This is a genomic window from Methanonatronarchaeum sp. AMET-Sl, assembly GCF_029854155.1.
Lineage (GTDB): Archaea > Halobacteriota > Methanonatronarchaeia > Methanonatronarchaeales > Methanonatronarchaeaceae > Methanonatronarchaeum.
On sequence record NZ_CP122958.1, the window covers coordinates 790,001 to 847,671 of the forward strand.

Genomic DNA, 57,671 nt, shown 5'->3' on the forward strand with positions numbered 1-57,671 from the left:
AAACCATCATGTTTAACTTTTGTGAGAGTTTGAGAGAGCAGTAAGTCCTCTCCTCTTTAGGGAGAAAAGGATGTCACTAAATAAAACTAAAACCTTTTTTAGATTTTTTAGATTTAATCCGGAGGTTGAAGGGGTTGATGGGTGTTTTTAATGTTCAGATAGTAATCTACAAAAATCTTGTTTAATAGCTTACTTAATAGCTTACTTTTTTTGGTTAAAGCTATATTGGTATGGATATCTATCTGCTCTAAAACCGATTTCACGTATGGTTTCACCGTCTTGTTCAAGTTGTAGGGCTATTCTATCGGTGTTGGAATCGAAGTTAATATCCATATAGACAACTTTATTCTTTTCAACTACTAGGTTTTTTTCTTCAACCAATTCTCCGTTTATAATCAATTTTAGTTGTCCTTCAACAGGCTCGTCAATTCTGTTATATATATTTACAAATATTGTTCCTTGGCCTGATTCAAGGTCTATTTCTACAGTTCCAGTGTTATCTATTTCAAGGCAGCTGGTCTCGGTTAAACTGGAAACAGAAGCTAATCCGAAAATTAATAGGAATAATGTTATCAATACAGTTATTAGGAGTAAGTTGTTGCTTATTTTTTTCAAAACTAAAACTCCTTTATTTATGTTTTTTTATCCAGTTTATTGAGGTCTGTATCCATCTGTTTAGGAAATCAAGTTCGTAGTTTACTCTGTATCCGATTAAACCAGCAGTGATTCCTAATAATGTTCCGGCGACGATGTCAAGTATCCAGTGCACTCCTAGGTACATGGTTGATATTAAAATCGATATGGCGAAGATCCATGAAACCACCATCCAGGAGCCATAGACTTTGTTTCTATAGTAGGCTTGTGTTGCTATTACTGCTACTGTTATTGATATTGAGGTGTGTAAACTGGGCATACAATTATTCACACCATTTACCCAGATAATAAAATCATTAGCAGGCAAATTAACAGAAAAAAGTAATGGAGCAACTCCTTCTAAAACCATCCAAGACTCATATACTGGTAGGAACAAAAAGAATGGTAAAGCAACCATATAATTAATTAAATATGCTAAAACTGTGGCTTTCACCTCTCTAAGGCTGTCACAATATATATAGAATGCTATAGAGAACACTATAAGGAATATATAGATAAATACGTATGTGAAAAACATATATCCTGTTAGAAATGGAGTCATAATAAATTGAAATACGGAAACCAATCCTCCCTCCAAGCCATATATGACTGGAGTTAAGTCAAAACCGATATATTGCCCTAAATCAGATAACAAACGGTTTTGGATAGTGTTTAACAAAAAAACCAATATAAGTGCTGTGATGTAAGCTTTATATTTAATGGCCATATCCCAAGCTCTATTTAAATCAAGAGAGATATGACTCGGTGTAAAAAACTTTGCACCAACGTAAAATAAAAGTATATTTATAACCACTATAACTGAGATAACCAAATACATAATCATTAATTCGAGAGAGAGAAGTATCTCTTTACATTCCCCACTTAAAACACTTAGGAATCTAATTATTGTCCAACCAAATTACTTTTTCCGTAAAGAAACTCCAGTTTATCTAAATAAAAAACATGATTCCTTGTATTCTCTTAAGGTATGAAGTTTTTTGATAAGGTATTTGATTTCAGGTATAGATTTTTGTATCTGTATTGGTATATATTGGATTTTTTTGCGTTGTATTACCTTTATGCAGGTTTGAGGGGTCATTATAGTCCCTTTCTCTTTCAGGAGAGGAAATACAGCCCGACAATTAAATATTTAAATATTAATTATAGTATATGTATGACTGATGGGTTCATAGTAAACCTGAGATAAGGTTTTTCTCCTGAGTTTCTGAAAACCATGATTTAGGAGTGGTGTTATGGCTGTGTGGATTTTATCCGATTACAAGGCTGTAGGACCAGGGGTGTCGGCGAAAGTGCTCAAAAACTCCAGCGAAGCCCGGTACCTTGTAGGTTAGTGAGGAGGTTGGAGAACCATTAAAATGTCTGTAGGATGGTTGGTGTTTTCATAACTCTCTATTGGTAGTGTCTATCGGAGGTGAAAGGAGATTAATGAGATGGATGTCTTGTCTATTTAGTTTGGTGAGGAAGTTATAATAGCATAGTTGGTTAATCTTGAAAGACTGTGTTTTGTAAGTCTTGATTTACTGTTGTTTAGTTGTTTATGTTTTGTTAGGAGGTTTATATAAGTGAGTGTAATTAGGAAAATTTTGGTTGTCCTTTTTGCGGTTTTGCTTGTAGTTGGTTTTGTGTTCACTAGCTCGGCTATAACTGCTGAAAGAACTGTTTTAAGCGATGATTTCGTTAAAGATGTCGTTGATAACGAAGAGCTTCATATTTCTATTCATGATGAATTGTTTTCGGTGTTAGAAGAGAGGATGGATGAAGCGGAAGGTGAAGAAGAGTTATCTCAAGAGATGATAGATATTTTGAAGGAGGTTGTCTCACCGGATTTCATTCGTGATACAATCCATAATAACATTGATTTGGTTTATGCATATTTTGATGGAGACAGCGATGAATTAATTCTTGAAATTGATTTCGGTCAACTTGAAGGCGATTTTGAGGTTGAGCTTGAAGAACATCTAATCGACAGCAACATGACCGAGATAACCGAGTTGTTGCATGGACCGGATAAAGTAGATGAGTTTGAAGAGATTCATGAATACAATGGCGTTGTATATAGTTTATCAACCATTGACCGAATGCTGGAGAGTGAAGAGTCATATAATGAAGTAGTTGATGAATATAGGTCTGATTTAGCTGCAATTGTAGGTGAAGAAAACGTAGATGACGTTATACAAGATAATATCGATGAAGTAAGGGAAGAAATAGAGGAAGAAGATTTAAGTGAAGAGGAAGAGGCCTTTTCAAATGCTTATGTTGAGTTGTTGGTAACTCCTTTAGAAGCTATTGCTAACGAAGATAGTTATCTGGATTATATGGAGGGCATGGAGGAAAGTAAATCTGAATTAGCAAGTGAGTTCAGTGGTTTGTTCATGGGTCAATTTACTGAGGAAATGCCCAGTGAAATCGATATAACTGAAGATATGGATGAAGATGAAATCGAGGTTATTGAAGAAGCAAGAGACTGGCTACAGTTGTCATGGATATCGATATTGTTAGGTCTTGTTTCAATCTTAGTTTTAACTGGATTGATTTGGGTTGTTTCCGGTTCGTTGGTTACAACTGCTTATTCCACTGGCGCAGCAGCCTTAATTTCAGGTCTATTAGGGATTTCAAGTTACTTCACAACACCTATGGTACTGGATACATTTATAAGCGATTTGGGTGAAGATGTTCCTGAACTTCTTATTGAAGCGTTAGAAGCATTTACATTAAACATCGTTGATGTACATACAGTACACTCTATATTGCTGTTGTTGTTGGCAGTTGTTCTATTAGGAATTGGAGTATATATGGCTAGAAAAAAGAACGGTGAAAAGTGAATAAGACTTATAGTCATTAGCATTGTGGTGGGATATACCGCTATGCTGTAGTTTATGGGTGGTGGGATTGGTTCTCACCCATAATTTTTTATTTTTTTATTTTTTTGTAGTAAGGTGATGTTTTTTTTAGGTTAGATAGGGATGTTACTCTTCTCCCATGACTTTTGATGCTAGGTTTCGTCCTCTTGTTGTTAGTTCTACTTCTCTTCTTTTTCTTATTTCGTTTAATGCGTTTATTTCTACTAGTCTTTCGTATATTTCTTCTACTTTGTCTACATCTACTCCGATGAAGTCTGGTATGTCGAATGGTGATATTCCGGAGTATAGGGCCATTATTATTTCTTTTTCTTTTTGGTCGAGTTCTATTTCGCTTTTGACGTTTTTTTCGAAGCTTTCTTTTATGAAGTTGTTTATTACGCTTAAGGTGACTTTTGGGGCGTATATGTAGGATACGACTGATACTCCTTTGTCGTTTATTCTTTCTATTACGAGGACGTCTTTTTCTTCTCCTTTGAAGTCTTTGAATTCCATTGATATGTTTTGGACGTTCTCTAGGTTTAGGTTTAGTATGTTTCCTTCTTCGTCTACGAAGTGCATTGATTGGTTTTTGTGGGTTGTTTTGGCTTTTTTCCATTCTGCGTCGTCTTGTAGTACTCCGCCTTTTTTGACTGGGTCTTTTACTATTACGATTTTGTTGTCTGCGAAGTGTTTTAGTAGTGTTCTCTTGAATTTTTTGAGGTCACTGTCTTTTCTGCTTGTTACTAGTGATACTGTTCGTTCTCCATTGTTTTTGTAGACGATTCCTACGTAGTCTCCTTGTTTAAGGACTTCTTGGTTAAGGTTGAATTCTCCACCGATCTCTTTCATTGATTTGAGTCTTATTTTTTTACGGCCTTTTTTGTTTATGAACCAGAGGTTTTTGTTGGTTAGTATTATTTTTCCTTTAACCCATTTAGCGTCTACTCTACGTGTGTTTCCTTTTATTAGGGGATGTATGTATCCACCGATCATTTCGAATAGTTTTTTTTCAGAAGAACCCATTATTCTCCTCCGAGTTTGCTATAGGCTTTAGAAGCGAATATACGGACCTCTTCAGATTCGTCTTCCATTAATTTTTTAACTCTATCAATTGCTCTACGGTCTCCTATTTCTCCTAAAGCATATACGGCCATTTTTTTAACTTTTTTATCGTTACTGTCTAATTTGTCTAATAAAGGGTTTACGGATTCATTACCTATATTAATTAGGCTTAATGTTGACATTCTTCTTATCTGTGGGTCTTCTTCTTTAAGGAATGTTATAAGTTTGTTTACAACTTCTTTATCGCCGATTTGGCCTAATAACCATATTGCGTTGCGTCTTATTGATAGACGTTTTCCGTCTTCTGCTGCCATTAATATTTTTTTGTAGTCAAGTTCCGAGTCGAATCTTTCGAGGCGTTGAGATATTTCTTTCCGTATTTCGTGGCTTCTTTTTTCAGGTATTTTGGATAGGAAATCCATTAGTGAGAAGGCGGCTGCTTCTCTCACTACGTCTTTTTCATCGCTTAGGCCACCTACAATTGTATCCATTACGTCTTTTCCTATATAATCACTTAGGGAGAGGATTGTTTGTTCTCTAACTGATTCATCCTTGTCTTTTGCCGCTTTTATTAATAAGGGTTTAACCTTTTCCCCACCGATTAACCCTAATGAATTAACGGTTTCTCTTCTTACTTCAGGGTGTTTATCGTCTAATAGTTTTGATAATGGATTTATGGCTTTTTTAGATCCAATGGAGCCTAAAGAAATAGCTGCGTTTTTTCTTACATCCTTATCGGTATCTTTTAGTACTTTTATTAATGGTTTTACTGCTCTTTCATCTTCTATTCGGCCTAATGCCAGTGCGGCATCCATTCTTACATACTCGTTATCGCTTTTCAGTGATTTCATGAATATTTTTAGTAGATCTCCCCATTGACCGGTTTTTTCGTCTCCATCAAAACCTTTCATTCGCTCAATAAGCATCCAGACTGCATCTGTGTCATCCATCCAAGCTAATGCATTTGCAGCAGCTCTCTTAACTTTTTTAGGTTGAGAATCGCTGAAGATAGTGTCGATTAAGACCTTAATACTCTCTTCCCCACCAATCGAACCAAGCAACTCAGCGGCTCTTCTTTTTACATTAACATCATTGCTTTTTTCAATGTGTTCTTTCAATCCCTCGACATCTTCATCACGCTCAAGACTGTAAAGGCTTTTCCTGACCATCGAATCACTATACTGTTTTTAACCAAATATATTTTCATCTAAAAACCTTATTAATGGTGGTTAAGACATCTTTCTCAATTGATTAGCCAGATTTTATTGGAATATAAATCACTTAATGTTAAGATATTTAACTAAACCATCTTCATAACCTACATCTAAATCTTAACCCCAAATTTTTTTTATATCAAAGAAAAGTCTTTTGTCTATTTAATTCTGTATTGAAAACGTTGAATGAAGTAATAAAAAGACCATCGAATTTAGATATGGAGGAAACCCTGGAATATGTCTTTAAACGATAAAATAAATTTCTTCAAGCAATTGGAACCTAAATACATAGTTTTGTTTGCCTGTTGGTCAGTTTGGTTTGTAAACTTTCTTGTAAGGATGTCTGTTCCAGTTTTATTACCCTCCATCCAGATAGAGTTCGATATCTCCTATTTAGAGCTAGGTTTGATGATGTCCGGACTTACATTCGGATATGCAGTATCTCAAATACCAAGCGGGATCATAGCAGATAGGACCAAAAAGAAATACGTAATAGTTCCGGGAATGATTCTTTTCTCTATAGCAATGGTTGGAAGTGCGTTATCGAATACATCAACCATATTAATATTAATGTTATTAACCGCAGGCGTGGGCCTAGGGACATATTATCCAGCAGCAACATCCTTAATTGCTGCATGGTTCGATAGGGGGGAACGTGGAAGAGCTTTCGGAATCCATGAAACAGCTTCAAGCGTTGGCTCGGTTGTTGGTCCATTACTCGGAGGATACCTTGTATATGCCTTCGGTTGGAGAGAGGGATTTACAGTTTTATTGATACCAGGGTTGTTAGCTATACCAATAATATGGTATCTAGGGAAAGAACCAGATATTGAACTTGCAGGCCTAAAAAAAGAAAAAATAATATTAAACCCAATATTACTTCCAACAGCGGTCTATACATTGATGATTATGGGTTGGATGGCTTTTACAACATTCCTACCGTCATACTTAACTAACATAGGGTACAGCGATTTCGCGGCTGGAGTTATGTTTGCAATAATGCCTTTGGTCTCTGTTATATCTATGCCTGTAGCGGGTCATTACAGCGATAAATTTGGGAGGGGAAAGGTTGTGTTCACTCTATTGGTTATCTCTTCTCCACTGGCTTTTTTTGTAACCTACCTTGAACACTGGATACCTATAATAATAATATTAATATTGATTGGAGTAACTTTATTCGCTGCCTACCCAGTTATAATAGCATTAATTTCTGATAAAATACCTGCAAGCAATAGAGCGGGTACTTTTGGTTTTGTAAACGCTATAGGAATGGTTTTTGCATCAACAACTCCCACAGCAGTAGGTTATTTAATAGATATATTGAACTATCAGATAGCGTTTCTAACAATATCACTTATGGTTTTAGCTGCAGCATTAACTATGCTAAAAATCAACAAAAAACAAAGAAACACTTGAATAAAAACCAATATAGAGGTTATAATTCGATTTAATTGGTTTTGATCACTATTAATCCGCTTTAAATATAGTTTTGTTTTTAGAAAGAAGTTATTTTAATTTAAGTTAAAAATATTAGTTAAGTATTGTATTTTAGATATAGGTATTGGTTTATTTTGGTTATGCAGTTTTGGTTTATCAAACTTGTTTGGATATATGAGGGGTAATCATGAAGAAAGAAGCAATGTTTTATGAAGAGAGGTCAGATGGTAAGGTGAAATGTAATTTATGTAACCATCGTTGTGTTGTTAAAATAGGTGAAGCTGGGTTGTGCGGGGTTAGAGAGAACAATGATGGTAAGCTTTATACACTGGTTTATAATGCAGTTTCTTCTAGAAATGTAGATCCTGTTGAGAAAAAACCTCTCTACCACTATCATCCTGGCAGCCGTGTATTCTCATTAGGGTCTGTTGGATGTAATTTCCAGTGCCTTAACTGCCAAAACTACACAATAGCTAGGGCAAAACCTTCAGAAGTATATCTAGAAGATATGACTGCAGAGAAATCAGTTTCTATTGCTAAAAAGAATATGTGTGAAGGAATAGCCTACACATATAACGAACCAACTGTTTGGTACGAATTCAATTATGAATCGGCTAAGAAAGCTAAAGAACTGGGTTTATTCACCGTTTACGTGACAAATGGATATATGACATCTAAGGCATTAAAGAAAATATCACCATATCTAGACGCAGCAAACGTGGATATAAAATCCTTTAACGGTGAGGATTTCTACAAAGAAGTATCTTCAGCAAAATTCAAGCCTGTCCTTGAAACCTGTAAGGAGATGAAAAAACAGGATATACACCTCGAGATAACATACCTGGTTATACCGGGATACAATGATACTGAATCCCAGTTCAAGAAACTTGGCGATTGGGTAGTTGATGAGGTTGGAGACGAAACACCCATACATTTGAGTAGGTTCTATCCAGCCCATAAAATGATGGATGTTGAGCCTACATCGATAAAAAAACTAGAGAGAGCTCATGAAATCTTGACTGATAAAGGAGTTAAATATGTATATCTTGGTAATGTAAGAGGACATGAATATGAAGATACATTATGTCCTACCTGCGGTGAGGTCTTAATAAAAAGAGATGGTTATTCGGTTGAGATAAAAGGATTGGATTTATACAACAAATGTGAGAACTGTGGAGAAGATATAAATATAATTCGATAATTAGAAGTAGACTTCTTCCTTGGGATGTACTTCGATCCCACTGCTTGATATTTCAAATGGATTTAGTTTTTTACTGTGGTCTGAACCTCTCATTTTATATATCTCGATGCTTCTTGTTCGTATTCCTTCTTTTCTTTCGTAATAAAGTCGTATGGTTCCTTCAGTAACAAATTCTTCCATATCGAATCTACTCATCTTTTCTTTATCTGTTACCTCGGCAGTTAACATTGATGTTAATCCAATAGCGCTTAATGTACCAGAAAGTTTAAGGAAGTTTATTCGAAGTTGTTTCTGGCTTTCAGAGATAAAACCAAGTGATGTTGTTGAATCGAAAACACACCTCTTGGCTCCTATTTTTTCTTTAATCTCAACGATTTTTTTTAATGTGGAGTCCATATCAAAGGGATTTACCTCTACGTACTCTTCATCTGTAGGGAGACCTATTTTAGTTGACTGGGAATCAAGTATCGCTAATTTGTTCTGGTCTTCAAGTTCCTTTAGATCCATATTAAATGACTTCATATTCTTACGAATGTTTTTTGGATCTTCCTCAGTCACAACTAATATCCCTGGTTCATCATATTTCGTAACACCATTGTATAGATATTGAATTGCGAAAGTTGATTTACCTGAACCAGCATTTCCTGCAACTAAATAACTTCTTTCCTTAAGTAAACCTCCACCACAAAGTTCATCAAAACCTTTAATACCAGTTGGAACTCTCTCAGACTGAGAATCTGTTTTAATCTCTTCTTCCCCTAAATCAAATCCACCAAATTCAGAATCTTCTTCAGCCATTGTTACTAACTAAAAATTTTTTTAATTAAATCGTTTTTTAATTAAACTACCTATTTAAACCAGTTAGGATATAATCAGTCGTCAAAATAAATAAGTTTTGATGTTATATCTCTAAAATAGATATATTAGCAATCCAACATTTCTAGCGAACTATATCTCTTTTATATAAAAAACTCTATTTATCTGTCAATTTATTGTTTTTTTAAATATAATTAGGTAATGTTCTTGGTGAGATATGGATGTTATTTTTATCTGGAGGAACCGGAACTCCAAAGTTGTTGAGAGGGTTTAAATCGTTGTTAAATGAAAGAGATATTGTTGTTGTAGCTAATACTGCTGATGACGCGGTTATTTCTGGGAATCTTGTTTGTCCTGACCTTGATACGGTCATATATACTTTAGCTGGATTGGTTGATGATGATCGGTGGTGGGGTATAGAAGATGACACCTTTCATACGAATAGGTTTTTGAATGAAATTGGTCAAAACGAGTATATGAGTATTGGTGATAGAGATAGAGCGATTCATATAAGGAGAACCAGTTTACTAAAGGAGATGTCTTTGTCTGAGGCTACTCAGAGGATATGTAGTTCTTTAGGAATTGAAGCAAGTGTTTTTCCAATGACAGATGACAAGGTTAGAACAACTATTATATCTGGGGAGAATGAATTTAAGTTTCAAGAATGGCTTGTTAAATATGGGGGTGAACCTAAGCCAGATAAAGTCGTTTTTAATGGTTTAGATGTTGCAAAACCCTCACCTGGGTTTGAAGAAGCACTTGAATCAATAGATTATGTGGTCATTGGGCCAAGCAATCCTGTAACCAGTGTTAATCCTATAATTTCTTTGAAAGGTGTTAGAGATAAGTTGTTTGGTAAAAAAGTTGTGGCTGTTAGTCCATTGGTTAACAAAAAGCCTTTTAGCGGGCCAGCTGATAGATTGATGGAGGCGTTTGGTATAGATACGGATAATTATGGATTAAAGGAGTTTTATGGAGGATTAGTTGACTGTTTTATTTATGATGAACGTAATGAAAACCCTCCAGGAGATGGTGTTGTTTATGATACTTTTATGCAGTCTAGAAAAGATGAGGTTCGTGTTGCTGAGAAAATAATGGAATTATTTAGGGAGATGTAGTCCAATGTCTTTCGTTTTGTTTGGAGGTTGTTTTTATGAATGTTGAAAAAATTTCTGATTGTTTAAGGCTTGCCTTGATGTATGAAGTTGCAGCAACTCCTAAGCCAGGGTGTATTGATAGAAACCATGAACATCCAGATACTTCTTTCAATGATTTTATTTCATCGGCTATAGCTATTTCAAGGTGTTTTGAAAGAAATCCTGATTCAAGTTTGGGTGAGTTGTTGTTAAGTTCTACAAAAAGGATGGTGGATTCTCATAGTGGTCAGAACACGCATTTTGGTGCTATATTGCTTAATGCTCCTCTTTATCTAGCTGCTGTCCAGGTTGAAGAGTTTGATTTAGATAGTTTAGTTAAGAAGGCTGATAAGATTGTTAAGGCCTCTAACGTTGATGATGCTATTAAGTTTTATGAGTCTTTTAGGCATGTTGAAGTCGGGGGTCTTAGTGAAGATATTGAGGAACTTGATGCAGAGTCTACTGAGGCAATAATAGAGATCTCTAGGGATGGAACAACTTTTTATGACTTGATGGAGGCCTCGGTTGAGTATGATGATGTTGCTTGTGAGGTATGTAGGGGGTATGAGAGATCTAGGGAGGGATTTGAATACTTGGATGGAAAACCGCTAGAAAACGATGTTTTAGTAAAATGCTTTATAAATTTACTTAGTGAACCGGATACACATATAGCTAAGGTTCATTCAGAGGATACTGCTGAGATGGTTGCTCGTGAAGCAAGTGAATTAATGGATGTTGGTCCGATGGATAGAGAGTTGTGGGAGTTTGATAGTAGGTTGAATGAAGAGGGATTTAGTCCGGGTACAACTGCAGATATATTGTCAAGCAGTATATTTCTTTCACTCTTAAGTCGTGTTGGAGATTAGTTATGAAGGATAAGTTAGGTGATATTGGCTTTAGAGAGGGAAGGGTTATTGAAACTCTTTTAGTTACAGGGGGCCGTAGGGAACCGAATATCGCTCCGATAGGTGTTTGGCGTGAGGACGGTAGTTATTGGTCGAAGATACATAAGGAATCAGATACCTATCAGAATCTTTTGGATTTGGATGTGTGTACTGCTAACATTGTTGGTGTTGAACAGATAGTTAGGGGGTTGGTTGGCTCCTTACCCGTTGAGGATGGTGTTGTTGAGGGTGCAGATGCTGTGATGAGGCTGGAGGTTGTTGAGTTTGTTGATAGGGATGTCTGGTGTTTGACGAGGTATTCGGTTGATGAGGTTGATGTTTATGATCGATGTGCTAGGGGTTTGTGTAGGGCTGAGCTTTCATTGCTTGAGTCTGCTATTCATGCATCTAGAGTTGATTTAGAGCGAAGTCATTCTGAATTTATTGAGCATTATCGGGAGATAGTTCGTAAGACTGGGGATAGTTTTGAAAAAGAGTTGTTCATGGAGTTGGTTGATTGTTTGAGGCGGGGTGATTTGTAGTGAGGTTGGAGGCTTTGGGTTGGTGTATAACTGGGGCTGGTGCTTTTTTGGAAGAAAGTTTAGAGGTGGCCAGTGTTTTATCTCAAGATATGAAGGTGTCTTTTTTTGTGAGTAAGGCTGGAGAGGAGGTTTTAGAGATGTATGGGTATATGGATAGGTTGTATGACATTGTTTCTGGTGGTTATTTGGATGAGGTTTTATTAGCTTCTGACTCTGGGTATAGTTTTCCTAAAACGGGTAGGTTTATGACGGGTAGGTATGATGCGTTGGTTGTTTCTCCCGCTACTTCTAATACGGTGGGTAAGATGGCGAATGGTATTTCAGATACAATTGTTACTAACTGTTTTTCTCATGCCACTAAGACTGGGGTTTATACTGTGGTTGTTCCTGTTGAACATGACAGTTCTTCTTCTTTAACTCCGTATTATATCTCGAGGGATAGGTGTGTTAGATGTAGTGAGTGTGATGCATTGGAGGTATGTCCTAGTTCTGCAATCCGGGGTTATGAGATTGATTATAATCGTTGTATTGGGTGTGGTAGGTGTGTTGAGGTATGTCCTGAGGATGCTGTTTTGAGGTATGAGGTTGATGTTTTAGAGAGGCGTGTTGACCGTGAGAATATTGATAGGGTTAGTGATATGGATGGTGTCTGTGTTTTAGGTTCTCCGAATGAGATAATTGGTTTGTTTGGGTAGTTTGGGTTTTTTGGTGTCTGTGTTTTAGGTTTGGTTTGTGGATTAACTACCTTAATCGTAATACTTAAATATTTTTACACATATGTGTATTATTGAGGTGTTTTAAATGCCAAACCTAGATAAAACAGGACCACAAGGAAACGGCCCAACAACAGGAAGAGGACAAGGAAGATGCAGAGAAACCACAACAAACCAACCAAGACTCCACCTAAAAAATAGATATAGAGGAAAAACAAACAGAACACAAAGGCCCAGAAAACCTAGAAAACGCCATACAAGCAGAGGAATTCAAACCACAACAGATATAGAAACTGAAAATAACCAAAAAAACCTGGAAAACAAAATAACATGGCTTGAAAACAGAAAAAACTGGATAGAACAAGAAATAAACCGACTAAAAGAAAAACTAAAATAAACCCAAATAAAAACCCTCTACACCCCTTTTTCTTTTTTAACCTCTTTTTTTCGATAAAATCAATAAGACAGCCCAATCTATTTATAGAAAGGTGTGTCTGAATGGAAGAAAACGAAGAAAACCAGGGATCTAGACGTAGAAGAGGACGTCCCCGAAGACCCCGAAAAGTCGATTGGACCCCAAAAGTAAATGTATTCAAACCAAGAGGAGTTCCTGCAAGAGAACTACAAGAAGTAATCGTCTCAGTTGAAGAGATGGAAGCAATCCGTTTAATAGATATCGAGAACCTAACCCAAGAAGAAGCTGCAGAAAAAATGGGCGTATCTAGAAGATCTTTTTGGAACGACCTCAATTCAGGTAGACAGAAAATAACAAAAGCCCTAATAGAAGGAAATGCAGTTGTCATCAAAGGTGGAAACTACTCAACAAACGAATAAAAAACCAATATATATTTAAATATTTTTAGCTTTTGAATATCTAAGATGGTTTTAATATGAATTTAAAAGAAAAAATCGATGTTGCCAAGGGAGAAACCAACCCAGAACTAGTTATAACTGGAAAAGCATTATCTGTGTTCAGTGGAGAGGTTTTTAAAACCGATATAGCAATCAACAACGGATTAATAACCGGATTAGGAGATTATGAATCAGAAAACCAAATTAAAACAGATGGAGTTATAATCCCGGGATTAATCGATGCCCACATGCATATTGAAAGCACCTTCCTAAAACCAATAGAGTTCACAAAAGCTGTACTACCATATGGAACAACCACAGTAATAGCCGACCCCCATGAAATTGCAAATGTAGCGGGAGTTAAAGGAATAAAATACCTAATCAAGTCCTCCAAAAAACTACCACTAGACTTCTATTTTATGGCCCCATCATGCGTACCCGCAAACGAATCACTCGAAACATATGGAGCAACAATATCGGCCAGTGAAATCAAAGAGATGTTAAAATGGAAAGAAGTCCTGGGATTGGGTGAATTAATGAATTTCACGGGAGTTCTAAACAAAGACCCAGAACTCATAGAAAAACTGGAAGTAAGTAAAAACCATAAAATAGATGGCCATTGCCCAGGACTAACCGGTAACAAACTCAATGGCTATTTGATCTCCGGAGCCAACACAGACCATGAATGTGTAACTATAGAAGAAGTAAGGGAGAAAATAAGAAAAGGAATGAAGGTTGTGCTCCGAGAAGGCTCAGCCTCAAGAGACCTAAAAAGACTAGTAGGAACAGTAAATAAAAATAACTACACCAATTTTATGTTAGGAACAGATGACCTCGATCCTACAGATATAGAAAAAAGAGGCCACATGAACCATAGAGTCAAATTATGTATAGATAAAAACATACCTCCAGAGATAGCTATCCAGATGGCAACCCATAACACAGCAAAACATTATGGCCTAAACTCTGGGGCAATAGCACCTGGATATAAAGCGGACATAACCATTGTAAATAACTTGAAAGAACTGAAGGTAGAATCAGTTTTCAAAGATGGAGAACTTGTCTGGGAAAACGAATTTAAAAAACCATTAAATGAAAACCCAACAGCTAAAACCAAAAACTACGTAAAAATTCCCGAGATAACCCAAAAAGACCTAGAGATCGATAAAAAACATAAGATTAGAGTAATAGATGTTTTTCCAGACAAAATAATAACAAAAGAATCTGCTATAAAAATTAACAAAGATAGGGTTCCAGATCCTGAAAAAGACATAGCTAAAGTAACAGTAATCGATCGACATGGAAAAGGAAAACACATAGGCCTCGGCGTAGTACGTGGATTTGGATTAAAGAAAGGAGCCCTTGCCAGCACAGTAGGACACGACTCACACAACTGTATTTCAATTGGAACCAATGACAAAGACATGATCACGGCAATAAACAAATTAAAAGAAATAGGTGGCGGTCTAGTAGTGGCAACAAACGGTGAAACAGAAACACTACCATTACCGATAGCAGGTTTAATGTCAGACCTACCTTACACAAAAGTTAATGAAAAACTGAATAAAGTAAGAAAGAAGGCTCAAAGCCTTGGAACCAAGATTGAACACCCATTCATGAAAATGAGTTTCCTATCACTACCTGTAATACCAGAAATAAGGATAACAACACATGGATTGGTAGATGTAAATGAAAACAGAATCGTCGACCTATGGATTGATTGACATGGAAAAAACCCTCTTATATTCAGAAAAAGAAATCCAAAAAAAAGTAAAAAAGATAGCTAAAGAGATAACAAAAGACTACAAGGACAGTAAACCACTATTAATCGGAGTTTTAAAAGGCTCAATAATATTCCTTTCAGACCTAATAAGAGAGATCAAGACCCCAATAGAAATAGATTTCGTGGATATAAAAAGCTACAAAGGAACAGAAAGTACAAAACCAGAACTCAGACTAAACACAACCCACAAAATAGAAAATAGAGAGATAATACTGATCGATGACATATTAGACACCGGCAAGACAATGCAACTCCTAAAAAAAGAATTCAAAAAAAGAGGAGCAAAAAAAACCAAAATATGCACACTACTCGACAAACCATCAAGAAGACAAGTCAATATAAAGCCCGACTACAAAGGATTCGAAATACCAAACGTATTCGTAATAGGATACGGCCTTGATTACAACGGGAAATATCGAGAACTACCCAACATATACAAAATCAAAGAAAAATAACCAACCACCATAGATAGATTTTAAATAACTAAAATGGAGATTTATTCAAGAGGTATTTATAGATGGAGCTTTTAATGACCGCAGGCCCAACAGAGATCCCACCTAGGGTGAGGGCAGCGATGAACCGTAGGATACAGAGCCCTGATTTTGATGATAGATTCAAGGTTTTTTATAAAAACTTAGAGAAAAAACTACAGAAGGTCTTAAAAACAGATAAAGACACATTAATTCTGGGTGGTGAAGGCATACTTGGACTAGAAGCATCAATATCCTCAATAGTAGATGAAGAAGACGATGTTCTATGCATATCCAATGGTTTTTTTGGAGATGGTTTTGCAGACTTTGTAAAAATGCGTGGAGCAAAACCAGAATTAATCACCCAACCATACAACCAAGCAATAGACATCGAGAAGGTTAAAAACAGTTTAGAAAAAAACGATTACAAAGCAGCAACCATCGTGCATTGTGAAACACCCACAGGAATACTGAATAATCTAGATAGATTGCTACCTCTCATAAAAGACAGTGGAGCCCTAACAATAGTTGACGCAGTTTCTTCATTAGCCGGTACACCAGTTCCAACAGATATAATCGATATATGCATAGGAGGCTCACAAAAATGCTTAAGCACACCCCCCGGCCTTACAACCGTTACATTGAGTGACCGGGCGTGGGAAGCCATCGACGAACATAAACAAGACACATATTACACAAGTTTAAAGCCATGGAAAGACATCTGGCAGAAATCAAATAAATTTCCATACTCACATCTCGTAACCAACCTATACGCCCTAGATGAATCACTTAACCTAATAATGGAAGAAGGAATAGAAAACGTATACAAAAGACATAAAAAATCCCAGAAAACCTGCATAGAGATGTGTAGAGAAAATGGACTGGAATTCTATCCAAAAAACCCAGAAACAATGTCACCAACTGTTACAGCAATACAAATGAATGGAAAAGCAAAAAAAATTCAGAAAACAGTTCAAAAAGAAAGTAATATCTTATTGTCAACCGGGTTGGGAGAACTAGAAAACGATATAATTCGAGTAGGCCATATGGGATATAACGCAGACCCACATAAAGTACGTAGAACTGTCAATGCAATAAAAAAAGCAAAATAAAAACCCTAAAAACCAAAGATGACTGGAAAACAACCATGGATTGAAAACCCTATTTGGTGTAGTTAAATGGATTTATTTCTTGAAAGAACAATCGTAATTGTTTTAGCAGTAGCAATCGATATGGTAGGAGAGCCCCCAAACAAACTACACCCAGTTATATGGATAGGGTCAACCATCAACTGGCTTCAATCAAAACTGAATAAAGGTAAAAAAAAGATTAAAGGAATAATAACACTCCTCATTGTAGTTTTATTGTTTGTAGTACCAGCAACTATAATAGAGATATATTCAGGTCCTTTCAGCATTATATTAGTCGCATTAATAGCATCCACCATGTTTTCAATTAAAACCTTAAGTGACATGGTAAGTAAAACTGCTGTAAATGAATTAACAGAAAAAAGAGATCTAGTTAAAGGCCTCGTAAGCCGTGATACAGATAAACTAAATGAAGGCCAGTTAAATTCAGCCGCCGTTGAAACTGGCGCTGAAAACATTACAGACAGCGTAATATCCCCATTGTTCTATTACGCATTGTTCGGATTACCCGGAATAGTTTTATTCAGAGTAGTGAACACCCTCGACGCAATGATAGGATATCAAACACCCGAATACCGAGAATACGGCTGGTTTTCAGCCAGAACAGATGATGTTTTAAACTACATACCAAGCAGGATTTCAGGAATCTTGATCTTATTGGTAGAATGGAGGTCTGGCGCAACTAAAGTTGTAAAAGAAAACAGAGATATAAAACTAAACCCAGGTTGGACAATAAGCGCTATTAGCGGAGTTTTAGACAAAAAAATTGAAAAAAAAGGATATTACTCCATAAACTCAGAAAAAAAACCTCCCTCAAACGAAGATATCCTCAAAACCGTAAGAATAATTTGGAAAACTTCAGCTGTCTTCATAACAATCTTAATAATTATCTTGGTAGGTGCATACCTTGTTTAAACCAAAAAAATACATAATTGAAGTTGAAACACCACACCACGGTGGAATGAAAGAAAAAGAAATAAAAAAACATGGATTAAAACCATCTGAAGTAATTGATTTCAGTGCAAGCCTAAACCCATATGGCCCTCCTAAAGTTTTAATGGAGGAAATATGGAAAACAAAAAAAGAAGATATACAGTATTACCCAGAATCAGACTCACTCCAATTAAAGAAAAAAATATCAACAAAAAACAACCTAAAACCTGAAAACGTTATAGTTACCGCTGGAATGTCCGAGTTAATAGATTTAGTAGCCCAGACATATGTTAAAGAAGGAACATCGGTAGTAATACCTGAACATACTTATGGAGAATACGAACCCAGCTCCAAACTAAACGGAGCTGAAATAAAAAAGGTTGAGATGCCTGAATACAAAATCGAAGTAGAAAAAATCAAAGAAAAAATCGATAAAAACTCAATAATCTATCTATGCAACCCAAACAACCCAACCGGAGACCTGCTAACCCTACAAGAAATAAAACAAATAATGGATAAAACAAACAAGACAAACTCCCTCCTCATTATCGATGAAGCCTACCATGATTTCCTCGAAAACCCACCAAACCATAAAGAATTGATTGATAGAAACAACGACATAATAATCATGAGAACATACACAAAAGCATACAACATCCCAGGCATCCGAGTAGGATACGGACTATCCAACAAAAAACACATAAACTACCTTATGAAAACCAAAATACCATGGAACATTGGAAACATACCACAAAGAGTAATAAAAACCTTAAATAGCCAGAAAGCCAGTAAATTCATGAAAAAAACAAGAAAAAAATTAATCAAAAACAAAAAACACCTAAAAAAACAGATAGAATCCATGGGACTTGAAACAACAAATTCTCAAGCAAACTTCATAACCATAAACATTGGAAATGCAAGTAAACAAAGAAAAAAACTATTAAAACACGGTTTAATCGTTAGAGACTGCAGTTCATTCGGCATGCCCCAACACATAAGAATCGCAGTACGTAAAAAAACAGAAAACCAAAAACTAATAGAAGCACTCAAAAAAACAACATAAAAAAACAACCTAAAAAACATATTTAAAACAATATCTAATCATTTATAGATTTCATGGTTATTTATATCTGTTCTTAGTTCTTCTCAATACCCCCCTATTTCCTATAACGCTGTTAAATCTTTTTTTGTTTAAAATAAATGGGTATAAAATATTAATAGAGAAATCAAAAACTAAATGAAGATGTCTACAAAAGAATCTGATATTATTTATGTTGATAACAATGCAACAACCCCAATAGACCCAGATGTGTACCAAGAAATGAAACCATATTTTAAGGAAAGATATGGAAACCCCAACTCACTCCATGCAAAAGGAAGAGAATCAAAACAAGCAGTAAAAATAGCCCGAGAAAAAGTAGCTTCATTACTTAACACAGAAACAGATGAAATAGTCTTCACAAGCTGTGCAACCGAATCAAATAATCATGCAATAAAGGGTATAATAAACAAAACAAAAAACAATGGAAAACACATCATAACAACCAAAACCGAACATAAATCAATACTAAACCCATTAAAATACCTAGAAAAACATGGATATGAAGTAACATACCTAGATGTCGATAATAAGGGATATGTAGACCCAGAAGACCTAAAAAACGCGATTAAAAAAGACACAGCATTAGTAACAATACATTATGCAAACAATGAGATAGGCACCATCCAACCAATAGAAAAACTAGCAGAAATAACCCCAAACGAAATACCATTCCATACAGATGCAGCCCAAATACCGGGAAAAATCGAGATTGATGTCAAGAGCCTAGAGATAGACCTTATGACAATAAATGGCCATAAAATGTATGGCCCAAAAGGAATCGGAGCTTTATGGATAAACAAAAAAACAAAAATAACTCCATTACTACATGGAGGAGGCCAAGAAAATAACAAAAGGTCTGGAACCGAGAACGTTCCATACATAGTGGGGTTTGGAAAAGCTGCTGAAAAAGCCAGTAAAACAGTTAAAAAAGAATCTAAAAAACTAACCGACATGCATACCAAAATACTCGAGGAAATACCAAAAAAAATCGATGGAGCTCAGGTAAACGGACCGATACAAAACAGGTTACCAGGCAACGCAAACATATCCTTCCAAGGAGTAGAGGGAGAAGCTCTTGTCTTAAGGCTTGAAGACAAAGGAATAATGGCTTCAACCGGATCAGCATGTGCATCCGAAACACTTGACCCATCCCACGTATTAATTGAAACAGGAGTTCCAGTTGAACTAGCCCACTCTTCACTAAGAATAAGCGTAGGGAGATTCAATAAAAAACAAGACGTTGATAAAATAATAGAGATCGTTCCTGAAGAGGTAGATAGATTGAGAACAATATCCGCTGTGTGATCAATATGTATTCAGATAAAGTTATGGAGCATTTTAAAAACCCAAAAAACATGGGAGAGATGGAGAACCCAGATGCAGTGGCAAAAGTAGGTAACCCTGCATGTGGAGACCTTATGCGTGTATACATAAAGGTTGGAGAAAAAGATGGAGAAAAATATTTAGAAGACATATCATTCAAAACATTCGGTTGTGCAGCCGCAATAGCAACATCATCAGTAACAACAGAACTTGTTAAGGGAAAAACACTCGAAGAAGCCATAAAATTAACTCGTGACGAAGTAGCTGAGGAATTGGGTGGCTTACCTAAAGTAAAAATGCATTGCTCAAACCTAGCAGCAAGCGGCCTACATCGAGCAATATACGAATACAAAAAACAAACAGATATGGAAATATCTCCAGAACTTGAAAAAAAATATAAAGCCAGCGAAGCAGCATTAGAAAAAACAGAAGAAAAAATGGATAAAAAATAATCGATAAACCTCCCCCAAACCTCTATGTTTTCTCTATGTTTTTTATCTGGTTTTTGTTGTTTAGGTTAAGGGAAGTTTAATTAAATAACTTAACAATTGTTAACATAGGTGTTTTTTTTTGAAGATAAATGAAAACATAACACAACTAATTGGAAACACCCCACTAATCAGACTTAACTCATTCTCACCAAACCTAATAGCAAAACTAGAACAATTCAACCCAATGTCAAGCGTAAAAGACCGCATCGCACTATCAATGATAAACAAAGCAGAAAAAGAAGGCAAAATAGATAAAGAAACAACAATCATAGAACCAACAAGCGGAAACACAGGAATAGGCCTAGCCTTCATCTGTGCATCAAAAGGATACAACCTAACACTAACAATGCCCGAATCCATGAGCCAAGAAAGAAGAAAACTCATGAAAATACTTGGAGCCAACCTAATACTCACACAAAGCCAAAAAGGCATGGACGGCGCAATAAACAAAGCCCAACAAATAGCAAAACAAAACTCCAATACATTCATCCCACAACAATTTAAAAACAAAGCCAACCCCCAAATCCATAGGGAAACCACGGGAAAAGAAATATGGAAAGCAACCGATGGAGAAATAGATACCTTTATAGCTGGAGTAGGAACCGGAGGAACAATAACAGGAGTAGCAGAATACATAAAAGAAAAAAAAGGTAAAAAAGATTTTCAAGCAATCGCAGTAGAACCAAAAAACTCACCTGTATTATCAGGAGGAAAACCAGGTCCACACACCATCCAAGGAATCGGAGCCGGATTCATACCAGAAATACTAAGAACAGAACTAATAGACGAAGTAATCACAGTCCAAGATGAAGACGCTAAAAAAACAACAAAAAAACTAGCAAACCAAGAAGGAATACTAGCAGGCATTTCATCAGGAGCAGCATTAAAAGCAGCCCTCGACTACATCAAGCAACCAAAAAATAAAGATAAACTCACAGTAGTAATGCTACCAGACACAGGTGAAAGATACATATCAACAGACCTTTTCCACAAACTCTAAACCACAAACACCCAAATAAAGGGAAAAAAATGTTTAAAAAAATCAGAGAAGACATAAAAACCGTATTTGAAAGAGACCCAGCAGCTAAAAATACATTCGAAGTAATAACCTGCTACCCCGGACTACATGCAATCTGGATGCATCGAATATCCCACTACTTATGGAACCATAGATTAAAATGGCTCGCAAGATTCATCTCCCATATCTCAAGATTCCTAACCTCAATAGAGATACATCCAGGAGCAGAGATAGGAGATAGATTCTTCATAGACCATGGAGCGGGAGTAGTAATAGGAGAAACAGCAGAAATAGGTGACGACGTATTAATGTACCAAGGCTCCACATTAGGCGGAACATCGATGGGAAAAGGTAAAAGACACCCAACAATAAAAGACGGAGTAGTGATAGGAGCATCCTCAGTCCTATTAGGACCAATAGAAATTGGAGAAGAAGCCAGAGTTGGAGCAGGCTCAGTCGTACTAGAATCAGTACCAAAAGAAACAACAGTCGTAGGAATACCCGCAAAACCAGTAGAAGAAGTCAAAAGAAGAGAAAACAAACTAAAACACGCAGACCTACCCGATCCAGTAGAAAAAGAAATAAATAAAGTTTACCAAAAAATAAGAGAACTAGAAACCAAAATAGAAAACAAAAACACAGGAAAAAATAAATAAAAAAAACAACTCAGACTAACAAAAAGAACCTATATAAACGAACTTGAAAACCCTAGAACTTAATCTAGGGTTCCTTTAGTACTGATTACTCCACTAGATTCTTTTAAAGCTTGATTTAACGCTCTACCAAATGACTTGAATACAGCCTCAACTATATGATGCATGTCATCCCCAACAGCTTGGATATGTACCGTCATTCCAGCAGAATCACATAGAGACCTGAAGAAATGTTCAATCAAAACATTGTTGACACCACCAACAGTTCCCTCCGGTATATCAATAACGAGATAACTACGTCCCGAAACATCGATTGAGGTTTTTGCTATCGCTTCATCCATAGGTACTGAGGCAAATCCAAATCTATCAATATTGATTTCTTCTATAGATTTTTTTATAGCACTACCCAAAACCATTCCAGTGTCTTCTATCGTATGATGTTTATCAACATCAAGATCCCCATCAACATCGACAACTAGATTGAATCTGCCATGTGTAGCAAATGAATCAAGCATGTGATCCATGAAACCAATACCGGTATCTAATTCATTATCGCCGGACCCATCCACCATAAATTCAACTAAAACAGATGTTTCAACGGTTTTTCTTTCAACTCTGGCTTTTTTCATAAAAATCAACCACTAAAAATATCTATAGCCTTACTAAAATCAAGTTTACCATTATAAAGAGCACTGCCAACAACAGCTCCCGAAGCACCAGCATTATCCAAATCAACCAAATCTTGGATGGAAGAAACACCTCCAGAAGCAACAACAGGTAGTTCAGTTGCCTCAATAACCCTTTTAAAACTATCGATGTCAATCCCCTCCATCTTACCTTCCTTATCTATGTTGGTGAAGAGAAAACCACCAACACCAAGTTCCTCAAACTCCTTACAAGCCTCAGTTACCTCGACACCACTACCTTTTGTCCAACCATCAACCATAACCTCTCCATCCTTAGCATCTATCGAGATATAAATAGACTCACCAAAACCATCAACAACCCTCTCCAACAAATCTCTATCCTCAAACGCTATCGTTCCAACAAAAACACGGTCAACCCCTAAATCGATCAATCTCTCGACAGCACTATAACTACGTATACCACCACCAACCTGAACAGGAACATCAAACCTCTCAACTATCTCCCGAATGCTATCAAAGTTTTTTTGACGACCCTTAAAAGCACCATCAAGATCTATCACATGAAGACGTCGAGCACCAGAACCAACCCATCGTTCAGCAGCCATAACTGGACCACCATACTCATCACCTGTACCAGGCTTACCCTGGACAAGTTGAACACACCTACCATCCTTAATGTCAACAGCCGGAATTACATCAAACAAAAAACCACCAAACCATACCTACCTATAAACCAAAACCACATCAAATAAACTGGTCTTAAGGAACCAACCTATCTATAGATGTGACTAAAATATCTTTAGCACCCTCATCACGTACTTTCTGTATAACCTTGTATAACTCAGATTCATCAACAACGACATGAAGTGCTACAACATCATCTTCAGACTCAACGTTCATTACGGTAGGACCTGACATACCTGGTAAAACCTCTTTGACAGACCCCAACCTATCACTCGGGACATTCATCATCAAGTATTTTTTCCTCCGACCCCTCAAAACACTTTCAACCGCCATCTCAATCTCACGTATCTTCTTAGAATTACTCTCCAGAGATTCTTTGTTAGCGATCAAGTGTGCAGAAGTATCCAATATCTTATCAACAACCCTCAATTTATTAACTTTAAGAGTCGTGCCAGTGCTTGTAAGATCCACAATACCATCAGCAATACCAACCTGAGGAGTCATCTCAGTTGCACCAGAAACCTCAATTATGTCAGGAGAAATCCCAAGATCCCCAAAATAGTTTCTCGTTATGTTAGGAAATTCGGTCGCAATGTTCATAGAATCATCAACATCCCCTGCTTTATTTATCTCGGAGTCCTCAGGAACAGCGAAAACGATTTCTGCAACACCAAAATCCAGATCCAACAACAACTCAACATCAACATCTGTCTCGCTAATGAAATCAAGACTGGTAATACCGATATCTGCAGCACCATCATTTACATATTCAGGAATATCTGCAGTTCTAGCAAACAACAACATTATATCGGGGTCCGCAGTTCTTGCAAAAAGCTTCCTATCCCCTTTATCCTCGATATGTAGTCCAGCCTTCTCAAGAAGCTCCATACTCGGTCTATGAATCCTTCCTTTATTTGGAACAGCAATTCTCATAAATAATTACCCTCAAATCGATTAGTCATAGAGATATAGAGCTAAACATTAACCAATTTACCGGTTATCAAAAAATAAATAAAAATATATCAACCAACAAAAAATGTTAACAATCGTTAATTACTTAAGTGTGTTAACATTAAATATTAAATCAAGAACACAAAATGGAGATTAAACATTAGGTTGTGTTGATATGCCAAAACAGCCATGCGAAATAATAGTACTACACGTACTACCATCCGTTAGAGCACAGATCTCAAAAGATCTAGTAGAGATGGGTATGTCCCAACAAAAGGTATCCGAAATAATAGGAATAACCCCAGCCGCAATTTCACAATACGTAAGTGGAAAAAGAGGATACGAAATGGAATTCAAAGGAGAAGTACGAGAAAAAATCCAAGACTTCGCACAACAAACATACAACCAAGGAGAAGCCGACGTACTCCAAGGAGTATGCAGCATATGCGACGTAGTAAAAGAAAACGGAGTCCTATGCGACCTCTACGAAAAATACGAAGAACAAACAAACAAATGTAGTTCATGCAAATTCAGAACAGTATGCTCCTGCGGATAAAAACTCCAAAACAAAAAACATAAATAGAACCAACCAGAAAATCCAGTCATACTTAAAGACATGGCCACTCCACCCCAAACCTGTCTAAACACCTAAAAACACCAGATATCCAGAAAACAACAAACCACACAACCCCACTATACCTCTTTTTTAAAAAATAAGACATAAACAAAAGAAAAAAAACCCAAACCCAATATATCTTCAAACATCCTTCAAAAAATCCCACAACTCATCCTGTACATAATGAACGTTTTCACCAACCTTACCAGAATCACTTTCCACCATAAACACACCATCCTCAACAGCTCTACAAACCGCTATAGGTTTCTCATGCTCTTCCTCCACCACCAAAAACAAATCATTGACCCCTATATCAACATCAGCAGTTACAACACCAGGCGCCATCAAATCAGCCCCATTCAATAAAAAAGGAATTGCACCCTGATCCACAACAACCCTCCTTTTATCAACATCATTATTGAGAGCCCCAACAATAGTTAAAAAAACATCATCACCAAACTCCATCAAAACAGGTTCCTTATCAATAAAAATCAAGTTATGACCTTCATCTGTCTCAGCAACCTCAACATCAGAATCCAGTTTTATAACATCTGAACCAAACATCTCATTAATTTCATTCCTAAGATCACGTATTTTATCACTTCTCATATGATGTCTAGAAGTTATCTTCATATTATACCTCAAAAACTCGATTAAAACAAACAAATAAAAACTCTCCTCTAAATAGATATTTTTTATCCATCCAAACGGATAAAAACAAAACCAATCCAACAAACGAATGATAAATTGTATTAACTATATATAAATAAATCAAACATGACAGAAAAACCAGAAAACTCTCTCTAGTTTAGATGGGGATAGACAGAAGTCTCCTCTCCGTTCAGGGAGGGGGATGAATGTCGTGATGTAGGAATGTGGGGTTTTTTAGGGTAAACTATTTGATAGGGTATACACCTATTGTGATATAATGGGGAAAACCCGTTACTCACGTTACCAAATAAACTATCATTTTGTCTGGATACCTAAATACAGACGGGATGTTTTAACAGGTGATGTAAAAGAATCTCTCGACAAGATAATAAAAGAGATAATAGATAGGATGAATGGAGAAGTATTATCTCTGGAGATACAGCCAGACCATGTTCATCTTTTTGTTTCTATGAAACCTAAATATTCTCCAGCAAAGATTATCAACGCTGTCAAAGGTGCATCTTCAAGAAGGGTACGAAACGAACATAAAGAGCTGAAAGAACAGGGTGATAGTCTTTGGACGAGGACATACTATGTGGGTACTGCTGGAAAGGTATCGGATAAAACGATAAGGAGGTATATCGAAGAATGTCAGAGTACGTGAAAACAGTCAAAGTACCACTTCATTTTGACACAACAGATAAGAAACTATCGTATCTTGATAACCTGACAGGGAGACAGACCTATGCTGTTCAACTATTCTGTGAGAGGTTGAACGAGAATGATATTGTTCCAAAATACAGGTCTGGAGTACGTGAGTTTTCTGATTATGTACGTGAGGAGACAGGGTTGTCTGCTGGTTTCATCCAGCAGGCAGAGGATAAGGTTCTATGGATGTACAAGCAATACAAGAAAAGTCACGACAGGTGGGAGTGGGCGTTAAGTAATGCTACGGAAGGTACGAGATGGTACAAGAAGTTGGAAGAGCGAGAACCGTCTGTACCGAATCCAAAGAAGTCTTTGAAAAAGATACCTACTCCGTTCGATAATCGTACGGGGGAGGTGCAAAAGACGGATAAACTTGACCTGACAGAGTGGGTTGCTCACATATCAACACTAAAGAAAGGAGAGACGATAGATATACTGCTTAATCCATCTGACTGGCACAAAGAACAGCTCGAAGAGGCGGAGGAGATTAAGACTTTCGAGATTGTTCATCATCCTGAAAGAGAATGTGAGTATATAGTTCATATAGTTTGTAAGTATAAATCTGACACCGTTCGGACAGGTTCTGTGTGTGGTGTGGACTTGGGGATCAAGCGAGACCTATCAGCCGTGCTGATAGATGATAACGGTGTAGAACAGTTCACCATCTTGCAGAACGATAAGTTTGAACGGCTTAAAGAACTTGACGACAGGATAAGTCATCTGCGTAGAGAAGAAAAGTACGAAGTTTTGAAGAAACTTCGCAATAAGCGTGAGAGAGTTGCTGAGGACTATGACAGGAAAATGGCTAAACAGTTCGCAGAACTGTTGCCAGACGGTACAACAGTGTTCTTCGGCAATCCAAGAGATATACGATACAACAAGTACAAAGGAAATGGCGATAAAGCGGGTAGAAAACTGCTACAACACTGGTCGTTCAGCAGGATAATAGACCAGTGTGTGCTGAAACTGAATGAAACAGGTAAAAATGGTGAGAAGATAACCGAATGGAACACTTCAAGACTTCACTATAAATGTAATAAACAGGTCAAGAGACCGTATAACGATTCCTTTCAACGTATCAAGTGCTCTACGTGTGATGATGAACTTGACGCTGAGTTCAATGCGTCAGTCAACATTGCTGTGAAGGGTATATCCCAACACAGCGATAAGTCCATTGAGCCAGATACATTCTGGCAAGATATGGCGGGGGCAATAGATGACATAGCCCGAACTGGAGATGATTTGGAGGCGAAAACCCAATGAGTCCAGAACCTTCTGAAACGCTGAAGGAAGCCCAACACCATCAGGCGTTTGGGAGGATGTCACGAGGCCGTATCTTGAGTTTCTTTAAAAAAATCATTGATCCAAACAAACCTGAATCCAGTCCAAAAGTTGTGTTAACATCAGATGAAACTATGATGAGTGATTACAGCGGCGGAGTCTTTATCGGTTTCTCCACCTGTATGCCCACAGGTATATTTCCTACATGGTTATACTTCAAAACAGTAGCTCCACCTGTACCTAGAGAAAAAGGTAGAGCTGTTCAAGCCGATTATGGATTAAGAATAGTTGAATCAACATTATTAGAAAATGGATTTAGCAGAGAAGAAGTTGCAGTAGTACATCCAAAGGATATTGAAAAAGTTGTTGGAGAAAATACAGAAATAATAGCTATTGGAGGTCACGACATACTTGGAATAAACCCCCCTACCTCAGAGTTTGTCGAATTTCTCCAAACGGGACCTCCATTAAACCGAGTTAAATTCCTAGAATTGATTAGAAAACCGGTAGTTCAAGATAAAAAAATAATCGTTGGAGGAAAATCTGCTTGGCAGGTTGCAGATAAAGAAATAATGGATAAACTAGGCATAAACCACGTATACCTCGGAGAAGCAGAAACCAAGATTTTAGAAACAATTAAATCAATCCTAGAAGGTGAAAAACTACCAGAAATTATAGAAGGTGAAGAAGCCAGTGTAGAACAAATACCGCTGTTAAAAGGCGCTACAATACATGGATTGGTTGAAACCATGCGTGGATGCGGCCGTGGATGCGATTTCTGCACACCAGCAATGCAAAAAATCAGATTCAAACCAATAGAAAATATAGTAAAAGATGTAGAAACCAATCTAAACGCAGGAATTGAAACCGCCCTGCTTCACAGCGAGGACATACTTAGATATGGAACCAAAAAAATAACTCCCAAACCCAAGAAAGTCATAAAACTATTCAATGAGATAAGCAAACTAGAAAGAGTAAAATCAATAAAAACAAGCCATATATCACTAGCTTCAGCTTACCACAACCAAGAATTAGTTAAAGAAATATCGGACATATGCATGGCATTACCAAAACAAAAAATAATAGGAACACAGACCGGTATAGAAACCGGTAGTCCTAAACTCATAAATAGATATATGCCGGGAAAACCACTCCCCTCAAAACCAGAAAAATGGCCAGAAATAGTAGAACAATCCCTAGGCCTATTAAACGATAACAACTGGTTCCCAGCCTGCACACTAATGTACGGCTTGCCTGAAGAAACAAATGAAGACATAAAACTAACCCTAGACCTACTTGATGACATAAAACATACATCCAAAATCATAGTTCCCTTAAATTTTGTTTCAATGGAAGGCTCTGCCCTATCAAAAAACAAATCATTTACAGCAGAAAACATGGATCCAATACACTGGAAATTAATAGGAGAATGCATGGAACAAAGCATCGATTCAATACAAAACCTCATCAAACAAAAAAACGAGATATTAACACCCACCGGAAACTACCTAAAAACAAAGATATTCAACTACTTCATAAAATACCTAATCAAACACGCTGAAAAACACATAAAAGACCTAAAAAAAGGCAAACCACCAAAAAACTACCAAAACCTAGAAAAAAACTACCGGATCCCAGACCTAAACTAACCTAAACCAACCCAAACCAAACCACCTAACAACGGTCTAAACTCGTTATCCAAGAAACCATCTTCCTAAATCTCTATTTTAGGTAAGTGAGAAAGTCACAGCGGTGCAGCGCGGAAGCCCACCTCTTCAGCGGTGAGTAGGTGACTCACATCCACAACCTAAATCACCCAAAACATCATTTATTCTTTCAACCCGTTTTAAAAAACGACTTACATCTTCTTTCGAATTGAAAAGAGTCCGGTTAGGATGCATAATCTTGTTCCGGAGATCTATAAGCCCACTGAAATGGTTTCTAAACTGGGTTTTAGAAGAAAAACCACATTCAGAAACAAGTTCTTTATCACCTTGAATAACATTCACCATATCTGAAAGTGACATATACTCAGCCACATGAAGCTCAACCCCCTCCAACTTAGCCTTATACCAATGACCAACGGTGTGATCACCCAACCTAGCAATAAGCTCACTGGCATCAGGGTCAGAATACTTCATAACAATCAATTCAGAAAGACGTTTCTCCAAATCAACAACTAAAGGATAAACAACCTCCCTAACACACCTCTTATTAAGGTCCGCCAAAGTAATTATAAAAAAACCATCACCACTTTCAATCAAAACAAATGGATACCTATCAAGATACTGAATAGCATCAAGAATACCATTACCACTCTCAAGAACCTGCTCCTCATCCAACTCCTTAAACTCCTCATCCTCAACACAAAAATACAACCCCTCAGACGGAATCGGAACAAAATCATAACCTTTATCCCGATAATAACCAACATTATCCCTCACACCATCAACAGAACCAACCTCAGCCTTAGAACTAATAGCCATACAACCCTCCCTATAACCACCAAACAAACCCACATCACTATCAACCATAAACAAACACCACTAAACAAATATCTCCTGAAACAACAAAACATTAACACAAAAAACAAACCAAAGATAACCCTAAACCAAAAATAACCAAAACTAAAAAAAATACATAAAAACAACTAAAACGTTTTAGAAATCTTCAAAAAAGTATAAAACAATAAACATATAATATCTGTTCGAGGGGATGGTAACCTGTTAAAATCGAAAAGTTACATGATACTTGGCTTGATATTTCTAGCACCAAGCTTAGGCATATCAGCCATAGACTCGTTTTTAGGATTAAACCTACTATATGAAACAAACATTATTAACATAATAATCATTGCAACTATAGCATTTCTCCTATTGATATACTACGCAACCAAAGACGAAAACTCCAACCTATTAAGAAAATAAATAAAAAAAATAATTTATAATAACTAAGGCATTAAGACCCCCTTCCTCCTAAGAGAGAGGAGATTGCACTCCCCCATTCTATAAATATCAAAATCTATTTTTTATTTAAAAATCCATATATAAGTGTAATAGAGACAATCAAAATTAGCGTTACTACAACTAATGAAACATTAGAGCTTTTCATCTCCTCTACAGATATCCATTGACCCAAGTTGTGGTCTCTGAACTCCAAATGAATATTTGATTTGTCTTCATTTATTCTTTCTATCGATAAAAAAAGACTTTGTTCTTCATCGGCCCACCACCAACCCCAGTGATACAGAGAGGTGATTTTAAGCCGATCAAATCCATATCCATCGATATTCTCCTCGTAATCCCATTTATGAGCATGTCCCGAAATCCATAAAACTATATTGTATTCCTCAATCCCATCTCCTAACCAATCATCAAAAGATGTAACTGCTCTATCGATAGGGCAGTGATGAGTCAACATAATTGTTGGCAGTTCAGGGTTTTCCTCAAGAGTTTCTTTAAGCCATCTATCTTGATCAGAACCAATAACCTTTGTATGTGTTCGATCACCATCTTCATCGGAAAGCCCAATTATCTGAACCCCATTAACAACCTCTCTAAAATAATTAACTTCCTTCACAGGCTCCCCTGTTTCCCTGTCAAAATCATGATTTCCAAGAATATAACTCCAATTATGGTTAAGCATATTCATAGCTTCATCAAACTGATTGACGAACTCACTTCCATCATGTACAAGATCTCCTAAAATAACTGCAAAACTAGTATTAAAGGTATTAACGTCTTTCACAGCAGTCTCAAGTTCTTGACCATAGGTACTATGGCCTACATGACTGTCTGCAGCAATCCACCAACTAACAAAATCTTCATCACCCAAATCTGAAAAATCACTATCTACAGAAACCTCAATAGAAATACGATAATCATCATCTACAGAAGGAAAACCATCATTTATTGATGAAGTTATTGGAACCTGACTAAACCCGATAAATATAGAAATAAATAAAACAGAAAAGATAAAAACACCAATAAAACTAAATCTGGACAATAATCATCACCTAAACTACTTAATCAATAATATGTTTAACTTCCTTAAATAGTTTTATATATGTAAAAAAAGTTTAATAAACACTTTAATATAATTAAACTATTTTTAAAGATATAAAAATATATATTAGGTATTTTTAAAACTTTATTTAATGTATAAATTGATTTGAAACCTCAATAAAACACAGGATACAAAGACATTATAACAATATATCGATATCTTGTTTTTTGGGTAATTATATATTTATTAATTAACTATTTTTTGTTTAAGGGTTTTTTTATGAAAGAGATGACTTATGGTAATGTTAGAAATGCTTTTTCTGGCGAAAGCCAGGCTTATGTTAGATATATGTTGTATTCAGAGGTTGCAGAGGATGAGGGTTTTAAAAATGTGTCTTTGTTATTCGATGCGGTAGTGTTTGCCGAAAAAATACATGCAAGAAATCTACTTGAAATATCTCCAGATGGAGTTGAAGCTTCAACAGCACCAATGCACTCCGGAATAGGAGATACAGAAACCAATCTAGATAAAGCGATTCACGGTGAAGAATTTGAAACCAATGAGATGTACCCCTCATATTACGAGGTCGCTAAAAGCCAAGAAGAATCTGAAGCAATGAGAATTTTTAATTGGGCAATGAGAGCTGAAAAAGAACATGCAAAACTATACAAAATAGCTAGAGATAAAGTCGAAAAAGGACAAGACATCGAAATAAACTTAATAAATGTCTGTTCAAGATGCGGATACACAATTGATGAAAAACCCCCAGAAAAATGTCCAATATGTGGTGCCCCTCAAACCAAATTCAAAGAATTCAGCCAAAACTAAAAAAACTGAGAAAACAGATAGAAGAGACATACTACCTGACCTAAAGAGTAAGGAAAGGGTTTCAGAGAAATTTTTGGTGTCAACCCAACTTTATTTTCAGGTCGCATTGCCACAACCCCCCTTTCTTCACATCCAGAGTGACAAAAAATAAGCGTTTTTTTATCCAAAGTTGTTTTTTGGAGACGTTTTGACGAACCAGACGTCTAAATACATTTAGATATATCCTAACCATTGTTTTCGATAACTGTCCATAACTATATCATCCTTCCAAAAAATCTTAGCCTTAGTTTGAACGTAAAATCAAAAAACCTATCAATCGATAGGTACACCACTATCTTTATTGTTTTTTAGGAAAAACAATTGGTGGTTAAGGTTTTGGTTTTTTAAACCTCTGAGTCATTTCATACGTTAATTGGTTTTAGTGGTCGTTTAAATCAAAAAATTTTATATAGAACTCGGAGAAATGAATACCACATTTTTATCGCTCCTATTTTACTTTATTGGAGTGGGTCCGTTTTGGGTCGTATTTATGAAGTTACACCTCATCATAGTTGGAGGATAAATTTTGAGAGAAGATATGGAAAGCGATGAAGAAGAGTCAAAGATATTTGCTCTTAAGACAACTGCGAATCAAGAAAAAGCAGTTGGTGACATGATATATCAGATTGCTAAGAGAGAGAAACTTGATATTAGGGCAGTTCTCTCTCCTAGCTCTCTTAAGGGATATGCGTTGGTGGAGGCCCCTAGGTCTGATATATTAATAGAGGCTTCTGAGAGCATACCTCATTCACGGGGTATAGTTGAGGGAGAGATACCATTAGAAGAGGTTGAACATTTCCTCACTCCGAAGCCGGCGGTTTCAGGGATATCTGAAGGTGATATCGTTGAGTTAATCGCGGGGCCGTTTAAAGGCGAGAAAGCTAGGGTTAAGAGGATTGATGAAGCTAAGGAAGAAATAGTTCTCGAACTCTTCGAGGCTATGGTCCCTATACCTGTAACTGTACAGGGAGATCACGTAAGAGTTTTAGATCAGAAAGAGGAGGTAGAAGATTAAAATGGAAGAAATTAATGCTTTAGTTGATGCTGGAAATGTAAGTCCAGGTCCACCTCTAGGACCGAAACTAGGTCCATTAGGTGTTAATATCCAGAAGGTAGTGGATGACATAAACAAGGAAACTAGGGATTTCGAGGGAATGCAGATCCCTGTAACGCTTAAGGTAGATCCTGATACAAAAGAATATGAGATAGAGGTCGGAAAACCCCCAACAACAGCTTTGGTGAAAAAAGAAGCAGGCGTAGAGAAAGCTAGTGGTAATCCTGGTAGTGAATACAGCGCCAATATATCAAGAGATCAGATAGAGAAAATTGCTGAAATGAAAAAAGAAGACCTCTTAGGTAAAGATACCGAACAGAGAATGAAAGAAGTTGCAGGTACTTGTCGATCTATGGGGATAAAGGTCGATGGAAAAGAACCGCAGGAATTCATAGATTCACTCTAAATAAAGGTGTTTAACTTTGATATCAAATGAAGAAATCTTAGAAAAAGTTGATACGGCAATCGATCTAGCTCCTGAAAGGGGCTTCAAAGAAAACGTTGATATGGCAATAAATCTTAAAAACCTAGATCTTTCAGACCCAAACAACAGAGTAGACCTCGAGATAGTTCTTCCAAACGGATTAGGCAAAGATGTAAAGGTCTGCGTAATAGGTAATTCAGCCCAAATGTTGAATGTTGAAAACGCAGATAAAAAAATAACTCCAGAAGAACTAGAAAGACTCGGAGAAGAAAAATCTGAAGCAAGAACAATTGCAAAAGAAATTAACTTCTTCCTAGCCGAAGCCGACCTAATGCCAAAGGTAGGTAAAATACTAGGTCCAATACTAGGTCCAAGAGGAAAGATGCCCGACCCAGTAAGGCCAGGTGAAGAAGTGGAACCAAAAATAAAGAGACTCAAAAACACAGTTAAACTCCGATCAGGAGAAAGCTCAACCTTCCACACACCCGTTGGAACCGTAGAACTCGGTCAAGAAAAAATAACCGAAAACATAAACACAATGCTAAAAAGACTAGAAAGAGACCTACCACAAGCAAGACAAAACATAGACTCCGTATACATAAAAACAACAATGGGGCCATCCGTGGAGTTGATTTAAAATGAGTAGCAAAGTAGCCGAATGGAAAATAAATGAAGTTTCAAACCTATCAACAAGAATAGATACAAGCCAAGCTGTCGGCATAGTCGACATTGGAGGAATCCCAGCACGACAACTACAAGAAATGAGAAGCAACTTAAGGGGCAAGGCAGACCTAAGGGTAAGTAAAAACACCCTGATAAACATCGCCCTAAATAACGCAGAAAAAGAAGGAATTAAAGACCTAAAAGAATACCTAGAGGGACAGACTTCACTCGTATTTTCAGATATTAATCCTTTTAAACTTTACAACATGCTTGAAGAGAGTAAAACAACTGCACCAGCTTCAGCAGGCGATATAGCCCAAAAAGACATAGTGATTGAAGAAGGCCCAACCTCCCTAGAACCAGGGCCTGTCCTCAGTGACCTACAACAAGCCGGCCTGCCCGCCGGAATAGATGGTGGAGACGTCGTAATACAAAACACAACAACAATAGTCGAAAAAGGAGAAGAAATAAACGCCAAAGTAGCCGACGTACTAAGCAAACTCGACATCGAGCCGATGGAGGTCGGCCTAAAACTAAGGGCAGTCGTCGAAGAAGCAACAATATTCGAACCAGAAACACTCGAAATAGACATAGATAAATACAGAGAAGACATAACACAAGCACACGCCAGATCACTAGCACTCGCAATGAACATACAATACCCAACAGAAGAAACCATCGAACCATTAATAAAGAAAGCATACACCGAAGCCCTCGCAGTAGGAATCGAATCAGAAATATTCGAGCCAGAAGTACTAAAGAAGTTGGTAGCAAAAGCCAACATAGATGCAGGCACAATCTCTTCAAAAATTGGTGAAGACTTTTTATCCGATGAAGATTAAATCAATGGAGGTGTAATAAAAATGGAGTACATATATGCAGCTATGCTAGTTCATTCAGCAGGAAATGAAATAACAGAGGAATCAATATCCGATGTATTAGGTTCAGCTGGAGTAGAAGTTGATGATTCAAGAGTAAAAGCGCTCGTAGCAGCACTTGAAGACGTCGATATAGAAGAAGCAATAGAAAGTGGACAAATGGCCCAAGTGGCCTCCGCTCCAGCAACAGAAACAGCGGAAGCAACTGAAGAAACAGCAGAGGAAGAAGAAGCAGAGGAAGAAGAAGCAGAGGAAGAAAAAGACGAAGAAGCAGAAGAAGATGCAGCAGAAGGACTTGGAGCGCTGTTCCAATAACACAGCGATCCAACCCTCTCAAACCGAGAGGGAAACACCTTCCCCTTCCCTAATTTTCAACCAAAAACCCACCTAAAATAAATTCATATCTATTTTTTTAAAACCCAACAAGATAAAAAAAAGTCCTTAGAATCAAGTAGACTTAAAAAACTTTTTTCAATAGTTTTGTTTAATATTAGTTTACTTAAATAAAATAAAAACTTGATACTTCTCCAAACAAAAAGGTTTAACGATGAGAGGACGAAGACTTGGTGGCAAAACAGGTGGAAGTGAAGAGTCCGAGAGATATAAACGTATCTTAATGAAACAGATCAAAGCCTTAAACAACCATTTACCCCAGAGAAGAGCTAGCCTAAAGCAACTAACGAAAAACCCAGAAATAAAACTTAAAACCCGGAAAGGAGAAGAATTCACAATCAACAAAGAAGAAATAAAAGAGATTTCAGAGATAATTCCGGAGAGATATTGGGAAACACTCAAACTACCCATATACATAGAAATTAACAGAAAACACGCAAAAGGAACCTATAAAATATCTGGAAAATATGCATGCAAGGTAGTAGCAGAGCTACTGGACAAAGAAATCGACGAAAACAAAGAAGAACTATTTATATATCGCCCCGAAGTAATCGAACTACGAAGAAAACTAAAAACAACAACTGAATATATGTTCGCAGCAAGAATCTAAAAAAACCTATTTAAACCATTATTAACAGTCTTCAAAAAAAGGGAATTAAATTATTTATAAGTAAAACACTCTTATTTTTTAGTATTTCAAACCTATTATTTGAGTTAACAACACCTCCACTTCGGTCATCTTAATGATTTGCTTGTTGATGGTGTTGTTTGTCAGTGGAAGCGGCCTCTGACATATTAGATTAAGGAATATATCCAAGGGTTCGGTGCAACTGTCTCTGATTTTAAGGCGTATTTGATTACCCTGATTGCCCTACCCACTATGTTACCTACCTTGTTCATTTTAGGAAAAGGGGGGTTCGGCATTGAAGATTAATTGAAACTTTCCATTTCTTCTCCTGTTATTTTTTTGATTAAGGCAGTTTCAAGTGAAGCGGCCATCAACAAGAAAGGTATTACAATAAGTATAAAAACCGGTAGGAGTTCTATAAATGGATTTAAATTAAAACCTTCTCTAAAAATTTCTAATCCAAGATCTATGCCAATTGCAAATGAGATCCAGCTTGCAGGTAACTCAAGCCAAGCAACCGGGTTTAAAAACATCATTGCAAAACTTATTTCTCCAAACTCTTTCATTGATATTACACCAAGATGGAGGCCTAAGAAAAAAGCTAATACAAAAGGTAATACAACTAAAAACCCGGAAAGGAAGTTCACCAACAACGAAAAAGAATTAAAAACAAAAATAAAGACAAAGATCTTAAACCAATGGTCTTGAGGCCCAATTTTTCTTTTAACCCAACCCCAAACCCAAACAGGATACTTAATTAAGACATTAATGTTCCAACGCCAAACTGGATAAGCAAATACATAACCAACTAGAAAAATCAAAGCCGAAACTAAAAACCAATCCCAACTAATTAAACCAATCAATTCAATAACCATTATAAACCCCAACGTATATTATGTAAGATAACACTAAACAGACATCAATAAAAGCTCTTATAGACATTCTCTTATAGACATTACAATATAGCTCTAGGTTAGAGACAATATATCTTTATAAACCAAGCATCGAGTTGTAAATAAACTTTTTTATTAGTTAATCTGTTTTTTTGAGTTTTTTGGCTATCTCTTTTGCAAAGTAGGTGATTATTATGTCTGCTCCTGCTCTTTTTATGGATAGTAATGATTCTTCGATTACTTTGTCGGACATTGTGTTGTTTTTAACTGCTTCACGCAGCATGTTGTATTCACCACTTACTTGGTAAGCTGCTAATGGCAAATCAAATTGGTCTGAGGTTGTCTTTATTATATCGAGGTATGGCATAGCTGGTTTAACCATCAACATATCAGCTCCTTCTAATACATCTAGGTTGTTTTCCCTTACTGCTTCTTTTTTCTGAGTTACAGCCATTTGGTATCCTCTTCGATCTCCAAAACTTGGTGTAGATTCAGCTGCGTCTCTAAAAGGCCCATAGAAACTGGATGCATATTTAGCTGAATAACTTAGTATGGCTGTTGAATTAAATCCATTTTTATCCAACCCATCTCTTATAGTGGTAACCATTCCATCCATCATGCCACTTGGTGCAACAATGTCAGCACCGGATTCAGCATGGCTAACTGCGGTTTTTGATAGTAATTTTAAAGTTTCATCGTTATCTACAGTTTCATTTTTTATAACGCCACAATGTCCATGATCTGTGTACTCACATAAACAAACATCAGAAATCAATGTTAAATTGGTTTCATCTCTAAGTTTCCGCAATGTTTTCTGGACAACGCCATTTTTCTTCCAAGCGGATGACCCCGACCGATCTTTTTTTTCAGGAACACCGAATAAGATAACAGCAGGTATACCTAAATCTTCAACCTCTTTACCAACATCTACAGCATCCTCTATTGGATATCTATAAACTCCATCCATACTGGGTATCTCTAACCTTTCACTTCGATTCTCAACAAATAGAGGATAAACAAGGTCATCTGTCGTTAACTTTGTTTCCGACATAAGTCGCCTAGTTGACTCTTTATCTCTCAAACGCCTCATCCTATTGATAGGGAACATACTCAAAAATATCTCGTTGAACAAAATTAATTCTTTAGGTAATTTCCTAATTTTGTATCAAGGTTAAAACCTCTTCTTTAACAAAGGAAATATAGACCTGATAGCAAGGAAAGAATATAGATAGACCTATCTATAGTGTATTTGTAGTTAACAACCCCAAACCATAGTTAGCTCATCCTTTTTGGTCCGTTCGCTGCGTTGGTCTTTCAGGAAAAGGGCCTTCGGTTTGAGAGTAGTATGGAAGTGTATTGGAAATGAGGTTATAGGTGATGTGAATTGTGCTTAAAATATTATTAAGTATTTATAAGGGAGCTTTCGACTAAAAATAGGTATAGTGAGTCATAATAGCTAATATAAACTCCTGGAAGGCTTAGATTTGCTATTTTTTAAGAAGAAGAGGATTTGATGCAAAGGTTAATAAGGGATGTTTGATAGATAGTGTGGTTAGCTCATCTTTGTAGGTTTGAAGAAAAATAGATCAACTAATTCTTGGTTTAAACCCCCTACTTAAAGGTTTTGATATAGAAATTAAAGATTTGCCGAAAAAAGGCGTTTTCGTTGAGAGATATACATAATTTATAATGTTTATTAAGGTAGTTTCTTAACACTGACAAAAAAATATATAAGTTATCATTTGAAAATCCTAGGTGAGTAATTTCTAAGGAGGATAAAAAACAATGGAAGATAACATCGATTTATATAGTGACAGAGGTGAACTCCTCGAAAGTGACGTACCGCTGAAGGCGATATCTCCACTGCACAACAATGCAATTAAGAAGACTTTTTCTCTAGCTAAACGCATGGTTGTAGCAGACCTAGCAGGAATGGAGAAAGATCTCAGCACTGGACAGGTTGGAGGCCTCGGAATTCAACTAAAAGGAAGAGAACTCGACCTAGACATCATAAGTAAAGCTGAAGAGATAGCAAAAGCAGTTGAAGAGAAAATTAAAGTCAAAGAAGATGACGACACAAGCGTTGAAATAGTGGCTGACGGAGAAAGACTATTTATACGAGTACCAGAAGAAAGATTCGAAGCTGGTGTAGAATATACAACAGGACTATCAGCAACTGCATCCGCAGTGACTGAAGCCGTCGTAGAGACATTCGATGTCGATATGTTTGACTCAAACATGGTTCACGCTGCAGTTTGGGGAAGATACCCACAAACAGTCGAACTAACAGGATCAAACCTCGACACACTTCTCGACATACCACAAAGAAACGAAGGGATAGGATACGCACTCCGAAACATAATGGTGAACGACGTTGTAGCTTCAACACAGAAAAACGCTATGCAAGCAACCGCACTATCCATGGTTCTCGAACAAGGAGCTATGTACGAAACCGGAGACGCAGTAGGATCATTCGAAAGAAAACAACTACTTGAACTCGCATACGGTGGACTCAACGCAGACAACATCGTATACAGCATAGTAGAAGAAAACGCTTCAGATGGAACAGTTGGCGACGTAGTTGAATCCATAGTTGGAAGAGCACTCGATGATGGAGTAATAGAAGTGAAAGAAAACCTACCATCAGGATACGACGTCTACAAAACAAATGACAGCGCCCTATGGAACGCATACGCAACAGCCGGCATGATGGCTGCAATAATGGTAAACTGTGGTGCAATGAGAGCAGCTCAAGCCGTACCATCAACAATACTCTACTACAACAACCTAATTGAAAGAGAAACAAGCCTACCAGGTGTAGACTTCGGTAGAGCAGAAGGTACATCAGTAGGAATGTCGTTCTTCTCACACTCAATATACGGCGGCGGAGGACCAGGTATATTCAAAGGAAACCACATCGTTACAAGACACGCAAAAGGCGCAATGATACCAGCTATATCAGCAGGTGTCGCCCTAGACGCAGGAACACAAATGATGTCACCAGAAGCAACCTCAAGCCTCAAGTTCGATACATTCGGAGAAATACCAGAATTCCGAACACCAATGGACGAAATCGCTAAAGCAGCAACACAAGTCAAGGGGGAGTTGGCCTAAAAATGCCAACGCAGGTCCAGATTTTCCCAGACAGACTCTTACTCGGAGACACCGCGAGTGAAGTAATAACAAAACTCTCAAAAATCGAAGAAGTCAGACAGATCGTTGTAACAGGCCCAAAAATACCAAAGAGAGTACCATATGGACCTGCAAGCGGAATAGAAAACCCACACACAGAAAGGAAGAAAATAAAAATAATGGATAAAGAAACCGATCTCGAAGTTAGAGTGGGAAGAATAATACTCGACTTAGATGCCGACAAAGAAGACATAGACCCTATAATAGGGGATATAACAGAGATATGCGATCAAAAGATATCGTGCGACTACAACATCGAAACAGGACAATATACAAAACCAAAACCCACTGTGACTGAATATATGAGATATGGTAAAAAACCAGATAAAGAAAATAAAGATAAATAAAATGTTGAAAACATGAGGTGAAATATAATGAATTACGAAGCCCAGAGGTACCCAGGTAGTACCACACCTGCAGAAAACAGAAGAAAATACATGGATCCGGATTACGAGTTAGAAAAACTACGAGAAATATCAGATGATGATGTAACAATTCTACTAAGCCATCGAGAACCAGGAGAAGCGTTTAAAAGCGTCCATCCACCACTTGATGAGCTTGATGAACCAGACTGTCCAATAAGAGAAATGGTTGAGCCAACCGAAGGAACAAAAGCGGGAGACCGAATTAGATACGTACAATTCACAGACTCCGTATACAACGCACCGCTCCCACCATTCATGAGAGCATACATGTACATGACAAGATATCGAGGAATCGATACCGGGACACTCTCAGGACGTCAAGTAATAGAAGCACGAGAAAGAGATGTTGAAAAAATAAGCAAAGAACTCCTAACAACAGAAGTATTCGACCCAGCAAAAACAGGCCTAAGAGGCGCAACAGTTCACGGACACGCTGTAAGGCTTGACGAAAACGGACTAATGTTCGACGCACTACAAAGATACCAATTCAACGATGAGACAGGAGAAGTTGAATACGTAAAAGACCAAATAGGAGTACCACTCGACCAACCAATAACCTTCGGAAAACCAATGAGCGAAGAAGACCTACTTGAAAGAACATGTATATTTAGAGAGGACGGAACACCGTTCTCAGAAGATGGAGAAGTAGTTGAGTTCACACAAAGACTACACAAGCTAAGAACACTAGCTGGATATAATCCTTCTACAATGGATGGTGAATAATAATGGCTGATAAAGAGAAAAGATTTATAAAAGCACTTAAGAATAAGTTCGAAGAAGAACCTACTGACAGTAAAACACATTTCTACGACCTAGGTGGATATCAACAATCCGAAAGGAAAAAAGAATTCCAAGAAAGAGGAGCGGAAATAGCTAAGAAAAGAGGAACACCATCACTGAACGAAGATATAGGTGTTCCATTAGGACAGCGTGTATTAATGCCCTACCAGCTTAGCCATACAGACACAATGGTTGAGCCAGACGACCTACACATAATCAACAACGCCGCAATGCAACAAGCTTGGGACGATATCCAGAGAACTGTAATAGTTGGATTGGATACCGCCCACCAAGTAATGGAGAAAAGACTAGGAGTCGAAGTAACTCCAGAAACCATAAACGAATACCTAGAAGTATTCAACCACACCCAGCCCGGTGGAGCTGTTGTCCAAGAACACATGGCTGAATGTAACCCCGGAGTAACCGGAGACGCATACGTCAAAGTATTCACAGGAAACGACGAACTAGCAGACGAGATAGATGACGAATTACTCATCGACATAAACGAAAACTTCCCAGAAGACCAAGCAGAACAACTAAAAGAAGCAGTAGGCGACTCACTATGGCAAGCAATTCGAGCACCAACAATCGTAACACGAGTCATGGACGGAGCAACAATCCGTAGATGGGCAGCAATGCAAAGCTCAATGGCATTCATATCAAGCTACAGCCTATGTGCAGGAGAAGCCGCAATCGCAGACTTCGCATACGCATCCAAACACTCCAAAGTAATCAACATGGCAAGCGCCATGCCAAGAAGAAGAGCAAGAGGAGAAAACGAGCCAGGCGGAATACCATTCGGATACATGGGAGACATAGCACAATCATTCCGAACAGAACCAGACGACCCATCAAGAGCAACACTCGAAACAATAACACTAGCAGCCGTAATATACGACCAACTATACCTCGGAGGATACATGTCTGGTGGAGTTGGATTCACACAATACGCAACAGCAACATACACAGATGATATACTTGATGACTACGTATACCACGGACAAGACCTAATCGAAGAAGAATACGGCGGACTCGCAAACGTAGAACCAACAATGGAAAACGTAGAAAAACTCGGAACCGAAATGACAGACTATGCATTAAGCGCATACGAAGACTACCCAGCAGCAATGGAATCACACTTCGGAGGATCACAAAGAGCAGCAGTAGTCGCTGCAGCAGCCGGAGTTGCAACCAGTATGGCAACAGGAAACGCAAACGCCGGAGTAAATGCATGGTACCTATCACAACTCCTACATAAAGAGAGAGCAGGAAGACTCGGATTCTATGGATACGACCTACAGGATCAGTGTGGATCCGCAAACAGCCTATCCATAAGAAGCGACGAAGGAGCACCATTCGAACTCCGAGGACCAAACTACCCCAACTACGCAATGAACGTCGGACACATGAGCGCTTACGCAGGAATCGCCGCAGGCGGTCACTACGCCAGAGGCGATGCATGGGTAGCAAGCCCAATAATCAAAGTAGCGTTCTCCGACAACGACCTATCCTTCGACTTCGCAAACATAAACGAAGAAATAGGACGCGGTGGACTTAGAGAGTTCGACCCAGAAGGAGAGAGATCTGGAATAATCTCACCATAAACTCTCCCCCTTCTTTTTTTATTTTTTTTATTCTATTTCCAGAAATAAAACCCATAAATCTATTTCTAAAAAATCATAATAACCAACAAAACCACGTAGATATAAATATCGTTATAACTCATATTTAAACCAAAAACCCAAGCAAACATAGAGACTTTATCAATTTTTAAAACCAAAAGACAGTTTTTATCCAACTCCATAATTACCTTAATATCTCTAAATATACTAATGAGAGATTAATAATGGCTGATAAAGAGAAAAGATTTATAAAAGCACTTAAGAATAAGTTCGAAGAAGAACCTACTGACAGTAAAACACATTTCTACGACCTAGGTGGATATCAACAATCCGAAAGGAAAAAAGAATTCCAAGAAAGAGGAGCGGAAATAGCTAAGAAAAGAGGAACACCATCACTGAACGAAGATATAGGTGTTCCATTAGGACAGCGTGTATTAATGCCCTACCAGCTTAGCCATACAGACACAATGGTTGAGCCAGACGACCTACACATAATCAACAACGCCGCAATGCAACAAGCTTGGGACGATATCCAGAGAACTGTAATAGTTGGATTGGATACCGCTCACCAAGTAATGGAGAAAAGACTAGGAGTCGAAGTAACTCCAGAAACCATAAACGAATACCTAGAAGTATTCAACCACACCCAGCCCGGTGGAGCTGTTGTCCAAGAACACATGGCTGAATGTAACCCCGGAGTAACCGGAGACGCATACGTCAAAGTATTCACAGGAAACGACGAACTAGCAGACGAGATAGATGACGAATTACTCATCGACATAAACGAAAACTTCCCAGAAGACCAAGCAGAACAACTAAAAGAAGCAGTAGGCGACTCACTATGGCAAGCAATTCGAGCACCAACAATCGTAACACGAGTCATGGACGGAGCAACAATCCGTAGATGGGCAGCAATGCAAAGCTCAATGGCATTCATATCAAGCTACAGCCTATGTGCAGGAGAAGCCGCAATCGCAGACTTCGCATACGCATCCAAACACTCCAAAGTAATCAACATGGCAAGCGCCATGCCAAGAAGAAGAGCAAGAGGAGAAAACGAGCCAGGCGGAATACCATTCGGATACATGGGAGACATAGCACAATCATTCCGAACAGAACCAGACGACCCATCAAGAGCAACACTCGAAACAATAGCGTTATCTGCAATGCTTTATGACCAGCTTTATTTAGGTGGGTATATGTCTGGTGGAGTTGGATTCACGCAGGATGGTTGTTGTCATTACACAGATGATATACTTGATGATTTTGTATATTATGGAGAAGAACTGGTTATTGAGCGATATAACGATTTATCTAATGCACCCCTTGATATGGATGTAATTAGTGGGTTAGCAACTGAGATGAATGACTATGCTCTAGGTTGTTATGAAGAGTTTCCAACTGCTATGGAAACGCATTTTGGTGGTTCTCAACGGGCTGCTATCGCGGGTATTGCTGCTGGTGTTACCGTTGGGTTAGCTACAGGACATTCTCAAGCTGGATTAAGTGGTTGGTTTTTATCGCAGAATCAACACAAGGAGCGGTGTGGTAGGTTGGGGTTCTATGGATATGACCTACAGGACCAATGTGGTTATCCGAATACTTTTAGTTATAAGAGTGATGAATCTGGTCCACTTGAGTTAAGAGGTCCTAACTATCCGAATGCTGCTTTGAACACTGAACATATGCCGGCTTATGCAGGTATTTGTATGGCTGCACATTCAAGTAGGGGAGATGCTTGGGTGGTGAATCCATATATTAAAATAGCTTTTTCAGATGATGATCTTTGTTTCGATTTTGCTAATGTTAATGAAGAGTTTGGTAGTGGTGGAAGGAGAGAGTTCATTCCTGAAGGAGAGAGATCTGGAATATTATTTTATTAAGAAAAACAGTTTTTTTATCTGTTTTTATTTATTGGTTTTGAAGTTAGTAACCTCATTGTTATTCCAATTGAGAAGGTTATGGTTCCAAGCCATAATAGTATTATGAGTGGGTTTGTTTCTGCTGTGATTGTTATTTGGTTTTCTTCTGCACTGTTTAGGCTTATATATAGGTCTTCGGTTAGGGTTGAGTGTATTGCTGGCCGGAAGCTATGGCTATCGCCTTTTTCTATGCCTTCAATCTGTGTTGTTGTTTCTTTATCGTTTTTGTCGATTATGTTTAGGTTGTAGTGGTGGTAGGTAGCGTATCCTTTTTCGGTTTCTTCGTATTCTATGAACTCGATTTGATATTCATTGAAATCCCAGACTTCGTTTTTTTCTAGTGTTTGTTCTTGCTGTATCCCCATTGTTGAGGTTGCGAGTACTCCGATTAGGATTAACACTATTGAAATATGGATAACTGTAGCTCCTGTTTTCTTGATTCTATGTTTTTTTGAACCTTTTTTAGTTTGTTTTATTAGGTCTATTGACAACAATATCAGTAGTGTTATGAGAATGGGTAGTGAGAGGTCTATGTATATGTTTTGTATTGGTGATATGAAGTAGAATATTATAGGTGCTAATAGTAATATTGAAAGTATTTTGGTTGTTTTCTTTTTATCTATGTATTTTATTAAGTAACATGTGGTTAATACGTATAATATCGCTAGCATTATTGGGGCGGTTCTTGTGTTGTAGTATGACTTGAATTCAGGGCCGATTCCAAGTATTATTCCTAAAAATATCACTATTGATATTATGCCTAATAATATTGTGGTTAGGGTTGTTAGGTTTTGTATGTTAAGGTCTTCGGGCTTCATTCTTATGTTAATTTTTTTTTGAGATAATAAACCGTTTTTGTAGGTTTTTTTTATCTTGAGTTTTGGTTATTTTTTAGTTATTACGTTAAATTTGATGTTTTTAGGAGGCTTTTTGGTTGTTTTATAGTTTTTTATAAAAAAAGTGGGAGAAAGAGAGTTTTATTTTTTTGGGTTGTTGGGTTTAGACTATTGGTACGAGTGCTGCGGCTAGTGAGAAGTAGATTAGTAGTGCGGTAACGTCTTTTATTGTTGTTATGAATGGGTCTGATACGGCTGCTGGATCGTATCCGATTTTATGTGCTATCCAGGGTATCCCATAACCGATTATTGATGCTATTGTACAAGTTAGTGTTAGCGAGAGGAAGATTACTATTCCAAGTTCTGGCATTCCTTGCCATAGGTATGCAACGATTCCTGCTAGCACTCCTACTAGACCTCCTATTAATAGGCCGACGACACCTTCTTTTAGTATGTGTTTTTTTACGTTTTGTTCTCCTATTTGTCCGAGTGCTGTTCCTCGAACGAATATTGTGGAGGATTGGGTCCCAACGTTTCCCCCCATGTCCATTATTGCTGGTAGGAAGATGGCTAGGGCGAGTGTTGCTTCGAGTGTTTCTTCATAGGTATCTATAACGAGTCCGGCGAGTAATCCACCGACTAGTGCTACTAATAGCCATGGAACGCGGAGTTTTAGAATTGTTTTTATGGATGATTCTAGAATTGCAGTGCTTCTTGTTCTTTCGGCTTCCATGAAACTGAATCCTGCAAGCCGGTATATGTCTTCCGAGAACTCTTCGTCAACTACGTCCATGATGTCGTCAAATCTTACGGCACCTACTAAACGGTTTTTATCGTCTACTATTGGGAGTGACATCAGGTCTACTTCTTGTATTTTCTTGGCTGCGAATTCTGGGTCGTCATTGGTTTTTAGGGTGATTACGTCTTCTTTCATTATTTCTTTGACTTTTGTATCTGGTTTTGCGTGTAGTAGTTCGACTAGTGATAGTACTCCGACAAGGTGTTCGTATTCGTCGATTACGTATATGTAGTATATAGTGGTTTCTTCTTTAGGTTTTGCTTTTTGTTCTCTGAAATGTTCTATTGCTTCTTCGGCAGTTGTGTTTTGGTTTACTGATATGTAGTCTTGAACCATGACTTCTTTAACTATGTCTGGATGTTCTTTTAGCTCAACTGATTCTTTTACAATTGGGATCGCCTCTATTTTTTATTTGGTTTTCTGTTTGATTTGGCTGTATTTACTTAAGTTTTATGTATTGGTTGTTTTTAGATGTAGATAGGTAGAAGTCTCCTCTCCGTTCAGGTAGGTGAAAAGTCAATGAGTCCAGAACCTTCTGAAACGCTGAAGGAAGCCCAACGCCATCAGGCGTTTGGGAGGATGTCACATGTAGAGTATGTTGAATATTATTCCGGTTGTCATTCCGACGAAAACGATTGTTCCGATGTAGACTGTTAGTAGTGTTTTGTCGAAGAGTTTGCTTAACATTATTACGTTTGGTATGCTGACGCCGGCACCACCTATTACGAATGCTAGTACGGTTCCTATTGGTATTCCACTGTCTGCTAGGGCGGCTGCGATTGGTAGCATTCCTTCCATGCTGATGTAGACTGGTGCTCCTAATACGACTGCTAGTGGTACGGCTAGTGGGTTTTCTGTTCCTAGAAATAGGTCTAGTATGTTTTCTGGAACTATTCCATGTATTAATGCTCCTATAATCATTCCGATTAGTAGGTATGGGAACATGTCCCAAAAGAATGATAGTGAGCCGGTTAAGGCGTTTTTTATGTTTTGGCTGTGTTTTGGGTTGGTTGTGGTGTTGCATTTGTTGGTTTTTATTCTAACGTCTTTTACGTGTTTTTCTAAATTCATTCTTCCAACTATTAGGCTTCCAGTTATTGCTAGGGTGAAGGTGGTTATTACGTAGAGGATTGTGATGTTTAGTCCGAATAGGCCGAGTAGTAGTATTATGGCGATCCAGTTGACTAGTGGGCTGGATAGTAGGAATGCGAATGATAGGCCGAGGGGGGCGCCTGCTTGTAGTAGGCCTGCTAGTATTGGTATTGTTGAGCATGAGCAGAATGGGGTTATAGATCCGAAGAATGCTGCTATGAAGTTTCCTGTTCCTTCGTCTCGTTTTTTTAGTGATTTTTCGACTCTTTCGGGTGAGAGGTATTCTCTTATTAGGCCTACGAGGAATGATGCGATTATGAATAGGGGTATTAGGATTATGGAGAGTTGTATGAAGTATTCTCCGGTTGCTATCAAGCTGTTTTGTATTTCTGTTGGAATCATGGTTTTTCTTTTTTTTGTTTAGGGTTTTTTTCTAAGTTATAACATCTGTAGGTGTGTGCAGAACTGCATAAACACTTTTGTTTTATATGGTTTACCTGTGGTTTGATTGGAATTAAAAAAAATAGTTAAGGGGTTTTTAAATCCCTTAAATAAGGTTTAGTTTTCTTTGTCTTTTTTTTCTTCGATTTCGATGTTACAGCATTGTTTATCGTTTTTCTTCATTGTTTTTTTGACTTTTTTAATCATTTTTTCAAGTTTTCCATCTTTTTCTTCTTCCATTTTAAGTCACTTCCTGTTTGTGTTTTTATTCTGGAACTGCTTTTGTGCTTGGGAACCAGTCTTTTGTTTTAAGTGCGATCTGTACTATTATTACCATTATCGGTATCTCTATGAGTAGGCCGACAACTGCTGCGAGTGTTGCTGCGTGGTCTATGCCGAATAATGTTATTGCCATTGCGATTGCGACTTCGAAGTGGTTGCTTGCTCCGATTATGGCTGTTGGTGCGGCGTCGTCATAATCTAGGTTTATTTTCTTTGATCCGGCATATCCGATTCCGAACATCAGCATTATTTGAATTATTAATGGTATTAATACTAGTAAGACGATTTCGGGGTTTCCAAGTATTAGGCCTGATTGTGGAGCGATTATGACTATCGTTGTTAGTAGTAATGCGCCCATTGCGATGTAGTGGAGGTTTTCTGTGAAGGATATGAACCATTCTTCTCCTTTTTTGTTTAGTAGATACCATCTTGTTAGGTATCCGGCAAGTAGTGGTAGGGCTACGTATATTGCGACTCCGAATGCTACTTGTTCCCATGGTACTATTATGTCTTCAAGGCCGAGTAGTAATATTGCTAGGGGTGCGTATAGTACTACCATTGTTAGGGAGTTTATGGCTGTCATCACCAGTGCGTGACCCATGTTTGCTCGGGCTATATATGTCCATACTAGGACCATGGCTGTGCATGGAGCGACTCCAAGCAGGATCATTCCGGCCATTAGTTCACGTCCGAGTTCTACGCCTATGAAGGGGGACCAGATCACCATCATGAAAAGCCATGCTATGCCGTACATCATGAATGGTTTTATTGCCCAGTTTAGGAATAAGGTGGCTGATATGGGTTTCCAAGCTTTTCCTGCTTCAATGATTCTGTTGAAGTCTATTTGAACCATTATTGGGTAGATCATGAAGAAAAGAACTACCGCTATCGGTATTGATACGCCTGCATACTCAACTTCTTCGAACCATGCTGTTATTTCTGGGAATAACTGGCCGATCAATAGTCCTGCGATTATACAGAGACCTATCCAGACTGTTAGGTATCTTTCGAAGAAGCCTAAGTCATGTTCTTTATGTTGTGACATTTGGACACCATTTTTTTGGTTTTATTTGAACAACCCTTTGTTGCAAATGTTTACACAGTTGCAGTTTTTTTTGGAATTTATAAAACATAAGTCTTTTCCCCAAAAAACACAGGAAACACAAAAAAACTATTATAATTAATTTGATTATCTAAAGTTGGTATAAATAAAAAGGCTATACAACTCATTCACATAACCAAAACTATAGAAATTAAAATTAAAAAGATAGGGCCGTTTGATAAGATATTTAGACTCTATAGATATTCTAAAAAAAAGTGTTTATCTGGATTTGTTAGTTTTTTTAAACTTTTTTATTTGTTTTTGGTTTATGTTATTTTAGGTTGTTTTTGAATCTACTGTAGTTTTCAGATAATAGTTTTTGGCAATCTGGTGTTTTTGTTTCATCTATATCCAGCTCGAATATTTCTGAAAATTCTTTGACTTTTTTATCGAAATTACTTGTTTTGTTGATTTCTGTGTCTATTTTAAGGACTTTATTATATCCAGCGTTTTCAAAGACTTTTTTTGCAAGTTCAATGTTGTCAAGACTCCTAACCAATCTACATTTTATGAACATGTCTCTCCAGTTATCTGCCCACTTAGGAGTTAAGAAGAAAGTTGCTGGGTCTTTTTTTATATACTCCATGTATTTATCGGTTCCACCTAAAGCCAGTGAGATGCAGTCGTCCACTGTACCAGTGGAATCTTTTAAGATATCTACGTTACCATCGATTGTTTTCTCAATTTCCTCGATTTCTTGTAGTGCGTTGCCACATAATCCATAGAAAAGGAATACGTCATCAATAGAGCTTGATAGAGTATCAACCCAGTTTTTAACTTCTTTTTTAAGTTCATCAGGTTCTTCATGTAAAGCCATAGACATCATTACTACAACGACCTCTCCTTCTTTAACTCCTATTGGTAATGAACTAGGGTTTAACTCCTTAACTTCCATCTCAAGTTTATCTATTATGCTGTTACCAGCGTCATCAAGAATTATAAAAACCTTTTCAACATCACCGTCTTTGTTTAGTAAATAAGCTAATTCATCTTCAAGCAATTCACAACAAACCACTCCATATGGAACTTTCATAAAAAACACCAAACCCAATTAACATTTAGTCTATCTTTAAAAAATGGGTTCTAAAAAACCATTTATATTGAATAGATGGGACATTCTATTTTATTCTTCCTTTTTTTGTTTTTTCCAGATTAGGTAGGTACCGATTATGAGTGGTAGCAATATTAATGCTATCAGTATTGCTTGTATTGGACCTACTGCTGCACCCCACGTATGTGGGCCCTCAACTGGTAAACCACCTCGTGTTACAAATGTTGTGAATATTATGGCTATAAAAGTGATTATTATGAAGATCTGGCTTAAGTATTTGTATTCTCCTTTTTTATTGTTTAGCCATAACATATGTAACAACGCGGTTGATGTCAACCAGGGGAGTAGTGAAGCGCTTTCAACTGGGTCCCAAGCCCAATACCCACCCCATCCAAGTGTCAAGTATGCCCAGTAGGCACCGATAGCGATTCCAAGTGTTAAGAACAACCATCCTAATCTAGACCAAACCAAAGTTGTTTTATTCCATTTCTTTGTTTCATTCAATCCATAACTTATTGTTATAGCTAGTGGTATTGTGAAGAATGCATATCCAAGGAAGATGATTGGTGGATGGATCGCCATCCATGGGTTTAGTAATATTGGGCTCATTGCAAATCCTTGTGATAGGCCATTAAACTCCTCTGTTGGAATGCCGTTGTATAGTTGTGGTATCATCTCTTCTGTTGTTTGGAAGGGACTTTCTATCAATAGTATTAATAAAAAACCAATCGTTATCAAGCTTGCAGTTGCTCTTATTATGTCTTGATTATCTTGTGAAAACCTTTTTTTCTGGAAAATTTCGAATGTAATAATCGATATCGCGATTATTGTGGTCCAGAAATAAATTGAACCGCTTTCACCAGCCCATATGGTTGAAACAGCGTAGTACCAAGGATAATTAGGATCTCCATATGCATATGAATAGAATATTTCAGGGTTTGCAGTGACACAGTAATATGAAAAAAGAATAAAAGACGTTAATAGAACTATGAGTGAAGTTATATTGAGTTTACCAACCAGGTATCTATATTGACTAGTTTTAGTATAGTTTCTGATAGAAATCGATAAGACCCCTAACAAACCGATTAATGTAATTAAAATCAATAGATTCCCTGGCTGTATCAAACTTCCATTCATATTCAATTTCCTATATATTTCGTGATATTGATATCTTGGTTTCTTTATGATAGTTTTTTTGTACAATATTCTATTCAACAAATATTTTTTATGTTTTTGGGACCCCGTAATCTCTATTAAGTTTTGGAAACAACAATAGTCAAGTATAAGTTTATTAGATTTGTGTAGATGATTTGTATGTAGATTGGTTATGGACCTGAATGCATTGAGTTTTTGCAGTCAGTATTTTACCGTGAGGGGATGTCAGGTTAGCCCTAAATCATTTTTTGTTGTTGGGTTGGAGCCGTCTATTACCTAAACCAATCGATTTGAAAGATTTTATTTATTAAGTTTTATTTGTGGAGGGTTTCTTCTGGACGATAAAAGATATGAACTTAAGAGGAAGTTGGATGAGATTGAGGATATTCAGGGAAACCATACAGAGCTTATAACTCTGTATGTACCGCCTGATAAGAATATCAAAGATGCCTATGATCAACTTAAAGATGAGTATCGGCAGGCCAGCAACATCAAAACTAAAAGTACAAGAAAGAATGTTCAATCTGCTTTGGATGTGCTTATGGGTAAGTTGAAACACTTTAAAAACCCACCTGAAAACGGTATGATCATGATGGCTGGAGAAGTACCTACCAGAGGCGATAAAACAGATATGATGAGCCTTATTATAGAGCCACCGGAAAAATTAAATTCATATAGATATCACTGTGACTCTAATTTTTTAGTTGAACCTCTCCGAGAGATTGTTGAGAACAAAAAGAAAATCGGGTTGTTAGTTCTGGATAGGAGGGAAGCAACGGTTGGGTTGTTAATAGGAAACAACATCGAGGCCTTAAGACATCATACTTCAGGTGTGCCCGGTAAAACTAAGGCTGGTGGGCAGTCACAAGCAAGGTTTGAAAGACTACGTGATATAGCAGCTAATGAGTTCTATAAACGTGTTGGTGAGTCTGCAAATGAAATATTTGAGAATGAAGAAGACCTTGTTGGGGTTTTAGTTGGTGGTCCCTCTCCAACAAAAGAAGAGTTCTTGAAAATGGATTTATTGCACCACGAAATCGATGTTATAGACAAGTATGACGTTTCCTATACAGACGAATATGGATTGAGAGAGCTTGTTGATGTAGCTAGTGAAACGCTTGAAAGAATTGAGACTATGGAGGAAAGGAGGGCTGCCAAAGAATTTCTTAAAAAACTGGTTGAAGACGAAAACATGGTGACATACGGTGAGAAAGAGGTGCGTAAAGCTATCCGTATAGGCGCCGTTGAGAAACTGGTTATTTCAGAAGAACTCCGCAAATACAGAGTTAACATAACCTGTAGTGAATGTAACTATAGTAAAGACATAACGGTTAAAGGCGAGGGCCCTAAAGAAATCAAAAATAGATATGAGAACTGTCCAGAATGTAATGGAGAACTAGATATCGAGGTCGAAGATGTGGTAACTGAGTTAGCAGAGATGACCGATAACATGGGTGGAGAAGTAGTATTTGTAAGCACAGATTTCGAAGAAGGACAACAACTATACAACGCTTTTGGTGGCGTAGCTGCAATACTAAGATTCAGTCCATCCTGAAAAAGGAGCGAATTTGTATGTTCAGAGAATTTAAGAAAGAAGTAGAAAAATCACTGAAAGAAACCCTACAAAAAACAGGAATACAAAATAAATTAGACCAGGATAACATTGACGAACCAATCGACTGCAAGATAGAAGAACCTCGAGAGATAGCCGACCTCGCATCAACACTACCCTTCTCACTCGCATCAAAACTAGGTAAGAACCCAACTCAAATCGGCCGGGAAATAACAAACGAAATAGATCCAACCGAATATCGATATATAAAGAAAGTTGAATTCTCAAAACCAGGATATATAAACTTCTATTATGACAACTCAGAACTAACCAACGTCGTAAAAACCGTGTTAAAACAAAAAAATAAGTATGGCTCGATAGATAGAGATGGAGAAAAAATTGTCTTGGAACACACAAGCGCAAATCCAACCGGCCCCCTGCATATCGGTCATTTAAGAAACGCGGTAATAGGAGACACATTAACCCGCATATTAAGAACCAGTGGCCATGAAGTCACCACACAGTATTACGTCAACGATATAGGACGGCAGATGGCGATCCTCTTGAGAGGCGTTAGGAAATATGGATTGAATGAAGACTTAAAACCTGACGTTGCTGTTGGAGAAACATACACAAAAACAAACCAAAACATGGATAGCGAAGACGAAAGAGAGATAGAGCAATTGATGAAGTTATTCGAACAAAACGACGAAGAAACATATAACGAATTAACCAAAACCGTTGAATACTGTCTAAATGGAATAAAAAAAACACTAAACAACATTGGAATTTCACATGATGAATACATAAGAGAATCCAAATTCATTAAAAACGGATTAGTAAACCAAGTTTTACAGGAACTACGTGAACACGCAGTAAAAGACGGAGCACTCAAAATAGAGTTCAACGATATGGATAAAGACCTAATACTATTAAGAGAAAACGGAACATCAGTATATGCCTTAAGAGACATCGCTTACCACAAATGGAAATCAAAAAAAGGCAAGGTACTTAACGTACTTGGATCCGACCACAAACTCTATATAAACCAACTATCAAAAACCCTTAATTATATCAACATCGATAAACCCGAATCCATAGTTTTCGAGTTCGTATCCCTCCCAGAAGGCAAGATGTCCACAAGAGAAGGAGAATACATATCAATAGACCAACTTCAAGACAAATTGATTGAAAAAGCAATACAAGAAGTCAGTGAAAGAAGACCCGAAAAACCCACAGAATGGCATAAAAAAATAGCTAACGAGGTAGCTAAAGCCGCAATCAGATTCGAATTCATACAGGTAGCTCCAGAAAAACCAATAACATTCAACTTAGATAGAGCAGTTAGTTTCAACGAAAGAGGAGCACCCTTCCTACAATACGCACACGCAAGAGCAACAAGCATACTACGTAAAGCTAGAGATAAAGAACCTCAAAACAAAGAAATATCCCTACAAGAAGTTCAAGAAAACCAAGAAACCCAAAAACTACTTAAAACAATCTCAAGATTTTCATACGAAATAGATAAAGCAGCCAAAGAAAGAAAAACCCATAGATTCAGTGAATACACATTAAATCTAGCATCAGACTTCAACCAGTTCTATAGAGACGTCCCCGTAATCGGAGCAGGAGAAAAAACAAAATCAAGACTCGCAATCGTCAAAGCAACCCAAATAACACTAAAAAACGCTATAAACATACTTGGTTTCCACGCACCCAAAGAAATGTAAAAAACACCCAAACCAACACCAAACCCTCCTAAACTTTTTTTTGTCTTAAATCAAGCTTTAAACCAATCAGAGAGGGGTGAGGGAGTTGTGTGTTAGTATATTTCACAGCGGTACAAAGGTGGAACCCCACCTCTCTAGCGGTGGCTAGCTTACTTCATTAACATCCATTTCTGTTTATAAGGTTCAAGATATCTTTGACCTATATATGCTGCTATTGTAGCTCCAATCATGTTCCAAAACATGTCTGCTACTGTATCTCTCAAGCCATACTGCATGTTTGTTCCGAGTATTTGATCAAACATAAACTCAAGTATCTCCCATATAACTCCAGTAGCCATAATAACCATTAGCAAAAATATCCAGGTATATCTTCCTGGAATGCGTATTGAAGTTGAGTATAGGTCTATCGAAAACAACACAACAGTACCTATAACTGCTATTAAGAAACTTGAAAATGTATGGGTGAGGTTGTCCCACCACCATAAATTGTCATAAAAACCAAGAAACCCACCAACAACGTGTAAGGAGAGTGCAAGAACTATAAGGAAGTTGAGTAGGGGAGGGAGGTAGATACCTAGATTTTTTGTCAATATCACGGGAAGTTGGGTGATGCCTAAAGCTATTAAAGCAGAAAATGTCCATCTAACATTTGCAGTGTAAATACCTCCCAAAAAGAATATAACTAATATAGTTTGGAGGAGTCGGGAAGCAAATGGAGCCCAAAAACCGGCTTTTTCACCAAAACCATTTTTTAATAGTTTTGAGGCCCACATTATAACTCCGTTTATAGATGTTTTTTCTGGAGAACCAATCCCTGGAACCTCGAGATCTTTTTTATCGATATAATATTTCAATAAAAAACCAATTAACACTCCGCCTATAGTTATTCCGATTAAATCCACCATAAGATCGGTATTACTCTCCAAAAACAATGTACCTAAAAAGATATCACTACCTTTAGCCAATAAACTCAATAAACCTCCAGTAGCCAATGCAAATATAACAACAAATACAATACCAAAAGGCTTGTTGAACTTGAGTGTTGTTTTTCGATGAAGATAGATCATTGTTAAAAAACCGATTAAAGGCACGACTCCAACAAAACCTATGTTTATACCTAAAAAAACAGTTTCAAGTGATTTAGAAGCCCCAGAAATACCTAAAAACCAGAAAAACAAAAATAAGATAAATATTTCCCAATAAAAACGTTGAGAAACTTTATACAAAAAATAAAATAAACTAAACCCTATAAAGCCAATTAAAAACCAGAACAAAGATGATAGATAAAGCTCTGAACCCACTTCAAAAATGGAGATAAACAATAATAAATCAATAGACATCATCCTGGAGAGTTGTCTCTCCAAATAAGTATTTTTTACTCACTATAAAGTAAAAGATATAGAAAAAAATCAGATCTAGTTTTGTTGCTTGATTCTTTTTAATAAAAAAAGGGGTTGGTGGATGGTTTAGAGCCATCCATTTTTTTATTTGTCTAGTTTTTTTAGTTGGCCTGGTGTTTTATCGCCGTTTACTATTAGGTTGGAGTCGTATTTGTCGAATGCTGATAGTGTTATAAATTCTTCTGTCATCTCGATTGCGTCTACTGGGCATATATCTGCGCATTGTTGGCAGAATGTACATCTGGCTGTGTAGAATGTTATTTTTTCTTCACCTTCTTCTTCGTGAACCTGCATTGCTTGGGTTGGACAGACGTTTAGGCATTGGTAACAATTGACGCATGTTTCTTCGTCGTATTTTAGTTTTCCTCTGAAATCTGGTGGTATCTCTATGGGTGGGTTGAGTTCTATCTCTCCTTTATCCAGTAACTGTAGTACTTGGAGGATTGAGTCGGGGGCGTATCTTGCTGGGAATAGGTTGGTTGTATGTTTCTTGAATACTTGTTTGCTTATTTTTCTCATTATTTTGCTCATTTTAGGCACCTATCATTACGAGTATTAGGCCGAGTAAGGCTAGTGTTGATACTAGGCCGATGAAGTTTCTGCTTAACTGATCGATTTTTATTCTTGCGAAAGCTGTTCTTACGAATGTGACTATGATTGCCATTAGTACCAGTA

60 protein-coding genes (1 of these 60 cut by a window edge) are annotated in these 57,671 nt (G+C 37.4%); 37 read left to right on the plus strand and 23 right to left on the minus strand.

Annotated elements, in window-relative coordinates; all coding sequences use genetic code 11:
• Positions 1 to 201 precede the first annotated feature (201 nt).
• The gene (locus tag QEN48_RS03935) at positions 202 to 615 is read right to left on the minus strand and encodes a hypothetical protein (protein ID WP_280107596.1); all 414 of its coding nucleotides are present in this window, start codon (positions 613 to 615) and stop codon (positions 202 to 204) included.
• Positions 616 to 628: 13 nt separating this feature from the next.
• Positions 629 to 1,360 (minus strand): phosphatase PAP2 family protein, encoded by a 732-nt coding sequence (locus tag QEN48_RS03940; RefSeq protein ID WP_280107597.1) that lies wholly within the window; start codon positions 1,358 to 1,360, stop codon positions 629 to 631.
• A 916-nt stretch (positions 1,361 to 2,276) separates the two neighbouring features.
• Between QEN48_RS03940 and QEN48_RS03945 the strand changes: the two genes are divergently transcribed.
• Positions 2,277 to 3,476 carry a hypothetical protein gene (locus QEN48_RS03945; RefSeq protein ID WP_280107598.1) on the plus strand — a complete coding sequence of 400 codons (1,200 nt, stop codon included), beginning with the start codon at positions 2,277 to 2,279 and terminating at the stop codon, positions 3,474 to 3,476.
• 144 nt (positions 3,477 to 3,620) lie between these two features.
• Here QEN48_RS03945 and QEN48_RS03950 read toward each other — a convergent pair whose 3' ends face one another.
• A complete protein-coding gene (locus QEN48_RS03950) occupies positions 3,621 to 4,517 on the minus strand; it encodes a CheF family chemotaxis protein (RefSeq protein ID WP_280107599.1) in 897 nt (298 codons plus the stop codon).
• Entirely contained in the window at positions 4,517 to 5,725 is a 1,209-nt protein-coding gene (locus QEN48_RS03955; RefSeq protein WP_280107600.1) for a HEAT repeat domain-containing protein, read from the minus strand. Before QEN48_RS03955 ends, QEN48_RS03950 begins: the two co-directional genes overlap by 1 nt.
• A 282-nt stretch (positions 5,726 to 6,007) precedes the next feature.
• Between QEN48_RS03955 and QEN48_RS03960 the strand changes: the two genes are divergently transcribed.
• Positions 6,008 to 7,186 carry an MFS transporter gene (locus QEN48_RS03960; RefSeq protein WP_280107601.1) on the plus strand — a complete coding sequence of 393 codons (1,179 nt, stop codon included), beginning with the start codon at positions 6,008 to 6,010 and terminating at the stop codon, positions 7,184 to 7,186.
• A gap of 208 nt (positions 7,187 to 7,394) precedes the next feature.
• Positions 7,395 to 8,408: an AmmeMemoRadiSam system radical SAM enzyme gene (gene amrS / locus QEN48_RS03965; protein ID WP_280107602.1), complete on the plus strand. Its 1,014-nt coding sequence runs from the start codon at positions 7,395 to 7,397 to the stop codon at positions 8,406 to 8,408.
• Here amrS and QEN48_RS03970 read toward each other — a convergent pair whose 3' ends face one another.
• Positions 8,409 to 9,206: an ATPase domain-containing protein gene (locus tag QEN48_RS03970; protein WP_280107603.1), complete on the minus strand. Its 798-nt coding sequence runs from the start codon at positions 9,204 to 9,206 to the stop codon at positions 8,409 to 8,411.
• A 239-nt stretch (positions 9,207 to 9,445) separates the two neighbouring features.
• Between QEN48_RS03970 and cofD the strand changes: the two genes are divergently transcribed.
• The 15 genes from cofD to cysE all read left to right on the plus strand — a co-directional run bounded on the left by cofD (position 9,446) and on the right by cysE (position 22,275).
• The gene (gene cofD / locus QEN48_RS03975) at positions 9,446 to 10,342 is read left to right on the plus strand and encodes a 2-phospho-L-lactate transferase (RefSeq protein ID WP_280107604.1); all 897 of its coding nucleotides are present in this window, start codon (positions 9,446 to 9,448) and stop codon (positions 10,340 to 10,342) included.
• Between the two features lie 35 nt (positions 10,343 to 10,377).
• On the plus strand, positions 10,378 to 11,226 hold the full coding sequence (locus QEN48_RS03980; protein WP_280107605.1) for a triphosphoribosyl-dephospho-CoA synthase: 849 nt from the start codon (positions 10,378 to 10,380) through the stop codon (positions 11,224 to 11,226).
• Positions 11,227 to 11,228: 2 nt separating this feature from the next.
• Positions 11,229 to 11,786, plus strand: coding sequence for a DUF447 domain-containing protein (locus QEN48_RS03985; protein WP_280107606.1), 558 nt, complete (start codon positions 11,229 to 11,231; stop codon positions 11,784 to 11,786).
• Positions 11,786 to 12,481, plus strand: coding sequence for a flavoprotein (locus tag QEN48_RS03990; protein ID WP_280107607.1), 696 nt, complete (start codon positions 11,786 to 11,788; stop codon positions 12,479 to 12,481). The genes QEN48_RS03985 and QEN48_RS03990 overlap by 1 nt, the downstream gene beginning before the upstream one ends.
• 106 nt (positions 12,482 to 12,587) lie before the next feature.
• A complete protein-coding gene (locus QEN48_RS03995; RefSeq protein WP_280107608.1) occupies positions 12,588 to 12,896 on the plus strand; it encodes a DUF5320 domain-containing protein in 309 nt (102 codons plus the stop codon).
• Between the two features lie 101 nt (positions 12,897 to 12,997).
• On the plus strand, positions 12,998 to 13,333 hold the full coding sequence (locus QEN48_RS04000; protein WP_280107609.1) for a DUF134 domain-containing protein: 336 nt from the start codon (positions 12,998 to 13,000) through the stop codon (positions 13,331 to 13,333).
• Positions 13,334 to 13,389: 56 nt separating this feature from the next.
• Entirely contained in the window at positions 13,390 to 15,075 is a 1,686-nt protein-coding gene (ade, locus tag QEN48_RS04005) for an adenine deaminase (protein WP_280107610.1), read from the plus strand.
• Complete coding sequence (gene hpt / locus QEN48_RS04010) at positions 15,041 to 15,589, plus strand: hypoxanthine phosphoribosyltransferase (protein ID WP_280107611.1); 549 nt, start codon at positions 15,041 to 15,043, stop codon at positions 15,587 to 15,589. The genes ade and hpt overlap by 35 nt, the downstream gene beginning before the upstream one ends.
• 62 nt (positions 15,590 to 15,651) lie before the next feature.
• Positions 15,652 to 16,716 (plus strand): alanine--glyoxylate aminotransferase family protein, encoded by a 1,065-nt coding sequence (locus QEN48_RS04015; RefSeq protein ID WP_280107612.1) that lies wholly within the window; start codon positions 15,652 to 15,654, stop codon positions 16,714 to 16,716.
• Positions 16,717 to 16,782: 66 nt separating this feature from the next.
• Positions 16,783 to 17,667 (plus strand): cobalamin biosynthesis protein, encoded by an 885-nt coding sequence (locus QEN48_RS04020; protein ID WP_280107613.1) that lies wholly within the window; start codon positions 16,783 to 16,785, stop codon positions 17,665 to 17,667.
• Positions 17,660 to 18,748 (plus strand): histidinol-phosphate transaminase, encoded by a 1,089-nt coding sequence (locus QEN48_RS04025; RefSeq protein WP_280107614.1) that lies wholly within the window; start codon positions 17,660 to 17,662, stop codon positions 18,746 to 18,748. The genes QEN48_RS04020 and QEN48_RS04025 overlap by 8 nt, the downstream gene beginning before the upstream one ends.
• 174 nt (positions 18,749 to 18,922) lie before the next feature.
• Entirely contained in the window at positions 18,923 to 20,092 is a 1,170-nt protein-coding gene (locus QEN48_RS04030) for a cysteine desulfurase family protein (RefSeq protein ID WP_280107616.1), read from the plus strand.
• A 5-nt stretch (positions 20,093 to 20,097) separates the two neighbouring features.
• Entirely contained in the window at positions 20,098 to 20,562 is a 465-nt protein-coding gene (locus QEN48_RS04035; protein WP_280107617.1) for an iron-sulfur cluster assembly scaffold protein, read from the plus strand.
• A 118-nt stretch (positions 20,563 to 20,680) separates the two neighbouring features.
• Positions 20,681 to 21,601 carry a cysteine synthase A gene (cysK, locus tag QEN48_RS04040; RefSeq protein ID WP_280107618.1) on the plus strand — a complete coding sequence of 307 codons (921 nt, stop codon included), beginning with the start codon at positions 20,681 to 20,683 and terminating at the stop codon, positions 21,599 to 21,601.
• The gene (cysE, locus tag QEN48_RS04045) at positions 21,574 to 22,275 is read left to right on the plus strand and encodes a serine O-acetyltransferase (protein ID WP_280109095.1); all 702 of its coding nucleotides are present in this window, start codon (positions 21,574 to 21,576) and stop codon (positions 22,273 to 22,275) included. Before cysK ends, cysE begins: the two co-directional genes overlap by 28 nt.
• A 59-nt stretch (positions 22,276 to 22,334) precedes the next feature.
• Here the strand turns inward: cysE and hisB are convergent, their stop codons facing one another.
• The 3 genes from hisB to hisG are packed head-to-tail and all read right to left on the minus strand — an operon-like array spanning position 22,335 to position 24,536.
• Positions 22,335 to 22,901, minus strand: coding sequence for an imidazoleglycerol-phosphate dehydratase HisB (gene hisB / locus QEN48_RS04050; protein WP_280107619.1), 567 nt, complete (start codon positions 22,899 to 22,901; stop codon positions 22,335 to 22,337).
• Between the two features lie 5 nt (positions 22,902 to 22,906).
• Positions 22,907 to 23,623 carry a 1-(5-phosphoribosyl)-5-[(5-phosphoribosylamino)methylideneamino]imidazole-4-carboxamide isomerase gene (hisA, locus tag QEN48_RS04055; protein ID WP_280107620.1) on the minus strand — a complete coding sequence of 239 codons (717 nt, stop codon included), beginning with the start codon at positions 23,621 to 23,623 and terminating at the stop codon, positions 22,907 to 22,909.
• A 55-nt stretch (positions 23,624 to 23,678) separates the two neighbouring features.
• Positions 23,679 to 24,536 (minus strand): ATP phosphoribosyltransferase, encoded by an 858-nt coding sequence (hisG, locus tag QEN48_RS04060; protein ID WP_280107621.1) that lies wholly within the window; start codon positions 24,534 to 24,536, stop codon positions 23,679 to 23,681.
• Positions 24,537 to 24,729: 193 nt separating this feature from the next.
• Here hisG and QEN48_RS04065 point away from each other — a divergent pair, with 193 nt between their 5' ends.
• On the plus strand, positions 24,730 to 25,110 hold the full coding sequence (locus tag QEN48_RS04065) for a helix-turn-helix domain-containing protein (RefSeq protein ID WP_280107622.1): 381 nt from the start codon (positions 24,730 to 24,732) through the stop codon (positions 25,108 to 25,110).
• A gap of 201 nt (positions 25,111 to 25,311) precedes the next feature.
• Here QEN48_RS04065 and QEN48_RS04070 read toward each other — a convergent pair whose 3' ends face one another.
• A complete protein-coding gene (locus QEN48_RS04070) occupies positions 25,312 to 25,803 on the minus strand; it encodes an RNA-binding protein (RefSeq protein WP_280107623.1) in 492 nt (163 codons plus the stop codon).
• Positions 25,804 to 26,098: 295 nt separating this feature from the next.
• Between QEN48_RS04070 and tnpA the strand changes: the two genes are divergently transcribed.
• From tnpA to QEN48_RS04085, 3 genes are read left to right on the plus strand one after another with little or no spacing between them, the layout of a single operon-like run.
• A complete protein-coding gene (tnpA, locus tag QEN48_RS04075) occupies positions 26,099 to 26,485 on the plus strand; it encodes an IS200/IS605 family transposase (RefSeq protein ID WP_280107624.1) in 387 nt (128 codons plus the stop codon).
• Positions 26,470 to 27,792, plus strand: coding sequence for a zinc ribbon domain-containing protein (locus tag QEN48_RS04080; RefSeq protein ID WP_280107625.1), 1,323 nt, complete (start codon positions 26,470 to 26,472; stop codon positions 27,790 to 27,792). Before tnpA ends, QEN48_RS04080 begins: the two co-directional genes overlap by 16 nt.
• Entirely contained in the window at positions 27,789 to 29,459 is a 1,671-nt protein-coding gene (locus QEN48_RS04085) for a radical SAM protein (RefSeq protein WP_280107626.1), read from the plus strand. Before QEN48_RS04080 ends, QEN48_RS04085 begins: the two co-directional genes overlap by 4 nt.
• 126 nt (positions 29,460 to 29,585) lie before the next feature.
• Here QEN48_RS04085 and QEN48_RS04090 read toward each other — a convergent pair whose 3' ends face one another.
• Positions 29,586 to 30,344 carry a hypothetical protein gene (locus tag QEN48_RS04090; RefSeq protein ID WP_280107627.1) on the minus strand — a complete coding sequence of 253 codons (759 nt, stop codon included), beginning with the start codon at positions 30,342 to 30,344 and terminating at the stop codon, positions 29,586 to 29,588.
• A 210-nt stretch (positions 30,345 to 30,554) separates the two neighbouring features.
• On the opposite strand from QEN48_RS04090, the gene QEN48_RS04095 reads away from it, so the two are divergent.
• Complete coding sequence (locus QEN48_RS04095; protein ID WP_280107628.1) at positions 30,555 to 30,737, plus strand: hypothetical protein; 183 nt, start codon at positions 30,555 to 30,557, stop codon at positions 30,735 to 30,737.
• A 94-nt stretch (positions 30,738 to 30,831) separates the two neighbouring features.
• On the opposite strand, the gene QEN48_RS04100 is transcribed toward QEN48_RS04095, so the two are convergent.
• Positions 30,832 to 31,815 carry a metallophosphoesterase gene (locus QEN48_RS04100; RefSeq protein ID WP_280107629.1) on the minus strand — a complete coding sequence of 328 codons (984 nt, stop codon included), beginning with the start codon at positions 31,813 to 31,815 and terminating at the stop codon, positions 30,832 to 30,834.
• A gap of 279 nt (positions 31,816 to 32,094) precedes the next feature.
• On the opposite strand from QEN48_RS04100, the gene QEN48_RS04105 reads away from it, so the two are divergent.
• The 7 genes from QEN48_RS04105 to QEN48_RS04135 all read left to right on the plus strand — a co-directional run bounded on the left by QEN48_RS04105 (position 32,095) and on the right by QEN48_RS04135 (position 36,704).
• Positions 32,095 to 32,643: a rubrerythrin family protein gene (locus QEN48_RS04105; protein WP_280107630.1), complete on the plus strand. Its 549-nt coding sequence runs from the start codon at positions 32,095 to 32,097 to the stop codon at positions 32,641 to 32,643.
• Positions 32,644 to 33,220: 577 nt separating this feature from the next.
• Entirely contained in the window at positions 33,221 to 33,697 is a 477-nt protein-coding gene (locus tag QEN48_RS04110; protein ID WP_347985129.1) for a transcription elongation factor Spt5, read from the plus strand.
• A 1-nt stretch (position 33,698) separates the two neighbouring features.
• A complete protein-coding gene (locus QEN48_RS04115) occupies positions 33,699 to 34,142 on the plus strand; it encodes a 50S ribosomal protein L11 (protein WP_280107632.1) in 444 nt (147 codons plus the stop codon).
• A gap of 16 nt (positions 34,143 to 34,158) precedes the next feature.
• Positions 34,159 to 34,797 carry a 50S ribosomal protein L1 gene (locus tag QEN48_RS04120; protein ID WP_280107634.1) on the plus strand — a complete coding sequence of 213 codons (639 nt, stop codon included), beginning with the start codon at positions 34,159 to 34,161 and terminating at the stop codon, positions 34,795 to 34,797.
• Position 34,798: 1 nt separating this feature from the next.
• Positions 34,799 to 35,665, plus strand: a complete 867-nt coding sequence (locus QEN48_RS04125) for a 50S ribosomal protein L10 (protein WP_280107635.1) — start codon at positions 34,799 to 34,801, stop codon at positions 35,663 to 35,665.
• 21 nt (positions 35,666 to 35,686) lie between these two features.
• Positions 35,687 to 36,016 carry a 50S ribosomal protein P1 gene (gene rpl12p / locus QEN48_RS04130; RefSeq protein WP_280107636.1) on the plus strand — a complete coding sequence of 110 codons (330 nt, stop codon included), beginning with the start codon at positions 35,687 to 35,689 and terminating at the stop codon, positions 36,014 to 36,016.
• A 232-nt stretch (positions 36,017 to 36,248) separates the two neighbouring features.
• Positions 36,249 to 36,704 (plus strand): DUF61 family protein, encoded by a 456-nt coding sequence (locus tag QEN48_RS04135; protein WP_280107637.1) that lies wholly within the window; start codon positions 36,249 to 36,251, stop codon positions 36,702 to 36,704.
• A gap of 320 nt (positions 36,705 to 37,024) precedes the next feature.
• On the opposite strand, the gene QEN48_RS04140 is transcribed toward QEN48_RS04135, so the two are convergent.
• Positions 37,025 to 37,597 (minus strand): stage II sporulation protein M, encoded by a 573-nt coding sequence (locus QEN48_RS04140; protein WP_280107638.1) that lies wholly within the window; start codon positions 37,595 to 37,597, stop codon positions 37,025 to 37,027.
• 157 nt (positions 37,598 to 37,754) lie between these two features.
• On the minus strand, positions 37,755 to 38,723 hold the full coding sequence (gene hemB, locus QEN48_RS04145; protein ID WP_280109096.1) for a porphobilinogen synthase: 969 nt from the start codon (positions 38,721 to 38,723) through the stop codon (positions 37,755 to 37,757).
• A 677-nt stretch (positions 38,724 to 39,400) separates the two neighbouring features.
• On the opposite strand from hemB, the gene mcrB reads away from it, so the two are divergent.
• The 5 genes from mcrB to mcrA (QEN48_RS04170) all read left to right on the plus strand — a co-directional run bounded on the left by mcrB (position 39,401) and on the right by mcrA (QEN48_RS04170) (position 45,517).
• Complete coding sequence (mcrB, locus tag QEN48_RS04150; protein WP_280107639.1) at positions 39,401 to 40,729, plus strand: coenzyme-B sulfoethylthiotransferase subunit beta; 1,329 nt, start codon at positions 39,401 to 39,403, stop codon at positions 40,727 to 40,729.
• A 2-nt stretch (positions 40,730 to 40,731) separates the two neighbouring features.
• A complete protein-coding gene (mcrD, locus tag QEN48_RS04155) occupies positions 40,732 to 41,154 on the plus strand; it encodes a methyl-coenzyme M reductase operon protein D (RefSeq protein ID WP_280107640.1) in 423 nt (140 codons plus the stop codon).
• Between the two features lie 27 nt (positions 41,155 to 41,181).
• Positions 41,182 to 41,955, plus strand: a complete 774-nt coding sequence (gene mcrG, locus QEN48_RS04160) for a coenzyme-B sulfoethylthiotransferase subunit gamma (protein ID WP_280107641.1) — start codon at positions 41,182 to 41,184, stop codon at positions 41,953 to 41,955.
• 2 nt (positions 41,956 to 41,957) lie between these two features.
• Positions 41,958 to 43,616: a coenzyme-B sulfoethylthiotransferase subunit alpha gene (mcrA, locus tag QEN48_RS04165; protein WP_280107642.1), complete on the plus strand. Its 1,659-nt coding sequence runs from the start codon at positions 41,958 to 41,960 to the stop codon at positions 43,614 to 43,616.
• A 242-nt stretch (positions 43,617 to 43,858) separates the two neighbouring features.
• Positions 43,859 to 45,517, plus strand: a complete 1,659-nt coding sequence (gene mcrA, locus QEN48_RS04170; protein WP_280107643.1) for a coenzyme-B sulfoethylthiotransferase subunit alpha — start codon at positions 43,859 to 43,861, stop codon at positions 45,515 to 45,517.
• Positions 45,518 to 45,531: 14 nt separating this feature from the next.
• On the opposite strand, the gene QEN48_RS04175 is transcribed toward mcrA (QEN48_RS04170), so the two are convergent.
• From QEN48_RS04175 to ccsA, 7 genes are all read right to left on the minus strand, one after another.
• Positions 45,532 to 46,374, minus strand: a complete 843-nt coding sequence (locus QEN48_RS04175) for a cytochrome c-type biogenesis CcmF C-terminal domain-containing protein (protein WP_280107644.1) — start codon at positions 46,372 to 46,374, stop codon at positions 45,532 to 45,534.
• 181 nt (positions 46,375 to 46,555) lie between these two features.
• A complete protein-coding gene (gene mgtE / locus QEN48_RS04180) occupies positions 46,556 to 47,596 on the minus strand; it encodes a magnesium transporter (protein ID WP_347985130.1) in 1,041 nt (346 codons plus the stop codon).
• Positions 47,597 to 47,773: 177 nt separating this feature from the next.
• Positions 47,774 to 48,685: a permease gene (locus QEN48_RS04185; protein ID WP_280107645.1), complete on the minus strand. Its 912-nt coding sequence runs from the start codon at positions 48,683 to 48,685 to the stop codon at positions 47,774 to 47,776.
• 156 nt (positions 48,686 to 48,841) lie between these two features.
• Positions 48,842 to 48,964 (minus strand): hypothetical protein, encoded by a 123-nt coding sequence (locus QEN48_RS04190; RefSeq protein WP_280107646.1) that lies wholly within the window; start codon positions 48,962 to 48,964, stop codon positions 48,842 to 48,844.
• 25 nt (positions 48,965 to 48,989) lie between these two features.
• Positions 48,990 to 50,051, minus strand: coding sequence for an ACR3 family arsenite efflux transporter (gene arsB, locus QEN48_RS04195; RefSeq protein ID WP_280107647.1), 1,062 nt, complete (start codon positions 50,049 to 50,051; stop codon positions 48,990 to 48,992).
• Positions 50,052 to 50,379: 328 nt separating this feature from the next.
• On the minus strand, positions 50,380 to 51,141 hold the full coding sequence (locus tag QEN48_RS04200; RefSeq protein WP_280107648.1) for a DUF1638 domain-containing protein: 762 nt from the start codon (positions 51,139 to 51,141) through the stop codon (positions 50,380 to 50,382).
• A 90-nt stretch (positions 51,142 to 51,231) separates the two neighbouring features.
• Positions 51,232 to 52,296 (minus strand): cytochrome c biogenesis protein CcsA, encoded by a 1,065-nt coding sequence (gene ccsA, locus QEN48_RS04205; RefSeq protein WP_280107649.1) that lies wholly within the window; start codon positions 52,294 to 52,296, stop codon positions 51,232 to 51,234.
• A 352-nt stretch (positions 52,297 to 52,648) separates the two neighbouring features.
• Here ccsA and prf1 point away from each other — a divergent pair, with 352 nt between their 5' ends.
• Both prf1 and argS read left to right on the plus strand, forming a co-directional pair.
• On the plus strand, positions 52,649 to 53,869 hold the full coding sequence (gene prf1 / locus QEN48_RS04210; RefSeq protein WP_280109098.1) for a peptide chain release factor aRF-1: 1,221 nt from the start codon (positions 52,649 to 52,651) through the stop codon (positions 53,867 to 53,869).
• A 17-nt stretch (positions 53,870 to 53,886) separates the two neighbouring features.
• Positions 53,887 to 55,596, plus strand: coding sequence for an arginine--tRNA ligase (gene argS, locus QEN48_RS04215; RefSeq protein ID WP_280107650.1), 1,710 nt, complete (start codon positions 53,887 to 53,889; stop codon positions 55,594 to 55,596).
• Between the two features lie 149 nt (positions 55,597 to 55,745).
• On the opposite strand, the gene QEN48_RS04220 is transcribed toward argS, so the two are convergent.
• The 3 genes from QEN48_RS04220 to QEN48_RS04230 all read right to left on the minus strand — a co-directional run.
• Entirely contained in the window at positions 55,746 to 56,774 is a 1,029-nt protein-coding gene (locus QEN48_RS04220; protein WP_280107651.1) for a hypothetical protein, read from the minus strand.
• Positions 56,775 to 57,080: 306 nt separating this feature from the next.
• Positions 57,081 to 57,527 carry a 4Fe-4S dicluster domain-containing protein gene (locus tag QEN48_RS04225; protein WP_280107652.1) on the minus strand — a complete coding sequence of 149 codons (447 nt, stop codon included), beginning with the start codon at positions 57,525 to 57,527 and terminating at the stop codon, positions 57,081 to 57,083.
• A 1-nt stretch (position 57,528) separates the two neighbouring features.
• Positions 57,529 to 57,671 carry the final stretch of an NADH-quinone oxidoreductase subunit H gene (locus QEN48_RS04230; protein ID WP_280107653.1) on the minus strand. Its footprint extends 835 nt past the window's final position, so 143 of the gene's 978 nt are visible here — the last part of the coding sequence; its start codon lies off the right edge, out of view — the gene reads right to left on this strand; it ends in the stop codon at positions 57,529 to 57,531.

Excerpts from the sequence above, each read along its gene's own strand:
- QEN48_RS04110 (WP_347985129.1), top strand. The coding sequence starts at position 33,221 with ATGGAAAGCGATGAAGAAGAGTCAAAGATATTTGCTCTTAAGACAACT.
- QEN48_RS04065 (WP_280107622.1), top strand. The coding sequence starts at position 24,730 with ATGCCAAAACAGCCATGCGAAATAATAGTACTACACGTACTACCATCC.
- hisB (WP_280107619.1), bottom strand. The coding sequence starts at position 22,901 with ATGAAAAAAGCCAGAGTTGAAAGAAAAACCGTTGAAACATCTGTTTTA.
- QEN48_RS03980 (WP_280107605.1), top strand. The coding sequence starts at position 10,378 with ATGAATGTTGAAAAAATTTCTGATTGTTTAAGGCTTGCCTTGATGTAT.
- QEN48_RS04030 (WP_280107616.1), top strand. The coding sequence starts at position 18,923 with ATGAAGATGTCTACAAAAGAATCTGATATTATTTATGTTGATAACAAT.
- QEN48_RS04015 (WP_280107612.1), top strand. The coding sequence starts at position 15,652 with ATGGAGCTTTTAATGACCGCAGGCCCAACAGAGATCCCACCTAGGGTG.
- QEN48_RS04190 (WP_280107646.1), bottom strand. The coding sequence starts at position 48,964 with ATGGAAGAAGAAAAAGATGGAAAACTTGAAAAAATGATTAAAAAAGTC.
- QEN48_RS03985 (WP_280107606.1), top strand. The coding sequence starts at position 11,229 with ATGAAGGATAAGTTAGGTGATATTGGCTTTAGAGAGGGAAGGGTTATT.
- QEN48_RS04105 (WP_280107630.1), top strand. The coding sequence starts at position 32,095 with ATGAAAGAGATGACTTATGGTAATGTTAGAAATGCTTTTTCTGGCGAA.
- QEN48_RS03995 (WP_280107608.1), top strand. The coding sequence starts at position 12,588 with ATGCCAAACCTAGATAAAACAGGACCACAAGGAAACGGCCCAACAACA.
- QEN48_RS04095 (WP_280107628.1), top strand. The coding sequence starts at position 30,555 with ATGATACTTGGCTTGATATTTCTAGCACCAAGCTTAGGCATATCAGCC.
- QEN48_RS04135 (WP_280107637.1), top strand. The coding sequence starts at position 36,249 with ATGAGAGGACGAAGACTTGGTGGCAAAACAGGTGGAAGTGAAGAGTCC.
- QEN48_RS04080 (WP_280107625.1), top strand. The coding sequence starts at position 26,470 with ATGTCAGAGTACGTGAAAACAGTCAAAGTACCACTTCATTTTGACACA.
- QEN48_RS03940 (WP_280107597.1), bottom strand. The coding sequence starts at position 1,360 with ATGGCCATTAAATATAAAGCTTACATCACAGCACTTATATTGGTTTTT.
- QEN48_RS03970 (WP_280107603.1), bottom strand. The coding sequence starts at position 9,206 with ATGGCTGAAGAAGATTCTGAATTTGGTGGATTTGATTTAGGGGAAGAA.
- amrS (WP_280107602.1), top strand. The coding sequence starts at position 7,395 with ATGAAGAAAGAAGCAATGTTTTATGAAGAGAGGTCAGATGGTAAGGTG.
- QEN48_RS04175 (WP_280107644.1), bottom strand. The coding sequence starts at position 46,374 with ATGAAGCCCGAAGACCTTAACATACAAAACCTAACAACCCTAACCACA.
- hisG (WP_280107621.1), bottom strand. The coding sequence starts at position 24,536 with ATGAGAATTGCTGTTCCAAATAAAGGAAGGATTCATAGACCGAGTATG.
- tnpA (WP_280107624.1), top strand. The coding sequence starts at position 26,099 with ATGGGGAAAACCCGTTACTCACGTTACCAAATAAACTATCATTTTGTC.
- QEN48_RS04185 (WP_280107645.1), bottom strand. The coding sequence starts at position 48,685 with ATGATTCCAACAGAAATACAAAACAGCTTGATAGCAACCGGAGAATAC.
- QEN48_RS04020 (WP_280107613.1), top strand. The coding sequence starts at position 16,783 with ATGGATTTATTTCTTGAAAGAACAATCGTAATTGTTTTAGCAGTAGCA.
- QEN48_RS04035 (WP_280107617.1), top strand. The coding sequence starts at position 20,098 with ATGTATTCAGATAAAGTTATGGAGCATTTTAAAAACCCAAAAAACATG.
- mcrD (WP_280107640.1), top strand. The coding sequence starts at position 40,732 with ATGCCAACGCAGGTCCAGATTTTCCCAGACAGACTCTTACTCGGAGAC.
- hpt (WP_280107611.1), top strand. The coding sequence starts at position 15,041 with ATGAAAACAGAATCGTCGACCTATGGATTGATTGACATGGAAAAAACC.
- QEN48_RS04200 (WP_280107648.1), bottom strand. The coding sequence starts at position 51,141 with ATGAAAGTTCCATATGGAGTGGTTTGTTGTGAATTGCTTGAAGATGAA.
- QEN48_RS04140 (WP_280107638.1), bottom strand. The coding sequence starts at position 37,597 with ATGGTTATTGAATTGATTGGTTTAATTAGTTGGGATTGGTTTTTAGTT.
- arsB (WP_280107647.1), bottom strand. The coding sequence starts at position 50,051 with ATGTCACAACATAAAGAACATGACTTAGGCTTCTTCGAAAGATACCTA.
- QEN48_RS04225 (WP_280107652.1), bottom strand. The coding sequence starts at position 57,527 with ATGAGCAAAATAATGAGAAAAATAAGCAAACAAGTATTCAAGAAACAT.
- ade (WP_280107610.1), top strand. The coding sequence starts at position 13,390 with ATGAATTTAAAAGAAAAAATCGATGTTGCCAAGGGAGAAACCAACCCA.
- QEN48_RS04090 (WP_280107627.1), bottom strand. The coding sequence starts at position 30,344 with ATGGTTGATAGTGATGTGGGTTTGTTTGGTGGTTATAGGGAGGGTTGT.
- mcrA (WP_280107642.1), top strand. The coding sequence starts at position 41,958 with ATGGCTGATAAAGAGAAAAGATTTATAAAAGCACTTAAGAATAAGTTC.
- argS (WP_280107650.1), top strand. The coding sequence starts at position 53,887 with ATGTTCAGAGAATTTAAGAAAGAAGTAGAAAAATCACTGAAAGAAACC.
- QEN48_RS03960 (WP_280107601.1), top strand. The coding sequence starts at position 6,008 with ATGTCTTTAAACGATAAAATAAATTTCTTCAAGCAATTGGAACCTAAA.
- rpl12p (WP_280107636.1), top strand. The coding sequence starts at position 35,687 with ATGGAGTACATATATGCAGCTATGCTAGTTCATTCAGCAGGAAATGAA.
- QEN48_RS04115 (WP_280107632.1), top strand. The coding sequence starts at position 33,699 with ATGGAAGAAATTAATGCTTTAGTTGATGCTGGAAATGTAAGTCCAGGT.
- QEN48_RS03950 (WP_280107599.1), bottom strand. The coding sequence starts at position 4,517 with ATGGGTTCTTCTGAAAAAAAACTATTCGAAATGATCGGTGGATACATA.
- QEN48_RS03955 (WP_280107600.1), bottom strand. The coding sequence starts at position 5,725 with ATGGTCAGGAAAAGCCTTTACAGTCTTGAGCGTGATGAAGATGTCGAG.
- QEN48_RS04000 (WP_280107609.1), top strand. The coding sequence starts at position 12,998 with ATGGAAGAAAACGAAGAAAACCAGGGATCTAGACGTAGAAGAGGACGT.
- ccsA (WP_280107649.1), bottom strand. The coding sequence starts at position 52,296 with ATGAATGGAAGTTTGATACAGCCAGGGAATCTATTGATTTTAATTACA.
- mcrG (WP_280107641.1), top strand. The coding sequence starts at position 41,182 with ATGAATTACGAAGCCCAGAGGTACCCAGGTAGTACCACACCTGCAGAA.
- hemB (WP_280109096.1), bottom strand. The coding sequence starts at position 38,723 with ATGTTCCCTATCAATAGGATGAGGCGTTTGAGAGATAAAGAGTCAACT.
- mcrA (WP_280107643.1), top strand. The coding sequence starts at position 43,859 with ATGGCTGATAAAGAGAAAAGATTTATAAAAGCACTTAAGAATAAGTTC.
- cofD (WP_280107604.1), top strand. The coding sequence starts at position 9,446 with ATGTTATTTTTATCTGGAGGAACCGGAACTCCAAAGTTGTTGAGAGGG.
- QEN48_RS04125 (WP_280107635.1), top strand. The coding sequence starts at position 34,799 with ATGAGTAGCAAAGTAGCCGAATGGAAAATAAATGAAGTTTCAAACCTA.
- QEN48_RS04070 (WP_280107623.1), bottom strand. The coding sequence starts at position 25,803 with ATGAAGATAACTTCTAGACATCATATGAGAAGTGATAAAATACGTGAT.
- QEN48_RS04085 (WP_280107626.1), top strand. The coding sequence starts at position 27,789 with ATGAGTCCAGAACCTTCTGAAACGCTGAAGGAAGCCCAACACCATCAG.
- mcrB (WP_280107639.1), top strand. The coding sequence starts at position 39,401 with ATGGAAGATAACATCGATTTATATAGTGACAGAGGTGAACTCCTCGAA.